At 75.1% G+C, this 55,668-nt stretch carries 50 protein-coding genes and 3 pseudogenes; 25 read left to right on the forward strand and 28 right to left on the reverse strand.

The features are described 5' to 3' along the window. Positions 1-142: 142 nt before the first annotated feature. Positions 143-406: a DUF5133 domain-containing protein gene (locus ACFWEG_RS02950; protein WP_387208494.1), complete on the reverse strand. Its 264-nt coding sequence runs from the start codon at positions 404-406 to the stop codon at positions 143-145. A gap of 133 nt (positions 407-539) precedes the next feature. Between ACFWEG_RS02950 and ACFWEG_RS02955 the strand changes: the two genes are divergently transcribed. Continuing rightward, positions 540-1,484, forward strand: a complete 945-nt coding sequence (locus ACFWEG_RS02955; RefSeq protein ID WP_387208496.1) for an ADP-ribosylglycohydrolase family protein — start codon at positions 540-542, stop codon at positions 1,482-1,484. A gap of 42 nt (positions 1,485-1,526) precedes the next feature. Here the strand turns inward: ACFWEG_RS02955 and ACFWEG_RS02960 are convergent, their stop codons facing one another. The 4 genes from ACFWEG_RS02960 to ACFWEG_RS02975 all read right to left on the reverse strand — a co-directional run bounded on the left by ACFWEG_RS02960 (position 1,527) and on the right by ACFWEG_RS02975 (position 4,520). Beyond that, on the reverse strand, positions 1,527-2,201 hold the full coding sequence (locus ACFWEG_RS02960; protein WP_387208498.1) for a DUF4232 domain-containing protein: 675 nt from the start codon (positions 2,199-2,201) through the stop codon (positions 1,527-1,529). A gap of 61 nt (positions 2,202-2,262) precedes the next feature. Further along, positions 2,263-3,192: a methyltransferase gene (locus tag ACFWEG_RS02965; protein ID WP_387208500.1), complete on the reverse strand. Its 930-nt coding sequence runs from the start codon at positions 3,190-3,192 to the stop codon at positions 2,263-2,265. Between the two features lie 107 nt (positions 3,193-3,299). Then, positions 3,300-3,872: a helix-turn-helix domain-containing protein gene (locus ACFWEG_RS02970; RefSeq protein WP_387208502.1), complete on the reverse strand. Its 573-nt coding sequence runs from the start codon at positions 3,870-3,872 to the stop codon at positions 3,300-3,302. A 69-nt stretch (positions 3,873-3,941) separates the two neighbouring features. Further along, positions 3,942-4,520, reverse strand: a complete 579-nt coding sequence (locus ACFWEG_RS02975) for a TetR/AcrR family transcriptional regulator (protein WP_387208504.1) — start codon at positions 4,518-4,520, stop codon at positions 3,942-3,944. A 116-nt stretch (positions 4,521-4,636) separates the two neighbouring features. Here ACFWEG_RS02975 and ACFWEG_RS02980 point away from each other — a divergent pair, with 116 nt between their 5' ends. Beyond that, positions 4,637-5,590 (forward strand): alpha/beta hydrolase family protein, encoded by a 954-nt coding sequence (locus ACFWEG_RS02980; protein WP_387208505.1) that lies wholly within the window; start codon positions 4,637-4,639, stop codon positions 5,588-5,590. Positions 5,591-5,598: 8 nt separating this feature from the next. Here ACFWEG_RS02980 and ACFWEG_RS02985 read toward each other — a convergent pair whose 3' ends face one another. The 3 genes from ACFWEG_RS02985 to ACFWEG_RS02995 are packed head-to-tail and all read right to left on the reverse strand — an operon-like array spanning position 5,599 to position 10,174. Beyond that, positions 5,599-6,945, reverse strand: a complete 1,347-nt coding sequence (locus tag ACFWEG_RS02985; RefSeq protein WP_387208507.1) for an extracellular solute-binding protein — start codon at positions 6,943-6,945, stop codon at positions 5,599-5,601. Continuing rightward, positions 6,945-9,701, reverse strand: coding sequence for a substrate-binding domain-containing protein (locus tag ACFWEG_RS02990; protein WP_387208509.1), 2,757 nt, complete (start codon positions 9,699-9,701; stop codon positions 6,945-6,947). The genes ACFWEG_RS02985 and ACFWEG_RS02990 overlap by 1 nt, the downstream gene beginning before the upstream one ends. An 8-nt stretch (positions 9,702-9,709) precedes the next feature. Then, positions 9,710-10,174: a hypothetical protein gene (locus tag ACFWEG_RS02995; RefSeq protein WP_387208511.1), complete on the reverse strand. Its 465-nt coding sequence runs from the start codon at positions 10,172-10,174 to the stop codon at positions 9,710-9,712. 151 nt (positions 10,175-10,325) lie between these two features. Here ACFWEG_RS02995 and ACFWEG_RS03000 point away from each other — a divergent pair, with 151 nt between their 5' ends. From ACFWEG_RS03000 to ACFWEG_RS03010, 3 genes are all read left to right on the forward strand, one after another. Next, entirely contained in the window at positions 10,326-11,363 is a 1,038-nt protein-coding gene (locus ACFWEG_RS03000) for an SPFH domain-containing protein (protein ID WP_387208513.1), read from the forward strand. After that, the gene (locus ACFWEG_RS03005; protein ID WP_387208515.1) at positions 11,360-12,250 is read left to right on the forward strand and encodes a hypothetical protein; all 891 of its coding nucleotides are present in this window, start codon (positions 11,360-11,362) and stop codon (positions 12,248-12,250) included. Before ACFWEG_RS03000 ends, ACFWEG_RS03005 begins: the two co-directional genes overlap by 4 nt. Before the next feature lie 494 nt (positions 12,251-12,744). After that, the gene (locus tag ACFWEG_RS03010) at positions 12,745-13,686 is read left to right on the forward strand and encodes an SDR family oxidoreductase (protein ID WP_387208517.1); all 942 of its coding nucleotides are present in this window, start codon (positions 12,745-12,747) and stop codon (positions 13,684-13,686) included. A gap of 14 nt (positions 13,687-13,700) precedes the next feature. Here ACFWEG_RS03010 and ACFWEG_RS03015 read toward each other — a convergent pair whose 3' ends face one another. The 5 genes from ACFWEG_RS03015 to ACFWEG_RS03035 form a co-directional block, all read right to left on the reverse strand. After that, the gene (locus tag ACFWEG_RS03015) at positions 13,701-14,291 is read right to left on the reverse strand and encodes a hypothetical protein (RefSeq protein ID WP_387208519.1); all 591 of its coding nucleotides are present in this window, start codon (positions 14,289-14,291) and stop codon (positions 13,701-13,703) included. Positions 14,292-14,350: 59 nt separating this feature from the next. Further along, positions 14,351-14,719 carry a (2Fe-2S) ferredoxin domain-containing protein gene (locus tag ACFWEG_RS03020; protein WP_387208521.1) on the reverse strand — a complete coding sequence of 123 codons (369 nt, stop codon included), beginning with the start codon at positions 14,717-14,719 and terminating at the stop codon, positions 14,351-14,353. Between the two features lie 92 nt (positions 14,720-14,811). Next, on the reverse strand, positions 14,812-16,074 hold the full coding sequence (locus tag ACFWEG_RS03025) for a TolB family protein (protein ID WP_387208523.1): 1,263 nt from the start codon (positions 16,072-16,074) through the stop codon (positions 14,812-14,814). A 136-nt stretch (positions 16,075-16,210) separates the two neighbouring features. Further along, on the reverse strand, positions 16,211-18,814 hold the full coding sequence (gene rph, locus ACFWEG_RS03030) for a rifamycin-inactivating phosphotransferase (protein ID WP_387208525.1): 2,604 nt from the start codon (positions 18,812-18,814) through the stop codon (positions 16,211-16,213). A gap of 214 nt (positions 18,815-19,028) precedes the next feature. Then, entirely contained in the window at positions 19,029-19,733 is a 705-nt protein-coding gene (locus ACFWEG_RS03035) for an acetate uptake transporter family protein (protein ID WP_387208527.1), read from the reverse strand. Between the two features lie 429 nt (positions 19,734-20,162). Here ACFWEG_RS03035 and ACFWEG_RS03040 point away from each other — a divergent pair, with 429 nt between their 5' ends. The 5 genes from ACFWEG_RS03040 (at position 20,163) to ACFWEG_RS03060 (ending at position 26,226) form a co-directional block, all read left to right on the forward strand. Then, positions 20,163-20,702: a TetR/AcrR family transcriptional regulator gene (locus ACFWEG_RS03040; RefSeq protein ID WP_387208529.1), complete on the forward strand. Its 540-nt coding sequence runs from the start codon at positions 20,163-20,165 to the stop codon at positions 20,700-20,702. 123 nt (positions 20,703-20,825) lie between these two features. After that, complete coding sequence (locus tag ACFWEG_RS03045; RefSeq protein WP_387208531.1) at positions 20,826-21,653, forward strand: oxidoreductase; 828 nt, start codon at positions 20,826-20,828, stop codon at positions 21,651-21,653. A 147-nt stretch (positions 21,654-21,800) separates the two neighbouring features. Beyond that, positions 21,801-22,736 carry a TauD/TfdA dioxygenase family protein gene (locus tag ACFWEG_RS03050; protein WP_387208533.1) on the forward strand — a complete coding sequence of 312 codons (936 nt, stop codon included), beginning with the start codon at positions 21,801-21,803 and terminating at the stop codon, positions 22,734-22,736. Beyond that, entirely contained in the window at positions 22,733-24,013 is a 1,281-nt protein-coding gene (locus tag ACFWEG_RS03055; RefSeq protein ID WP_387208535.1) for an MFS transporter, read from the forward strand. Before ACFWEG_RS03050 ends, ACFWEG_RS03055 begins: the two co-directional genes overlap by 4 nt. Before the next feature lie 503 nt (positions 24,014-24,516). Then, positions 24,517-26,226 carry an aldehyde dehydrogenase family protein gene (locus tag ACFWEG_RS03060; protein ID WP_387208537.1) on the forward strand — a complete coding sequence of 570 codons (1,710 nt, stop codon included), beginning with the start codon at positions 24,517-24,519 and terminating at the stop codon, positions 26,224-26,226. Positions 26,227-26,252: 26 nt separating this feature from the next. On the opposite strand, the pseudogene ACFWEG_RS03065 reads toward ACFWEG_RS03060, so the two are convergent. Beyond that, positions 26,253-26,703, reverse strand: a pseudogene (locus ACFWEG_RS03065) (ATP-binding protein). A 143-nt stretch (positions 26,704-26,846) separates the two neighbouring features. On the opposite strand from ACFWEG_RS03065, the gene ACFWEG_RS03070 reads away from it, so the two are divergent. Next, the gene (locus ACFWEG_RS03070) at positions 26,847-27,692 is read left to right on the forward strand and encodes a helix-turn-helix domain-containing protein (RefSeq protein ID WP_387208539.1); all 846 of its coding nucleotides are present in this window, start codon (positions 26,847-26,849) and stop codon (positions 27,690-27,692) included. Beyond that, complete coding sequence (locus tag ACFWEG_RS03075; protein ID WP_387208541.1) at positions 27,689-27,928, forward strand: DUF397 domain-containing protein; 240 nt, start codon at positions 27,689-27,691, stop codon at positions 27,926-27,928. Before ACFWEG_RS03070 ends, ACFWEG_RS03075 begins: the two co-directional genes overlap by 4 nt. A 76-nt stretch (positions 27,929-28,004) precedes the next feature. Here ACFWEG_RS03075 and ACFWEG_RS03080 read toward each other — a convergent pair whose 3' ends face one another. Beyond that, entirely contained in the window at positions 28,005-28,646 is a 642-nt protein-coding gene (locus tag ACFWEG_RS03080; protein WP_387208543.1) for a class I SAM-dependent methyltransferase, read from the reverse strand. A gap of 272 nt (positions 28,647-28,918) precedes the next feature. Between ACFWEG_RS03080 and ACFWEG_RS03085 the strand changes: the two genes are divergently transcribed. From ACFWEG_RS03085 to ACFWEG_RS03095, 3 genes are all read left to right on the forward strand, one after another. Next, positions 28,919-29,785, forward strand: coding sequence for an alpha/beta fold hydrolase (locus tag ACFWEG_RS03085; RefSeq protein ID WP_387208545.1), 867 nt, complete (start codon positions 28,919-28,921; stop codon positions 29,783-29,785). Between the two features lie 92 nt (positions 29,786-29,877). Beyond that, positions 29,878-30,480 (forward strand): GPP34 family phosphoprotein, encoded by a 603-nt coding sequence (locus ACFWEG_RS03090; RefSeq protein ID WP_387208547.1) that lies wholly within the window; start codon positions 29,878-29,880, stop codon positions 30,478-30,480. A gap of 7 nt (positions 30,481-30,487) precedes the next feature. Then, positions 30,488-31,348: an alpha/beta fold hydrolase gene (locus ACFWEG_RS03095; protein WP_387208643.1), complete on the forward strand. Its 861-nt coding sequence runs from the start codon at positions 30,488-30,490 to the stop codon at positions 31,346-31,348. Positions 31,349-31,397: 49 nt separating this feature from the next. Here ACFWEG_RS03095 and ACFWEG_RS03100 read toward each other — a convergent pair whose 3' ends face one another. Beyond that, entirely contained in the window at positions 31,398-32,264 is an 867-nt protein-coding gene (locus tag ACFWEG_RS03100) for a GNAT family N-acetyltransferase (protein WP_387208549.1), read from the reverse strand. A gap of 70 nt (positions 32,265-32,334) precedes the next feature. On the opposite strand from ACFWEG_RS03100, the gene ACFWEG_RS03105 reads away from it, so the two are divergent. Continuing rightward, on the forward strand, positions 32,335-32,463 hold the full coding sequence (locus tag ACFWEG_RS03105) for a hypothetical protein (RefSeq protein ID WP_387208551.1): 129 nt from the start codon (positions 32,335-32,337) through the stop codon (positions 32,461-32,463). A 289-nt stretch (positions 32,464-32,752) separates the two neighbouring features. Here ACFWEG_RS03105 and ACFWEG_RS03110 read toward each other — a convergent pair whose 3' ends face one another. The 4 genes and pseudogenes from ACFWEG_RS03110 to ACFWEG_RS03125 form a co-directional block, all read right to left on the reverse strand. Further along, positions 32,753-33,196, reverse strand: a complete 444-nt coding sequence (locus tag ACFWEG_RS03110) for a hypothetical protein (protein WP_387208553.1) — start codon at positions 33,194-33,196, stop codon at positions 32,753-32,755. Positions 33,197-33,421: 225 nt separating this feature from the next. After that, positions 33,422-34,051 carry a lipocalin family protein gene (locus ACFWEG_RS03115; RefSeq protein WP_387208555.1) on the reverse strand — a complete coding sequence of 210 codons (630 nt, stop codon included), beginning with the start codon at positions 34,049-34,051 and terminating at the stop codon, positions 33,422-33,424. Positions 34,052-34,227: 176 nt separating this feature from the next. Further along, positions 34,228-35,073 (reverse strand): annotated as a pseudogene (locus ACFWEG_RS03120) (phospholipase domain-containing protein); the annotation flags it as partial. Between the two features lie 29 nt (positions 35,074-35,102). Further along, positions 35,103-36,311 carry an RNA-guided endonuclease InsQ/TnpB family protein gene (locus ACFWEG_RS03125; RefSeq protein ID WP_387208557.1) on the reverse strand — a complete coding sequence of 403 codons (1,209 nt, stop codon included), beginning with the start codon at positions 36,309-36,311 and terminating at the stop codon, positions 35,103-35,105. Between the two features lie 55 nt (positions 36,312-36,366). Here ACFWEG_RS03125 and ACFWEG_RS03130 point away from each other — a divergent pair, with 55 nt between their 5' ends. Beyond that, on the forward strand, positions 36,367-36,666 hold the full coding sequence (locus tag ACFWEG_RS03130; RefSeq protein ID WP_387208559.1) for a helix-turn-helix domain-containing protein: 300 nt from the start codon (positions 36,367-36,369) through the stop codon (positions 36,664-36,666). Here ACFWEG_RS03130 and ACFWEG_RS03135 read toward each other — a convergent pair. Then, positions 36,648-37,298: pseudogene (locus tag ACFWEG_RS03135) on the reverse strand (alkaline phosphatase family protein); the annotation flags it as partial. The gene ACFWEG_RS03130 and the pseudogene ACFWEG_RS03135 sit on opposite strands and share 19 nt — an antisense overlap. A 344-nt stretch (positions 37,299-37,642) precedes the next feature. Between ACFWEG_RS03135 and ACFWEG_RS03140 the strand changes: the two are divergent. After that, positions 37,643-38,689, forward strand: coding sequence for an NAD-dependent epimerase/dehydratase family protein (locus ACFWEG_RS03140; protein WP_387208561.1), 1,047 nt, complete (start codon positions 37,643-37,645; stop codon positions 38,687-38,689). A gap of 478 nt (positions 38,690-39,167) precedes the next feature. Here ACFWEG_RS03140 and ACFWEG_RS03145 read toward each other — a convergent pair whose 3' ends face one another. Then, positions 39,168-40,280 carry a sensor histidine kinase gene (locus tag ACFWEG_RS03145; protein ID WP_387208563.1) on the reverse strand — a complete coding sequence of 371 codons (1,113 nt, stop codon included), beginning with the start codon at positions 40,278-40,280 and terminating at the stop codon, positions 39,168-39,170. 125 nt (positions 40,281-40,405) lie between these two features. Next, entirely contained in the window at positions 40,406-41,179 is a 774-nt protein-coding gene (locus tag ACFWEG_RS03150; RefSeq protein ID WP_387208565.1) for a response regulator transcription factor, read from the reverse strand. Between the two features lie 123 nt (positions 41,180-41,302). Between ACFWEG_RS03150 and ACFWEG_RS03155 the strand changes: the two genes are divergently transcribed. The 3 genes from ACFWEG_RS03155 to ACFWEG_RS03165 are packed head-to-tail and all read left to right on the forward strand — an operon-like array spanning position 41,303 to position 43,595. Continuing rightward, positions 41,303-42,130 carry a glycosyltransferase family 2 protein gene (locus ACFWEG_RS03155; protein ID WP_387208567.1) on the forward strand — a complete coding sequence of 276 codons (828 nt, stop codon included), beginning with the start codon at positions 41,303-41,305 and terminating at the stop codon, positions 42,128-42,130. Next, entirely contained in the window at positions 42,127-42,816 is a 690-nt protein-coding gene (locus ACFWEG_RS03160) for a DUF2064 domain-containing protein (protein WP_387208569.1), read from the forward strand. Before ACFWEG_RS03155 ends, ACFWEG_RS03160 begins: the two co-directional genes overlap by 4 nt. After that, on the forward strand, positions 42,813-43,595 hold the full coding sequence (locus tag ACFWEG_RS03165) for a class I SAM-dependent methyltransferase (protein WP_387208571.1): 783 nt from the start codon (positions 42,813-42,815) through the stop codon (positions 43,593-43,595). Before ACFWEG_RS03160 ends, ACFWEG_RS03165 begins: the two co-directional genes overlap by 4 nt. A 319-nt stretch (positions 43,596-43,914) precedes the next feature. Here ACFWEG_RS03165 and ACFWEG_RS03170 read toward each other — a convergent pair whose 3' ends face one another. After that, entirely contained in the window at positions 43,915-45,228 is a 1,314-nt protein-coding gene (locus ACFWEG_RS03170; RefSeq protein ID WP_387208573.1) for a molybdopterin-dependent oxidoreductase, read from the reverse strand. Positions 45,229-45,553: 325 nt separating this feature from the next. On the opposite strand from ACFWEG_RS03170, the gene ACFWEG_RS03175 reads away from it, so the two are divergent. After that, a complete protein-coding gene (locus tag ACFWEG_RS03175) occupies positions 45,554-46,969 on the forward strand; it encodes a hypothetical protein (protein ID WP_387208575.1) in 1,416 nt (471 codons plus the stop codon). Between the two features lie 17 nt (positions 46,970-46,986). Here the strand turns inward: ACFWEG_RS03175 and ACFWEG_RS03180 are convergent, their stop codons facing one another. The 3 genes from ACFWEG_RS03180 to ACFWEG_RS03190 all read right to left on the reverse strand — a co-directional run bounded on the left by ACFWEG_RS03180 (position 46,987) and on the right by ACFWEG_RS03190 (position 51,330). Further along, complete coding sequence (locus ACFWEG_RS03180; protein WP_387208577.1) at positions 46,987-47,616, reverse strand: lipoprotein; 630 nt, start codon at positions 47,614-47,616, stop codon at positions 46,987-46,989. A 117-nt stretch (positions 47,617-47,733) separates the two neighbouring features. Continuing rightward, positions 47,734-49,815 (reverse strand): bifunctional lysylphosphatidylglycerol flippase/synthetase MprF, encoded by a 2,082-nt coding sequence (locus ACFWEG_RS03185; RefSeq protein ID WP_387208579.1) that lies wholly within the window; start codon positions 49,813-49,815, stop codon positions 47,734-47,736. 171 nt (positions 49,816-49,986) lie between these two features. Then, complete coding sequence (locus ACFWEG_RS03190; protein WP_387208581.1) at positions 49,987-51,330, reverse strand: DUF2254 domain-containing protein; 1,344 nt, start codon at positions 51,328-51,330, stop codon at positions 49,987-49,989. A gap of 58 nt (positions 51,331-51,388) precedes the next feature. On the opposite strand from ACFWEG_RS03190, the gene thpR reads away from it, so the two are divergent. The 3 genes from thpR (at position 51,389) to ACFWEG_RS03205 (ending at position 53,816) form a co-directional block, all read left to right on the forward strand. After that, positions 51,389-51,979, forward strand: coding sequence for an RNA 2',3'-cyclic phosphodiesterase (thpR, locus tag ACFWEG_RS03195; protein WP_387208583.1), 591 nt, complete (start codon positions 51,389-51,391; stop codon positions 51,977-51,979). A gap of 162 nt (positions 51,980-52,141) precedes the next feature. After that, on the forward strand, positions 52,142-52,729 hold the full coding sequence (locus ACFWEG_RS03200) for a DM13 domain-containing protein (RefSeq protein WP_387208585.1): 588 nt from the start codon (positions 52,142-52,144) through the stop codon (positions 52,727-52,729). 229 nt (positions 52,730-52,958) lie between these two features. After that, a complete protein-coding gene (locus ACFWEG_RS03205) occupies positions 52,959-53,816 on the forward strand; it encodes an NmrA family NAD(P)-binding protein (protein ID WP_387208587.1) in 858 nt (285 codons plus the stop codon). Between the two features lie 10 nt (positions 53,817-53,826). Here the strand turns inward: ACFWEG_RS03205 and ACFWEG_RS03210 are convergent, their stop codons facing one another. Beyond that, positions 53,827-55,359, reverse strand: a complete 1,533-nt coding sequence (locus tag ACFWEG_RS03210) for an alkaline phosphatase family protein (RefSeq protein WP_387208589.1) — start codon at positions 55,357-55,359, stop codon at positions 53,827-53,829. Positions 55,360-55,668: the final 309 nt, after the last annotated feature.

Raw genomic sequence — 55,668 nt, forward strand, 5'->3', positions numbered from 1 at the left:
TAACCACCCACCCCCCCCATACCCCCCTCGCTGGTGGTCGGGGGGCCTCGTTTTTTTTAATACCCCCCCCCCGCCCCGGCTCCTCGGGAGCCGTGACGGGGGCGGGTCGGGCGGCCCTGCCGGTCCTACGGGTCCTACGGGTTCAGGCCGCGGCGAGGGGGGTCTCGGCCGGGGAGGCCTGCGTCGGCCGTACGGCCTCCGCCGCGCCGGCCGCCTGCCGCAGGACCGTGTCCGCCACGACGAGCGCGTCGGCGATCGTGAGCGTCGCCGTGCTCACGCACAGCGTGTACGACACGTCCTCGATCTCCCGCTCCAGCTCGTACGTCGCCCTCTGCGCGTACTGCAGCTGCGCCTCGTGGTACCGGGCGAGCAGCGAGCGGACGGTGTCCGGGTGCGGTATCAGCATGATCCACCTAGCGGGAGCGCGGGGACGAAGACGCGGTCCGAGTGCCCCCTTCGCGCGCCTCCATGCCGCGAGAACGGCACGGAGTGCCGAATTCGCGACGCGGTCGGCTTCGCGGCCCGGATACCCTGCGCGGATGCGGGGCAACCAGGAGGCACGGCGGACCCGGGCCGTCGGAGCGGTCGTCGGTTCGGCGGTGGGCGACGCGCTCGGCGGCCCGTTCGAGTTCGGCCCCGAGAACGCCTTCTCCGCCCGGTTCCCCGCGCCGGGCGCCGGCGGCGAGATGTGCGGAGGCGGCGGCTGGGATCCGGGCGAGGCCACCGACGACACCCAGATGGCGGTCCTGCTCGCCGAGTCACTCCTCGAGCGGGGCGGCCTGGACCTGGCGGACGTCTTCGCCCGCTTCCGGCGCTGGGCGGCGGCGGACCCCAAGGACATCGGTCTGCAGACGGAGGCCGTCCTCACCGGCGGCATGCCATGGGACGTCGCCGCCGCGGTGCACTTCCGAACCAGCCAGCGGGCGGCCGGCAACGGCTCGCTGATGCGGGCGTCGACCTCCGCCGTCCACTTCGCCTCCGCCGGCCGAGCGGCCACCATGGACGCGGCGCGCCGGATCGCCGCTCTGACCCACGGCGACCGCGCGGCGTGGGAGGGCACCGCGATCCTCCACGAGCTGATCCGCGTCGCCCTGGAGGGAGGCGACCCCGTCGCCGCGCTCCCGGGCGTCCTCCCGCTCGTCCACGCCGACCAACGTGAGCGCTACGCCACCGTCCTCGCGCCCGACTGGCACCCCGACCTAGCGACCGAGTTCAACGGCGCCGTGTGGCCGTGCCTGGGCTCTGCCGTCTGGGCGTTGCGCACGACCAGCGGGTTCGAGGAGGCGATCCGCGCGGCAATCGACCTCGGCGGCGACACGGACACCGTCGCCGCGGTGACCGGTGCTCTCGCGGGGGCCTGCCATGGGGCGGAGTCGATCCCCGTGCGGTGGACGGAGCCGCTGCACGTTCCTCTGCCGGGGTTCGGGGGGCGGGTGTTGCGTGGGGCGGAGCTGGCGCACCTGGCGCGGCGCCTCGCCGGCTGAATGGGCGGGAGCCACGGCGATCGACCTCGGTGGGGCGGTCGCTCACGGCGCGTGGGAGGTGACCGGGCCGACGGTGAAGGTGTCGCCGCAGATCTCCAGCGTGTCCGGGACGGGTGCGGTGAGGGCGGCGGTGTTGTTCGGGGGGTAGACCGTGAAGTCGGCGGGCTTCGTCCAGCAGTTGCCGTCGGTGACGTCGCGGCCGGGGGTCTGGACGACGGCGTGGGCGGCCTGGCCCGCCGCCAAGGTCACGTTGGCGACGGAGCCGTTGGCGGAACGGGTGGCGGGTTCGCCGATGCGCTTGCCGGTGGCGTCGGTGACGGACAGGCCCGGGTAGCCGCTGAGGGAGCAGGTTCCGGTGCCGGTGTTGGTGAGGGTCAGGTCGAAGTACCGGCTGTTCATCTCCTGCCCGGAGAAGGCGAGTCGGGCCTTGAGGTCGCCGGTGGTGCAGTCGCTCCCGCGCGCCGGCGGCGCACTGGTGGCGGAGTCGCCGGCGGTGCCGGAAGGTGCGCTCGGGACGGAACTCCCCTGCGGGGCAGGGGAGTTCGAGGAACCCTGCTCCGGCGAGGACGCGGCGGCCGAGGGAGGGGTGTCGGCGGCGTCCGAGCCGTCACCGCCCCCCGCCGCCCCGGCACCGCAGGCGGAGAGGGCCACCACGCCGCCGGCGGCGAGGGCGACGAGGAGGGGGACACGGCGGGGGTGCGCGGTGGCGGGCTTCATACGGTGCGCCTTCCCCTTCCTCCGAAAGGATGCACCTGCCATGTATATCGGCGGCGGGCCCTCAGACCCGGCGGGCGGCCCAGACCGTGCGCTCCGTGCGGACGGTGAGGTCGTCGCGGTGCAGGATGCCGTCGGGAGCGGACGGGTCGAGCAGGCGGTCGAGGGCGGCGAGGTCGGCCGGGGCGAGCTCGGGAGCGAGGGTGCCGCGCATGCGCGCCAGTCCGGCGAGGGCGTAGCAGCCGACGGTCGGGCTGTGCCCGATGCGCACGGAGAGGGTGCGCTCGCCCTCGACGGTGAAGCCGGCGGCGGCCAGCATCGTGCCCCAGTCGGCGCCGCGGTGGGGGACGTGCTCGGCGTGGAAGCCCTCGGTGGCGGCGTGCAGGCGCTCCTCCAGGCCCGGCGCCTGCGCGGGCGCGTCCGGCGGCAGGAAGCGCGGGAAGCCGGCCAGCTCGACGACGGCGAACAGGCCGCCGGGGGCGAGGCTGTCGTGGACGGCGCGCAGGGCGCGCGCGGGGTCGGCCATGTGGTGCATCGAGGCCGACGCCCACACGAGGTCGGGCGCGCCGAGGTCCGGCCAGGCGGCGGCGTCGAGGTCGGCCTGGAGGGTGCGGACCCGGTGGTCGATGCCGCGTACGCAGGCCGTGGAGCGGAGCTGCGCGAGGTGGGCGGCGGAGGAGTCGACGGCGGTGACGCGGGCCTCGGGGAAGCGGTCGAGCAGGGCGAAGGCGCCGGCGCCCGTGCCGCAGCCGAGGTCGACGATCTCGCGCGGGGCGGCGGTCAGCGGAAGCCAGTCGATGAGGGCGGCGGTGTGCTCGGCGAGGAGCTCGGCGTCCAGGTCGAGGATCTCGCCGATGTCGTCGGCGCGGTGGTCGTGCCCCGAGTGGCCGGATTCGTCGGCGTGGCCGTGGGGGGCGTGCCCGTCGTGCGCGGGGGTGCCGTGCGCGTGTGCGGCGGCGGAGTGGTGACCGGAGTGCGAGTGTGCGTGGCTCATGCCCCCACCGTAGGAGCCCCATGCGCTGGAGGCACACCTCCTCCCGATCTACGCAAGAAGGTCGCCGCAAGCGCTGCCGAACGCGCAACGACCCGCCCGACGGCCGCTCACTCCCCCTCCGCGGGCTCCCGCTGGTGCCCCCGCCGCGCGTCGCGGTCGAAGATCCCCAGGATCTCGCACGGCCCGCCCTCCGCACCGATCGCGTGCGGCATCATCGTCGGGAACTCCGCCGCCTGGTTCGTCTCCACCCGGAACCGGCGGTTCCCGAGCATCAGGACCGCCGTACCGGACAGGACGACGAACCACTCGCGCCCCGGATGGGCCCGCATCCGCGCCGGGTTGTCCGGCGGCGGCCCCGTCACCCGCTGCCGCATGACCGTCATCCCGGGGTCGCCCCTGACGCTCCACCGCAGGGACCCGTGCGCCTGGTCGACGACCGGGCTGGTGATCACGTCGTCCGTCGCCGTCTCCACGAGCTGGTCCAGCGTCGTGTCCAACGCCCGCGCCAGCGTGACTAGTTGGTCGAGGGCGAGGCGGCGCTGACCGTTCTCGATCCGGCTCAGCGAGGACTGGCTGAGGTGCGCGCGCGAGGCCAGTTCCTCCAGCGACCACCCCTGCGCGACCCGCAGGGCGCGGATGCGCTTGCGGACGAGGCCGTCGAGTTCGTCGTCTTGCGTCATGGGCAGCACTGTATGCGTCGTGCGCAGTGCGAGGCGCGCGCCGGACGCCACGCATCACCCACCGCGCGCCTACGGCCGTCGCAGCCCGTCCAGGAGGAGGGCGATCAGCCGGCGGGGGTCGTAGCGGGGGTCGTCGTCGCGGCCGATGCAGAGGTTGCCGATGCCGCGCATCAGCTCGTACGGCCGGACCTCGCGGGTGACGGCCCCGGCGGCCGTCGCGGCGGCCAGGAGGTCGGCGCAGACGGGGAGCAGCCGGTCGAGGAACCGCGCGTGCAGGTCGGCGAACCGGTCCTGGTCGGAGCGCAGGGCGTCGGCCAGGCCGTGCTTGGTGACGAGGAAGTCGGCGAAGAGGTCGATCCAGCGCCGCAGGGCGTCGAAGGGGTCGGCGGACTCGGCGAGGAAGCGCGGGCCGGCCTGCGCGCACTCCTCGATCTGGTGCTCGTAGACGGCGGCGACGAGGTCCGCGCGGGTCGGGAAGTGGCGGTAGACCGTGCCCATGCCGACCCCCGCCTCGGCGGCGATCCGGCGGATCGGGGCGTCGACGCCGTCGGTGACGAAGACGGCGGCCGCGGCGGCGAGCACCGCCCCGCGGTTGCGCTGGGCGTCCGACCTGCGGCCCCGTGACGGCGTGTCCTCGGCGGCGCTCATCCCGCACTCCTCAGGTATCGGTTGACAAAGCGGAGCGCTGTTCCGGATACTAAATGGAGCAGCGTTCCGGTTCAGCTTAGCCGAGAGCGGCGGATCTGCACGAAAGGACTCCCCCCATGAGCACGCTCACCGACGCCGTGGCCTCGACGACCCCCGTCGTCTCCTTCAGCCCCGTGACCCTCGACGTCCCGGGCCGCCCCGTAACCCTCCAGTTGAGGGTCACGGTTCCGGCGGTCGGCACCGAGCTGCCGGTCGTCCTGCTGTCGCACGGGCACGGCCCCTCGCACCACCTGTCCTCGCTCAACGGCTACGCCCCGCTCGCGCACGCCTGGGCCGCGCGCGGGTTCGTCGTCCTGCAGCCCACCCACCTCTCGTCCCGCTCGCTGGCGCACCTGGTCGCCGACGCGCCGGGCGCGCCGTTCTTCTGGCGCTCGCGGGCGGAGGACATGAGCCATGTGATCGACCGGCTCGGCGAGGTCGAGGCCGCCGTCCCCGGCCTCGCCGGCCGGGTCGACCGCACCCGGATCGGACTGGCGGGGCACTCCCTCGGCGGCTTCACGGCCTCGCAGCTGCTCGGCGCGGGCATCACCGACCCCGAGTCGGGCGGGGTCGTGCGCCTCGCCGAGCCGCGGATCGGCGCGGGCGTGCTCCTCGCCTCGCCGGGCCGGGGCGGCGACGCCCTCAACGGCCCGATGGGCCGCGAGTACCCGATCATCGGCGCGCTCGACTTCTCGACCATGACGACGCCCGCGCTCGTCGTCGCCGGCGACCGGGACGACTCCCGGCACTTCACCGACCTGGGCCCGGAGTGGCACGCCGACCCCTACCGCCTCTCCCCCGGCCCCAAGACCCTGCTCACCCTCTTCGGCGCGGAGCACGGCCTCGGCGGGATCGCCGGCTACGACGCCGCCGAGACCACCGACGAGAGCCCCAGCCGGGTGACCGCGCTCGCCGACCTCACGGCGGCATACCTCCGCGACCGGCTGTACGGCGACTCCTCGGCCTGGGACGCCGCGTGCGCGGCGCTGCTGTCCGGCCCGGACGCGGTCGGCCGGGCGGAGTCGAAATAGCGGCGCCCTCAGTCCGGCAGGGCGCGGCGCAGGGCCGCGTCGAGCCGTTCGGCCAGGACGGACTCGGCCGGGGGGTCGTCGGTGAGGAGGGGGGCCAGTTCGCTGGTGAGGGTCTGGGTGAACGCGCCGTACAGGGGGGTGCGGGGGCGTTGGACGGCCTCGCGGAGGGCGGGCAGGAGGGTCGCGGCGGCGTGCTCGGGGCGGCCTGCGGGGTCGCGCGGGAGTCCGCCGGGGTTCTCGCCGGCGGGGGCGTCCGGGGCGCCGACGGGACAGGTCACGGCGGCGTCGGTGTAGGCGGAGGTGCGGGTCGCGGCGAAGCCGGCGTCCAGCAGGCAGCGTTCGCTCCCCCGGCCGGTCAGGTACGTGATCAGCTCGGTCGCCTTCTCCGTGCGCCGTGAGGTGCGGGTGACCGCGAGGTTCTGGCCGCCGAGGACCGCGCGGCCCGGGAGGGCGGTGACGCCGAGCTCGTCGCCGTCGAAGGTCTGGCGCAGGGCGGGGTAGCCGGAGGGCCAGTGGCGGAGGAACGTGGTGCGGCCGGCGCCGAAGTCGGCGAGCGAGGCGGCCTCGTCGGACCGGGTGGCGTTTGCCAGGACGGTGGCCGGGCCGGTGCGGCGGCGCAGTTCGGCGAGCCCCTCGCCGAGTTCGGTCGCGGTGGCGGTGTAGCGGCCGGCGTCGTCGGTCAGCGTGACGTCGACGGAGGCGAACGCCTCGATCGCGTTGACGGTGCGCCCCTCGTAGGCGGCGAGCTGGGTGGTCCAGCCGCGCTCGTAGCCGGGCGGCCTGCGGTCGCCGAGGAAGGTGATCAGCCGCAGCAGGTCGCCCCAGTCGGTCCGGGTGTCGAGGTCGGGGTTCTGCACCCCGGCGGCGCGCAGGTGGTCGCGGCGGTAGTACAGCAGGCCGACGTCGCTGTTGAAGGGGGCCGCGTAGACCCGGTCGTCCCAGCGGGCGGTGGCGGCGACGGAGGGGATGACGTCGGAGTCGAGCAGGCCGTCCCCCAGCGGTTCGATCAGGTCGGCGGCGGCGAACTCGGGGACCCAGGTGACGTCGAGGTTGACGACGTCGTAGGCCGCGCTGCCGGACTGGAGCGCGCCGAGGAGCTGGCTGCGCTGCTCGTCGGCGCTGCCGGGCAGTTCGACGAGCCGGGCGCTGTAGCCGGTGCGGGCCTTCGCCTGCGCGGTGTTCCAGGCGTCGATCAGCCGCTGCCGGACGCCGTCCTTGCCGGTCACGTCGCGGCCGCTGGCGATCACGATGACGCCGGGGGTGTCGGTGGGCGCGGCGCCGGGCCGGGGCGCGCCCGGTGCGGTGCAGGCGGTGAGCGCGAGCAGGAGCAGCAGGGCGAGGGGGCGGCGGCGCATCAGTCGCGGCCCGTCCCGGTCCGGGCCACCTCGTCGTGGAGGGCGGGGCCGAGGTCGTCGTCGGCGTCCAGGCAGCGGCCGCCGGCGGCGGCGAGCCGGGCCTCGGGCCGGCGGGCGTCGCAGCCGCCGCCCTGCAGGGAGACGGTGGTGACCGGGACGTCGCTCGCCCGGGCCAGGGCCAGGACGTCGGCGAGCCGGTCGCCGGAGAGCCGGCCGGAGTCCTCGCCGTCGGTGACGAGGACGACGAGGTCGGGGCGGTCGTCGGCCTCCCCGCGCCGCTCCATGGCGGCGAGGGCGGCGAGCAGGGCGCCGGGCGGGTCGGCCTCGGCGTCGCGTACCCGGGCCCCGTCCAGGGCGCGTTCGGCCTCCGCGCGGGGGTGCCGGCCGAACGGCAGCAGTGTCCGGTGGGTGTCCGCGCCGGAGCCCAGGCCGGCGACCGACCACACCGCGTACTCGTCCCGCGCGCCGAGCCCGCCGAGCGACTGCTTCAGCAGGCCGGGGCCGCCGCTGGGGCCCTCCCAGCGGCCGGCCATCGAGCCGGAGGCGTCGAGGAGGAAGAGGACCCGGCCGGGGCCGCCGGCGACGCGGTAGTCGGCGAGGGCGGTGTCCACCGCGTCGCGGCCGGCCGCCTCCGTCAGCGGCTCGGGGTCGCGCACCAGGGAGCGGGGGACGTCGTCGGCCAGCAGCGCGCGGTCGTCGTCCGCCGCGCGGAAGCCGTCGGCGGCGAGCACCGCACGGCCCCGTCCGCCGGTGAGCCAGGCGCGGAAGCGGTCGGCGGCGCCGTCGCGTGCGGCGAGGTCCCGGTCGGCGCCGCGCCAGCGCACCCGGACGAAGACGGGCTGCAGGCCGGGGACGTCGCCCGGGTACTGCGCCGTGCGCGGCGTGCGGAGGACCTGGTCGCAGCCGAGGCCGCTCTTCATGAGGAACTCCGGCACCAGTGCGGCCGTCCGCTCGTCGGCGGCGGCGTCGTCGGGCAGCGTGCACAGCAGCTCGGCCGCGGTGGGCGACGGCGGGGTCGGCTGGGCGACGCGGGCCTCGGCGCGGGCGGGGTCGCGAGGCTCCGCCCCGGACGGCGAACCGTCGTCCGGCGTGCCGTAGAGGCCGACGGTGGCGAGCAGTCCGGTGGCGGTGAACTCCGGGTCGCTGCGCCGGACCTCGGCGTCCGGCCGGCGCTCCTGGAGCGCGTCGAGCATCGTCTCGAGCGAGGGGCCGGCCCGGTCGGCGGGCGCGTCGGCGGCGAGGTCCTCGGGGACGGCCAGCACGATCGGGGAGTACGCGAAGGGTTCGTCCGCCGGGTCGAGGGTGGCGGCGGTGTCGGTGTCCTGGTCCCGCACGACCCGTTCGGCGTCGGCCGGGGTGGCCGGGATCCACACGTCGGGCTGCGGGCCGACGTCCCGCTGCGGGTTGACGGTGTCCCCGCGCGGCTCCTGCCACGCGCCGGCCCGCCGGCCGAGCGCGGTCACCGCGTCCGCCGCGCCCGCGCTGTAGACGGTGACGCCGCCGCGCCGGCAGCCGGCGCCGTCGGTGTTGGCGGGGGACGTGAGGTAGGCGTCCGCGATCCGCCGCACGGTGGGCTCCAGGTCGGGGTCGGTGAGCACGCGTAACTCCAGGGGCGGGGTGCAGGAGGCGGCGGACGGGTCGGACGGGCCGAGCAGGACGCCCGCGGCAACGGCGAGGGCGGCGGCGAGCAGCAGTCCGGCCGCCGCGAACAGGACGCGGCGGCGTGGGACGGCGCGGAGGACGGCGACGGGCTTCCGCCGGGGCCTCGCGTCCGGGACGTGCGCGGGTGGGGCGGCTGCCGGGGCGGGCGGGGTGGTCGGATCGGGTGCGGGTGGGCCGGGGGCCTCGGCTGGTGGGGTGATCCGGTCGGGCGCCGTGGCCGCGCCCGGGTCGGGGGCGGGATCGGGCGCCGGGGCGGGCACCGCCACGGGCTTCGCACCGGAGGCGGCGATGGGTGCCGGAACGGGCGCCGGTACGGGGTCGGGGGCGGAAGCGAGGGCGTCGGGGGGCGGCGTCGGGGCCGTGAGCAGGACGTCCAGGTCCGAGTCGTGGGAGCTGCCCGGCTTCCACACGTCGTCGCGCATCGTCCGGTGCCCGGCCGCCGCCATCCGCTCCCGCAGCAGGCCCTTCAGCTCGCTGAAGCGCAGTCCGCCGCGCTCCGCCATGAGGGCGACGAGTTCGGCCGTGAACGGCGTAGGCGTGTCCGGACGGCCCGCGTCCGTACGGTGGTTGGGCTGCACGCTCGTCAGGAGCAGGATGCGCTGCCGCCGCTTGTCGTCGAAGGACTCCCAGACCCGTAACGCGTTCCCCGCGAAACAGCAGTCGAGGACGACGACGATGTGCGCGGCGCGGCTCGGCGCGAGCAGCCCCAGGAGTTCGCCGAACTGCTGCCCGCCGGGGAACACGGCGTGCGCGCCGGCCACCACCCTGGCGTTGCGCATCTGCAGGAAGAGCTCGTTGGCCGCGTTGGGGATGGCGGCGTGGCCGGCGAAGTACAGCAGCAGGACGTCCGCGGCCTCCTGGGAGAGTTCATGCAGCGCGTTCTGGAACTGCCCCTGGTCCGGGGACGCGCAGAGCCGCACGTCCTGCTCCGCGAAGACCCCGCCGCGGACCAGGGCGTCGCGCATCAGCTCCAGGTTGAGCGCGACGGCGGGGAGTTGGCCCGGAACGCCGTCGGGATGCCCGACGTGGTCGTACGCGGACACCCCGACCAGCAGGGCGCGGGCACGCCCGGTCCGCGGGTCCTGGTCGGCCACGGCGTCGCCTATCGGCCCTCGGGATCGTTCCGTTCCGCACCGGTGCGGACCTCGCCGTCGCGCCCGGCGGGGGCGTCCGCGCCGTCCTGCCCGGCGGGAGCGTCCGCGTCGCCCCGCCCGCCGGTCCCGTCGGTCCCGTCCGGCTCGTCGCGCTCGACGCGGCCCTCGGGCGGCTCGCCGTTCTCCACCTGCCTGCGGTTGGCGCGCCAGGCCTCCACGGACTGTCTGACCTGCTGGAGCAGCGCCTCGGCGGTGACGGTGCTGACCGAGGCCGCCACGACCAGGACGATCTCCTGGCTCAGCCCCATCGGCGCGCCCGGCTGGTCCCGCCGCTGGCGTTCGTGGATGTGCAGTTCGCCCGCGCGGACGAGCTCGTCCAGCGGGCTCTCCTGCTCCAGCCAGGCGTGCAGGGCGCCGATGTCGCTCTCGCCGGCCGTCCCGTCCAGGCGGATGCGGATGTCCTGCACCGTCATGGCGTTCCCCCTCCAAGGCGGATCTCATCATCGCACCGCCACCGGAGGGCGGGGAGGGGCGTGCGGGAACGGAACACATCCTTTCTCGTCCCCTTGACGATAAGAGGGTCGGCTCGTTATCGTCCTAGTGACGAAATCAAGGGGGTCCACCATGGCCGACATCACCCGGCGCCTCGGCTGGCGCCATCTGCGTTCCGCGCCCAACGCACACGTCCGCCACCACCGGCGGGGCGAACTCGCGCACGACGGGCGGGGGTTGAGCTTCTGGTTCCGCTCGCTGTCGGCCGCGCTGTCGGAGGTGCCGGTGGACGACCGGGAGCTCGCGATGGTCTTCCACGCCCGCACCGCCGACTTCCAGGACGTCTCCGTGCAGGCCACCGTCACCTACCGCGTCAGCGATCCGGGGCAGGCGGCGGAGCGGCTGGACTTCTCGATCGACCCCGACACCGGGAAGTGGCGCGGCGCCCCGCTGGAGCAGATCGGGACCCTGCTCACCGAGACGGCCCAGCAGCACACCCTCGACGTGCTCTCCCGCACCCTCCTCGCCGCCGCGCTGGTCGACGGGGTCGCCGCCGTACGGGAGCGGGTCGCCCGCGCGCTGGCCGCCGAGCCGCGGCTGCCGGCCACCGGGATCGAGGTCGTCGACGTCCGCGTGGTCGCGATCCGGCCCGAGGCCGAGGTGGAGCGGGCGCTGCGCACCCCCGCCCGCGAGCAGATCCAGCAGGAGGCCGACCGGGCGACGTACGAGCGGCGGGCCGTCGCCGTCGAGCGCGAGCGGGCCATCGCCGAGAACGAGCTCGCCAGCCAGATCGAACTCGCCCGGCGCGAAGAGCAGTTGGTCGAGCAGCGCGGCACCAACAGCCGCCGCGAGGCGGAGGAGAAGGCGGCGGCCGACGGCGTGCGCGCCGAGGCGGAGGCCGCGCGCAAGGTCCGCCTCGCGCAGGCGGAGGCCGAGGCGGTGCGGGCCGCGGGCGCGGCGCGGGCGGAGGCGCAGGCGGCGTGGCTGCGGGTGCACGGGGAGGCGTCGGCGGAGACGCTCGGGGCGCTCGCCGCCACCCGGTTGGCCGAGAACCTGCCGCGGATCGAGAGCGTCACCCTTTCGCCCGACGTCCTCACCGGCCTCCTCGACCGGCTCGGCCGTCCCGGCGCGGGTTCGGGCGGTTCGGGCGGTTCGGGCGGTTCGGCGTGAGCCTCGCCCCGCGGGCCGTCCTCGTCCACCGCCGCACCGAGTACCAGGAGCTCCTGGCCCGCCACGGCACCCACGGCCAGGCCTCGTTCTTCCTCGGCGGGCGGGGGAGGTCGATCGACGACGTCCTCGCCCGCCACGACCGTGCCGAGCAGGCCGTGCGGGCCGTCGCCGCGGCAGTCCCGCTGACCTGGCGGCAGGCGCGGGTGGAGCGGGCCGACCTGGAACGGTTCCTCTTCGGACCCGAGGACGTCGTCGTCGTGGTCGGGCAGGACGGGCTCGTCGCCAACGTCGCGAAGTACCTCGACGGGCAGCCCGTCGTCGGCGTCGACGCCGATCCGGGGCGCAATCCCGGGGTCCTCGTCCGGCACCGGTGCGCGGACGCGGCCGCGCTGCTCCGTGCGGCGGTCTCCCCGGCCGCCTCCGTCGATGCCCTCACCATGGTCGAGGCCGTCGCCGACGACACGCAGCGACTGCGCGCCCTCAACGAGGTCTTCGTCGGCCCGCCCGGCCACCAGACGGCCCGCTACCGGCTCTCCGGCGGCGGGCCCGACGAGGCGCAGGCCTCCTCCGGTGTGCTCATCGGCACGGGGACGGGTGCGACGGGGTGGCTGCGCTCCCTCTGGCTCCAGCGCGGCGGGGTCGGGCCGCTGCCCGCGCCCTGCGATCCGCGGTTGTCGTGGTTCGTCCGGGAGGCCTGGCCCTCCCCCGCGACGGGCACGTCCCGCGTGGCGGGCGTCTTGGACCGCGGGCAGTCCCTCCGCCTCGTCGTCGAGTCGGACCGCCTGGTCGCCTTCGGGGACGGGGTGGAGTCCGACGCGATCGAGCTGACGTGGGGGCAGAGCATCCGCGTGGGCGTGGCCTCGGCCTCCCTCCGCCTGGTGGTGTGACCCACCGGGCCGCCGGGACCGGTCACGGCTCCGCCGCGGGAGGCCGACCGGGGCGGACGCGCACGACGCTGCGCTGGGTACAGCGGGGTGGGGGTGGCGGTCTCCCCCTCCGGCCTACGGCCGGGGCGAGTGCGGCTTCGCCGCGGGAGGCCTACCGGGGCGGGCGCACACGACGCTGCGCTGGGCACTGTGGGCTGTGCCCACCCTTCCCCGAGCTCTCGGCTTCGCTCGAGCAGGGGAGACCCCACACGCCCTGCGGCACGATTGCCCACAGCGGGGGTGGCGGCCCACAACACCGCCGAGCCGCACAAAAAAAACTCAGCCCGGCCGGCGTTTGAGGCCGCGCGGGCGCAGCCCGTGCACGCGCCGCAGGCGCAACGCCGCCCGGCGAGGGACTGGGGGAAGGGGCGGGTGGGGGAGAAAGCCCCGAACGGCGGGGAGGCCGGGGTGGTGGTACGACGGAGGGACCGGCACGCGGGCAGAGGGAGCGGAACGTGGGCGACGACGAACGCGGCACCACCGTACCCGCCGTACCCCCCGGCCTGCGGGGACGCGTCGCCGTCGTGACGGGCGCGGCCCGCGGCGTGGGCGCCGCGCTCGCCCTGACCCTCTCCCGCGCCGGGATGCGCGTCGCCCTCCTCGGACGGGAGGAGCAGACGCTGGCCAGGACCGCCGCCGCCCTCCCCGGCGAGAGCCTCTGCCTGGAGGCGGACGTCACCGACCGCCCCGCCCTCGACCGCGCCGCCGAACGCGTCGCGCACGCCCTCGGCCCGGCGAGCGTCGTCGTCGCCAACGCCGGCATCGCGGCCGGCGGCCCCTTCGCCCGCACCGAGCCCGACCTGTGGCAGCGGGTGATCGACGTCAACCTGACCGGCGCGGCGAACACCGCCCGCGCCTTCCTGCCTCACCTGGCCCGTACCCGCGGCCACCTCCTCCAGGTCGCCTCGACCGCCGCCTTCGGCTCCGCGCCGATGATGAGCGCGTACTGCGCGTCCAAGGCGGGCGCGGAGTCGTTCGCGCAGGCCCTGCGCGGCGAGCTGGCGCCCGACGGGATCACCGTCGGCATCGCGTACCTGCACTGGACCGGCACCGACATGGTCACCGACATGGACGAGCACCCCGTCCTGAGCGCCCTGCGCCGCAACCAGCCCCGGTTCGCCCGCAAGGTCCACTCCCCCGAGCAGGTCGCCCGCTGGCTGACGGCCGGCATCGCCGACCGCCGCCCGTACGTCTACGCGCCCCCCTGGCTGCGCTGGTGCCAGCCCCTGCGCCCGCTCTTCCCCGGCCTGGTGACCCGCGTCGCCCGCCGCGAGTTCGAGCGGACCCCCGTGGCCGAACTCGGCGAGGACGTCGGCCTGTTGGGTGCGGGCGGCCGGGCCGACTGGCAGGCCTACCTCAGCCGCGGTGCCGACGGGTCTGCCGCCGCCCCCTCGTAGGGGACGGCGGCCCGTCAGCCCACGGAGAGGGTGCGGGCCGGTCTCCCCGTGGCCGGGTCGAGGTCGATGGAGTGGGATTCCCCGCCTCCGACGACGTCCAGGCGGTGGGGGCCGGACCAGGAGACGGAGACGCCGTAGGCGAAGGTGCCGAGGGACCAGCGGCGGGTGGTGGGGAAGGTGCCCTCGTCGACGTAGACGGTCCAGGTCGTGTCGATGGCGTGGACGCCTTCGACGACGGTGACGCGGCGGTCCGCGCCGCCGGGGGCGGGGTGGGTGGTGGTGTCGGGGAAGAGGGGGCCGAAGAGCATGCCGAGGCCGAGGGCGAAGAGGAGGAGGGGGACGCCGGCGAGCGCGGCGACGATGCCCGTGCGGCGCAGGCCGGTGGCGAGGAAGAAGGCGGTGCCGAGGAGGACGACGGCCGCGAGGGCGAAGAGGTACGGGTGGTGCAACAGCCGTGCGCCCCACAGGAGTCCGCCGTCGCGGGCGCACCAGGCGCCGAGCGCAGCGGCGGGTGCGAGGGCGGCGGCGGAGGCGGCGAGGCGGAGGGCCGCCCGGCGGCGCCGGGTGCGTTCGGCGGCGAACGCCTTGTCGATGGTCACGCTCATGGTCGGCCCCCCGGCTGCTCGTGGTGAGCGCACATCTCACCCCGGACGGGGTGGTGTTGTCACATCCGGCGGGGCGGCGTTGCAGCGTACAGCTCCAGGATGTCCGGCATCGGGGCGACACCGGGGCCGCCGGCCCGGACCCAGGCGACGATGTCGTCGGTGGCCCCGGCGTCGTTGACGAGCGCGAGCCAGACCGGGCGGGCGCCGGCGGCGCGGGCCGCGCCGGAGGGCTGCACGACCACGACGTTGGCCTGCTCGCAGATGTCGAGGCACTCGCTGATCCGCAGCGGGACCTCGGCGCGCAGGCGCGCGGTCTGCGCGGCGTGATCGCCGTCGACCTTCACCGTGCCGCAGCAGCAGTCCCGGCACAGCACGACCCGGCAGGGCGCGCCGGGCGCGGGTATCGGCTCGTCCGGGCTCGCGGCCATGCGGGGGCGCCTCCCTGGTGGGCCGGGACCACGCGGATGCGCGACCCCGGCACCGAGCCTAGGCGGCCGCCCCGCGGCGGGACGGGCCGGGGTCAGCGCAGGCGGCGGACGAACCCGTCGCCGACTGCATTGGTGTCACCGGTGACGAGGTCGGGCGCGCTGGAGGAGAACCCGAGCACCCGCGCGTTGTCGGCGAACGCGGCGGGCGCCGCGTAGCCCTCGGTCTGCGGACCGCCGCCGAGCGTGCGGCTGACGAGCTGGGTGCGGCCGGTCCTCAGGTTCCGCACGTAGACATTGCTGACGTTCGGGTCCTCCTCGTCGTCCGCGCTGTAGGCGAACAGCCGCCCGTCGCGGCTGAGGAGGCCGGCTCCGACCCCGCCCCGGCCCTCGTGGGTGATCCACTGCGTCTCACCCGTACGGCTGTCGTAGAGGTACTGCTCCCAGGTGTAGTCGGGGGCTTCGGGCACCGTCTCCTCGTCGAAGGAGATGTAGGCGACGAGACTGCCGTCGCCCGAGAGCCGTACGCCGCCGGGCCCGCCGTTGGTGGGCTCCCCCTCGGGCGTGGCGTTCACCAGGCGACGCTCGCCGGTGGCCAGGTCGGCGAGCCACAGTTCGTGCCGTCCGCCCCGGGGGTGCCGGGCGGTGTAGGCGAGATGGCTTCCGTCGGCGCTCAGGGTGACGCTGTCGACGTGCCACTCCGGCGGGAGGGCGTCGTTGATCCGCTTCACCGCTCCGGTGCGGCGGTCGACGACGTAGGCGAAGTCCTCGTTCTTCGCCGTCCCCTCCATCCGCTTCGAGGAGCCGACGAACGCGACGTGGCGGCCGTCCGCGGAGATGTCGAAGGGCGTGCTCGCCCAGACGGTCCCCCCGTCGGGCGCGACGCTCACCCGCTCGGTGCGGCCGGTGGTGCGGTCGTGCACGAATACGTCCCCCGCCACCACCGGCGGCTGCGGGTACGGCGCCAGGTTCCGCGCCCAGGACATGAACGCGACGAACCGGCCGTTCGCACTGATCCGCACGCCCCAGGCGGTGGCGTCGTCCGCCTGCGTCCCGTCCGACGCCACGTTGACCTGCTCGACGGTGCCGGTCTGCGTGTCGCGGACGAACACGTCGTTCTGGCCGTCGGTGTCGCCCGGCACGATGCCGTTCTCGGACGAGGTGAAGGCGACGTACCGGCCGTCGGCGCTCAGCGCGCCGATGCCGGCCCCGTCGTCGAGCTGCTCCCCCGTCGACGAGAACGTGATCCGCTCCGTCACCGGTGCCGGCGCGGGCGCCGCCGTGGCCGGGGCCACCGTCGCCGCGACCGCCGTCCCGGCGAGGACGGCGGCGGATATGCCGCGCATGAGTCCGGACATTGCTGTTCCCCCTTGTCACTGCTTCCCCGGCCGGTTCGCCGGGGCCCCGAGGAGATCCAACGCAGGGCCGACAACGGTGTCAATCGTCGTCAGGGACCACAACCATGGCGGGTGTTCGCGCGTCCGTGAGGGGGCGTCAGGTGAGCAACTCGACGTATCCGTCGGTGCCGTGGACGCGGATGCGCTGCCCGTCGCGGATCAGCCGGGTCGCGTCGGGGAGGCCGACGACCGCGGGGAGGCCGTACTCGCGGGCGATGACCGCGCCGTGGGTCATCAGGCCGCCGACCTCGGTGACAAGGCCGGCGATGCCGAGGAAGAGGGGGGACCAGCTGGGGTCGGTGAAGGTGGTGACGAGGATGTCGCCGGGGGCGAGCTCGGCGTCGGCGAGGTCGAGGACGACGCGGGCGCGGCCCTCGACCGTGCCCGCGGAGACCGGCAGCCCCGGCAGCGCGCCGGCGGGCACGTCGTCGCGGCGGTAGGCCCCGCTGAGGGCCTCGCCGTCGGAGGTGAGGACGCGCGGCGGGGTCAGGCCCTCGTAGGCGCGGAACTCGTCCTTGCGGCGGCGGACGAGGCGGGGGTCGAGGGAGCGGGTGGCGACGGCGGTGCGGAGCTCGTCGAAGGTGAGGTGGAACGCGTCCTCGACGTCGGCCAACACCCCTTCCTGCACCAGGCGTTCGGCCTCGGCGAGCAGGGCGCGCTTGTAGACGGCGAGACGGCCGACGATCCCGTACTTGGGGTACTCGCGGTAGCCGATGAACGTGACGACGCGGTCGATCATCCGCTTCGTCTCGTCGGCCTTGGCGTCGCCGTCGGGCAACTCCCGCAGGCCGGACAGGACTTCGCGCTCCTTCGCGGTCGCCCTGCGCCGTCCCTCCTCGAACCGCCGCGCCGCCGCGCCCGGTTCGAAGTTGCGGACGTTGTCCAGGAGCGCCGGGACCAGGGCGGTGGGGCGCTCGCTCCAGCGCGGTCGGGTGAGGTCGATCTCGGCGACGCAGCGCCTGCCGTAGCGGTCGAGGTACGCGGCGAGCGCGTCGCGGGCCTCGGGGCCGCCGTCGAGATCGGCCAGGCCGTCGAGGAGGGTCCGGTCGTCCCGCGCGTCCCGCAGGTAGGCGATCACCTGGGGGTGCGGGCGGACGACGTCGGCGAGGTCGAGCAGGTCCAGGCCCATCTGCGAGGTGATGTTGCCCGGGGCGGAGAGGGTGAGCGTGTCGGCGGCGTTGCGCTCGCCGAGCCACTCCTCCAGGTGCTCGTTGAGCCACTGGGTGGCGTCCATTCCCGCCATGATCGCCTGGTGGTTGCGGGGGTCCGTGAGCAGGCGCTTCTGCTCGGCGAGGGCGTCGAGGAGGAAGTCGAAGAGGGCCGGGCCGGACCGGGTGGCGATGTCGCGTTCCAGGGCGGCGAGGGAGGCCTCGTCGCGGGCGATGAGCTCGGCGACGACGGCGGGGTCGGTGGGGAGCGGGGGCGGGGGCGGGGCGGAGGCGGGTCCGGGCGGCGGGCCGGCGGGGGCGGCCGGCTCCGGAAGGGGGAAGTCCGCGCGGGCCAGCACCGTCTCCAGGGCGTCCCGCAGCAGCGGGTCGCCCTGGCCGAGGACCGCGAGCAGGCCGTCGCGGGTCGCCGGATTCGCGAGGCGCGGGGTGACGTCGACGAACAGCCGGCCGCCCGCCGCGTGCATCTCCACCATGGCGAGGAGCTGCCACACGGAGCGGCCGAGCGGCTTCATCGGGTCGGTCATCATCTGGCCGTGGCCGACCGAGACGTAGACGCGGTTGCCGTCGTCGGGGGCGTCGGGGATCGGGAACAGGGTCGTGATCGGGCGGCTCTGGACGAGGTGGAAGCCGTCGTCCGTCAGGCACCACTCGATGTCCTGCGGACGGCCGAAGTGGGCCTCGACTCGGCGGCCGATGTGTGCGAGCTCGACGGCCTGGGCGTCCGTCAGGGCGGGGCGTCGCTGTGTGTCGGCGTCGAGGGCGACCTGCCGGGTGCCGCCGCCGGGGCGCGCGTGCAGGGCGCGGTCCTTCGCCGCGATCGTCCGGGTGACGACCGTGTCGTCCCGGACGGTGAACACGTCCGGGTTGATCTGACCGGAGACGAGCGCCTCGCCGAGGCCGAAGGCGGCGTCGACGGTCGAGACGGTGCGGTTGCCGGTGACGGGGTCGGCGGTGAAGAGGATGCCGGAGGCGTGGGGGGTGAGCATGCGCTGGACGACCACGGCCATGTGGACCGTGCGGTGGTCGATCCCGTTGTGCCGGCGGTAGGCGACCGCGCGGTCGGTGAACAGGGAGGCCCAGCAGCGGGAGATGTGCTTCAGAACCGCCTCGGCGCCGATGACGTTGAGGTACGTGTCCTGCTGGCCGGCGAAGGAGGCGGTGGGGAGGTCCTCGGCGGTGGCGCTGGAGCGGACGGCGTACGCGGTGCCGGTCGGGTCCGCCGCGAGGGCGGTGGTGACGGCCGTCGCCACGTCCGCGGGAAGGGGGATGTGTGCGACGAGGTCCCGGATGCGGGCGGCGGTGGCGCAAAGCTCGTCCGGGTCGCTCGCGTGCGCGAGGGTGTCCAGCCCGGTGGTCACGTCGGGCGCGGTGGCGAGCGTGCGCCGGAACGCGGCCGTCGTGACGGCGAAGCCGTCGGGTACGCGGACGCGGTCGAGGTGCGCGAGCTCGCCGAGGTTCGCGGCCTTGCCGCCGACCTCTGCGACGTCCGTCGCGTCGGTGTCGTGGAGGGCACGGATGTAGGGGGTGGTCATGCGGCCTCGTTCTCGCAGGTGGGGCGGGGTGCGCGGATGATTGTCCGCGCTGAGGGGGGCCTTGCGGCAAGGCCCCCCGTGCGCTATAGCTTGAGCACGGCGGGAAGTCGCGGGCCTCAGGGCCGCGAGGCCCGGGTTCCACCCGTGCGGCCCCGCGATCCCCGGGGTTCGCCGCACCGTGCGCTCCCCCTCGCCGCGCGGCGGGGTCCCCCTCTCACAACTGGTGCCGCACCCCCGCCTCCTGCTGCGCGGACGTCAGCTGCTCCCGCAGGTCCCCCTCGATCGACTTCCGCGCCGCCCCGCGGCGGAACAGGGGCAGGACGGTGCGTTGCTTGCCGTCCTCGACGAGGAGGGCGAGCCCCGCGTACAGCGCGTACGCGCCGATGACCAGCCCCGTCCACCCCGCGGCCGCCTGGAACGCGGTGCCGAGGCCGGCCTCGTAGAGGCCGGTGAGGCCGAAGCGGACCGCGGCGAGGGTGAGGAGGACGGCGAAGAGGGGTTTGGTCTGGGCGGACGCCGCGGCGAGGGCGAGGACGAAGGGGACGAGGACGAGGAGGAACACGGCCTGCGCGGTGACGGGTTCGCCGGGCGCGGAGTCGAGGGAGGTGACGCTCGTGCCGGCCCAGGTCGCGCTCAGCAGGAGCAGCGCGGTGCCGGCGCCCGCGTCGCGCGCGGCGAACGCGAAGAGCCCGGCGATGAGTTGGAGCGGGACGACGAAGATCAGCACGAGGATGAGCAGCACCTCGCTCTGATCGAGCGGCACCCATTCCAGCTGCAGCGTCGACAGCACCGCGCTGCCGATCCCGAGCGCGAAGAACCCGAGCGGGAGCGGGCTGGCGATGGGCCGCAGGACGATACGGGTGACCGCCTCGGTCGTCAGCGGGTCGGTGGGACGGGTGGCGGAGGGTTCGTGGGACACGAGGGGCAGCGTACGTGCGCCGGACGCGGTCGCGGCGGGCGGCTTACCGGTCGGTGTCCAGGCCGAGAAGGGCGTTCTCCACCCCCTCGGTGAGGGCGGGGTGGATCCACAGGGGGCGTTCGGCGAGCTCGCGGGCGGTCAGGCCGGTGGCGAGGGACGAGGGGCTGGATCAGGGTGGCGGCCTGGGGGGCCGAGGATGATGCGTAACGCCGGGCCCGCTGCCGGCGCGGCTCGGCGAGGCACTGCACGGCCTCGTCGTACGACATGGTGTCGGCGCATGCGGGGGACATCAGCCCGGTGTGCGAGGTATGCGGGGGAGGGTGTCGGTACGGCCCCGACGCGGGCGGGGCGCGTGAGACGTGCGGGTCGACGTATGGTCGGCGTATGACCGAAGGGCGCAGGGGGCCGGGACGGCCGCGGCAGGAGCACATGACGCAGGCGGTGCTGGACGCGGTGGTGGAGCTGGTGGCCGAGCGCGGGATGGCCGCGCTGACGATGGACGCGGTGGCGGTCCGCGCCGGAGTCAGCAAGCCGGCGATGTACCGCCGTTGGCCGACGAAGCAGCGGCTCATCATCGCTGCGGCGGAGTCGCGGATCGGCCCGCTGCGCATCCCGGACCTGGGGGACTTCCGCGCGGAGCTGCGGATGGTGCTGACCGCGCGGATGGAGGCCTACCGGCAGCCCGGCATCGACCGCCTCCTCGCCGGCGTGCTGGGCGCGACGACCGAACAGGGCTCCGTACGCGCGGAGTTCGGGGACTACGCGGCCCGCGTCACCAGCGAGACGCGCCGCGTCCTGGAGCGCGGTGTGACCCGCGGCGACGTCCGCCCGGACGCGGACCTCGCCGCCGCGACCACCCTCGTCGCCTCGTCGCTCGTCTTCCGCATGGTCGCCGAGCAGCAGCAGCCCGACGAGGCCCTGGTGGAGGCCGTGGTGGATCTCGTCGGCCGCGGCGTGGCGGCGGACTGACGCCCTGGGCCGCACGTCGTGGGCCGGCCCATGTGCCCCTCGCGGAAACGCACTTGACCTGGAGAGCGCTCCAAGACCTACCGTCGGGCCGTTGACCGCAGGGCGATCGAACGGTGGAAGAGCATGAGTGTCTGGTTTGTCACGGGTGCCTCGCGCGGGCTCGGCGCGGAGATCACGCGGGCGGCGCTGGAGCGGGGCCACCGGGTGGTCGCGACGGCGAGGGACGCGGACGCGGTGCTCCGCGCGTACCCGGAGCGGCCCGACGGGCTGCTCGCGGTCGGCGCGGACGTGACGGAGCCGGGGCAGCTCGCGGCCGCGGTGGAGGCGGGCCTGGCGGAGTTCGGCCGGATCGACGTCGTCGTGAACAACGCCGGGTACGGCCTGGTGGGCGCGGTCGAGGAGGTCTCGGACGAGGCCGCCCGCGCGCTGTTCGACGTCAACGTGTTCGGCGTGCTCAACGTGCTGCGGGCGACCCTGCCGACGCTGCGCGCGCAGCGCTCCGGGCACGTGGTGAACATCGGCTCGGTGGGCGGCTTCGCCACCGCCCCGGGCGTCGGCCTGTACGGCGCGTCGAAGTTCGCCCTGGAGGGCGTCTCCGAGGCGCTGCACGCGGAACTCGCCCCGCTGGGTGTGCGCGTGACGATCGTGGAGCCGGGCGGCTTCCGTACCGACTTCCTCAGCGGCAGCAGCATCAAGGTGGAGCCGGCCGCGATCGCGGACTACGCCGCCGGCGCGGGCCCGGTCCGCGCGGCCCTGGCCGGGAACGACGGCCGCCAGCCCGGCGATCCGGCGAAGGCGGCGGCCGCCGTCGTGGACCTCGCCGAGAGCGCCGACCCGCCGCTGCGGCTGCAGCTGGGCGCGGACGCCGTCGAGCGGGTGGAGGCCAAGCTGGACCTGGTGCGGCGCGAACTCGACACGTGGCGGGACGTGGCGCTCTCGACCGCACTCTGACCGCGGGTCCACCGCCACCGAAGCGCGTTCCCGCGGGAGGTCCCCCGCCCCTCGCGGGAAATCGACACCGCCAGACCCCTTGCCCTCGGCGTGCCGCAATATCAATACTGCCGGTTACGTAATCCGCGCACCGCCGGGAGGACCCGTATGAACGACGTCGCAACGGCCCCGATCGCCGATCCGAAGCCCGTCCTGGACAAGCCCCTGATGCACTACGGCCGGCGCACGCTGGACCGGCTGGCGCCGGGGGCGCGGGAGACCGCGTACCGGCGGTTCGGCGTCGACCCGCTGACACCGCACTTCGGCGCGGTGCTCACCGGGATCGACCTGACCGCGGGGATCGACGACGAGCTCGCCGAGGAGCTGCGGGCGGCCCTCCTGGAGTGGAAGGTGGTCTTCTTCCGCGGCCAGACGGGCTTCACCGCCGACCACCAGCTGGCGCTCTCGGGGGTGTGGGGACCCCCCGAGCCCAACCCGTTCTTCGCGCAGACCGGCACGCCGGGCATCTCCCGGCTGGCGAAGGACGCGAAGGCGGCGGGGAACAAGAACATCTGGCACAGCGACCACTCGTTCATGGCGAACCCCTCGCTCGGCGCGGTGCTCCGCGCGGTCGAGGTGCCCGCCGCGGGCGGGGACACCCTGTGGGCCGACATGGGCGCGGCCTACGACAACCTGCCCGAGGAGCTGAAGCAGCGCATCGAGGGGCTGAGCGCCGTCCACGACTGGGAGGCCAGCTGGGGCGCGCTGATGAACGACGAGCAGAAGGCGGCGTTCCGCCAGACGTGGCCGCAGGTCGAGCACCCGGTGGTGGTGCGCCATCCCCGCAGCGGACGGCGCACGCTGTACGTGAACGAGCCGTTCACCCGGTACATCAAGGGGCTCTCGGAGGCGGAGAACCGCGAGCTGCTCGACATCCTGGTGCTCCAGGCCCGCATCCCCGAGTTCCAGATCCGCTTCCGCTGGGAGCCGGACTCGGTGGCGATCTGGGACAACATCGCGGTCCAGCACTACGCGGTGAACGACTACTTCCCGCAGCGCAGGGTGATGGAGCGGGTCGCCATCGCCGGGGTCCCGCTGTCGTGACCGCCGCGCAGGCCCCGGCCGTCGGGGCGGACAGCGAGGAGCGCGGCACGAGCCGGCGCGCCTGGACGGTGACGGCGCTGCTCGTCGTCTTCATGATGGTCAACTTCGCGGACAAGTCGGTGCTCGGTCTCGCGGCCGACGAGATCCGCGCCGACCTCGGCCTGAGCGCCACCCAGTTCGGCCTCGCGAACAGCGCGTTCTTCCTGCTGTTCTCGGTCGCCGGGATCGCCGTCGGCCTCGCCGCGGACCGGGTCTCGCCGAAGGTGCTCATCCTGGTGATGGCCCTGATGTGGTCGGTGGCGCAGGTCCCCGCCGCGATCGGGGGCGGACTCGCGGTGCTCGTCGCCTCGCGGGTGCTCCTCGGCGCGGCGGAGGGCCCGGCGTTCCCCGTCGCGCAGGCCGCGACGCTGTCGTGGTTCCCGGACCACAGGCGCAACCTGCCGGGCGCCCTGGTCACCGTCGGGATCACGCTCGGGGTGATCGTCTCCGCGCCCACCCTGACCTGGGTGATCCAGGAGCACGGCTGGCGCACGGCGCTGTGGGTGCTGGTCGTGGTCGGCGTGGTGTGGGCGGCCGCGTGGGCGGTGCTCGGCGCGGACAGTCCGCGGTCGGTCGCGGCGCGCGCGGGCGGGGAGGCGGCGTCGGACGTCCCCTACCGGCGGATCTTCGCGAGCCGCACCTGGATCGGCACCACGCTGGCGTACTTCACCAGCTACTGGACGGTCGCGCTGATGCTCGTCTGGCTGCCGTCGTACCTGCGCAACGCGCTCGACTACCCGGCGCACACGGCCGGTGTGCTGCTCGTGCTGCCGTGGGCGGTCGGGGCGGTGGTCCTCTTCGGCCAGGCGTGGCTGACCGGGCGGCTGCTGCGGCGCGGCAAGGGCGGCCGGATCGCCCGGGGCCGGGTCGGGGCGGGGATGCTCGCGATCGGCGCGCTCTGCCTGCTGCTCACCCCGCTGGTCGACGCCCGCGGCCCGCACACCGCGCTCATCGCACTGGGCTTCGGCTTCGGCGGCGCGTACGCGACCGTCGCGGCGACGACCGTCAACGAGCTTGCCCCGCCCGGGCGTTCGGGCGGTGCGCTCGGCCTGATGAACGCACTGGTGACGGTGGCCGGCCTGCTCGCCCCGGCGATCGTCGGCGCGATGGTCGACGCGCAGGGCGACGGCGGGTACCGAACGGCAGTCGTGCTGTCGGGCGTGCTGATCGCGGTCGGGGCGGTCATCGCGTACACGATGATCGACCCGGAACGGGACCGGCTGCGGCTCGCCGGCTGACGCGGCGCCGCGGGTCGGGGCGCGGGAACTCCGACCGCCCGACTGCGGCGCGCTCCGGCCGCACGACTGCGGGTGCGCTCGGGCCGCCCCGCGGGGGTGCGCTCCGACCGCCCGACTGCGGGCGGGTTCAGGCCGTGCGGCGGGGGCGCGCTCCGGACCACCGACTGCGGGCACGCTCCGACCGCCCGACTGCGGGGACGCTCCGACCGCCCGGCTGTGGACGGGCTCCGGACGACCGGCTGCGGGCGCGCTCCGGCCGCCCGGCTGCGGGCGCGCTCCGGCCGCCCGGCTGCGGGCGCGCTCCGGCCGCCCGGCTGCGGGCGCGCTCCGGGTGGTCGGGGGTCGCCCCGCCGGGCATCCCCGGCCGCCGGCCGGCGGAGGCGGCCGAACGGGCCCGGAGCAGTCCGCGGCGAGCGGCCTAAAGCGGCCTCCGGCCGACCGGCCCCCTCCGCGCGCCGGCCGCTCTACTCTTCAACACCCCTCGAACGAACAGGAGTCACCCCGTGAGCGCTCCCCTCGCCACCGACACCACCTCCCTCGACCTGGCCGTCAGCGAGCTGCGGGAGCACGCCGCGGTCTGGACGGCGACGCCGTTGCCGGAGCGGATCGCGCTCCTGGAGCGGATGCTGCCGCGGATCGCTTCGGGGGCCGCGGCGACGGTCGCCGACGCGGCGCGGGCGAAGGGGTACGCGGCGGACTCCGCCTGGGCCGCCGAGGACTGGATCGCGGCCCCGTGGGCGCTCGCCCAGACGACCAACGCCTACCTGCACACCCTGCGCCGGATCGCGGCGGGGCGAACTCCCGTTCCGGAAACGGCCGTGCACGACCGCGGCGGCCGCACGGTCGTCGACGTCTTCCCCGCGGCCCCCGCCGACCGGCTGCTGCTCAACGGCTTCACCGCCGAGGTGTGGACCCGGCCGGGCACCGGTCGGGAGGAGGTCCTCGCCCGCGCGGCCGGCGAGTACCGGGGCCGGCCGGGGGCCAGCGCGGTCGGTCTGGTGCTCGGCGCGGGCAACGTCGCCGCCATCACCCCACTGGACATCCTGCACAAGCTGTACGCGGACGGGGAGGTGGTGCTCGCGAAGATGAACCCCGTCAACGCCTACCTGCGGCCCCACTTCGAGGCCGTCTTCGCCGAGTTCGTCGAGCGCGGGTTCGTCCGGTTCGTCGACGGGGGCGCGGCGGAGGGGGCGTACCTCACCCGGCACGAGGGGATCGACACCATCCACGTCACCGGCAGCGACCGCACGCACGACGCGATCGTGTGGGGCGCGGACGAGCGGGCGGAGGAGCGCAGGGCCGCCGACACCCCGGTCAACGACAAGCCGTTCACCAGCGAGTTGGGCGGGGTCAGCCCCTGCATCGTCACCCCGGGCCCCTGGAGCGCGGCGGACTTCCGGTTCCAGGCCGAGCACATCGTGACGAGCAAGCTCAACAACGCGGGGCACAACTGCGTCGCCACCCAGGTGCTGCTGGTGCCCCGGCACTGGGCGGGGACGGAGCGGCTGCTCGCCGAGATCCGGCGCGTGCTCGCCGAACTCCCCGCGCGCGAGGCGTACTACCCGGGCGCGGCCGACCGGATCGCCGCGGCGACGCGTCCCGAGACCTCGGAGACGTTCGGCGACGACAGCTGCCGGGTGCTCGTCCCCGAGATCAGCGACCCGGACGATCCCATGCTCCGCACGGAGGTCTTCGCCGGCGCGCTCGGGGTGCTGCGGCTGCCGGGCGAGGACCCGGCGCAGTTCCTGCGCGCGGCGGTCGAGTTCGCGAACGACAGGCTCCCCGGCACGCTCGGCGCGACCCTCCTCGTCGACCCGCGCACCGCCCGTACCCACCGGGCCGCGGTCGACGAGGCGATCGCCTCGCTGCGCTACGGCACCCTCGGCGTCAACTGCTGGTCCGCGTTCGGCTTCCTGCTGGGCACCACCCCCTGGGGTGCGTTCCCCGGCCACACCCGCCAGGACATCGGCAGCGGCACCGGCTTCGTGCACAACGCGTTCCTCCTGGAGGACGTCGAGAAGACCGTGCTCCGCGCGCCCTTCGCCCCCGCCCCCCGCGGCCTCCTCACCGGCGCCCCCTCCCTGTCCCCCCGCCCCCCGTACTTCGTCACCAACCGCACCGGCCTCACCACGATGCGGCGGCTGACGGCGTTCGCGGCGGACGGCAAGGCCTGGCGCCTGCCGGGGATCTTCGCGTCGGCGCTGCGGGGGTGAGGTGGTGCCGGCCCCCTTCGCGCGTCTCAGCGCAGTTCCAGTTCCGCGACGACCGTCTTGCCGACGGGGCCGCGGTCCTCGACGTGCCAGCGGTCGGCGAGCGCGTCGACGAGGAGGAGGCCGCGGCCGGTCTCCGCGAGGGCGGGGCGCGGGGTGGTGCGGGTGGCGTTCGCCGCGGGGGTCGGAGACGGCGATGCGCAGGGTGCGGTCGCGGAGGGTGAGTCCGAGCTCGAAGTCCCGGCCGGAGACCCGGCCGTGCGTCACCGCGTTCGCCGCGAGCTCGGCGACCAGCAGCGTGGCCGTGTCCGACGGCTCGCCGCCGTACGGCACGCCCCAGGCGTCGAGTTGGTGCGTGGCGAGGCGGCGGGCCAGGCGGGCTCCCCGCGGAGTCGCGCTGAAGCGCTGGGTGAACACACGTACGGTGACGGGGCGCGGCGCGGGGGGGGGTGCGGCGGAAGGGGTCCTGGGGTTGCTCATGCGCCCAACCTGCCGTCGTCGCGGCCCTGTTCACCAGGCTGACACCGCGTACGCTCCGTGAGCGTACGCGCACGCGTGGTGGACAGTACGCGTCACCGTGCGTGACCCTTGTCCCGTCGTGCTACGGGTCCGGGGAGGCAGCGGTGGGCTACGAGGATGTGGAGACCGGCGCGGGGGCGGGCGAACCGGGGGCCTCCGACAGTCTGCGGACGTTCGGGGCGGTCGTCCAGGCGTTGCGCGAGCACGCGGGGCTGAGCCGCGAGGAGTTCGGCGATCTCGTGCGGTTCTCGAAGCACACGGTCGCGTCCGTCGAGCAGGGGCGGCGGATGCCGGACGCGGAGTTCGTCGCGCGGGCGGAGGCGGCGCTCGGCGAGACGGGAGCGCTGAGGCGGGCCGCGCCGCATCTCACTCGCCAGGCGGGCCTGGCGAGTTGGTTCCGCCAGTGGGCGCGGCTGGAGACCACGGCGGACACGTTGTGGACGTACGAGTGTCGCGTGATTCCCGGCCTGCTCCAGACAGAGCGGTACGCGCGGGCCGTGACCATGAGCGTGCCGCCCGTGAAGGATGAGCAGCAGGTGTCCGAGCAGGTCGCAGCTCGCCTGGAACGTCAGCAACTGTTCGAGCGCAGGCCCCCGATCGCGTTCAGCTTCATCATCGAGCAGGCACTCGTCGAGCGGGGAACGGGTGGACCCGAGGTCACTGGTGAGTTGATCGACAACCTCCTCGAGCGGTCGACGCAGTTCAACGTCGAGTTGCAGATCATGCCGAGACATCAGCCCGAACACTCCGGTTTCGACGGTCCCTTGATGCTCCTGGAGTCGCCCGACAACAGGTGGTTCGGTTACGCGGAGGGACAGCGCGGTGGGATTCTGATCTCGGAGCCGAAGGAGGTCAGCATCACGCTGCAGCGATATGCCAAACTGCGCTCGCAGGCTCTCACTCCCGAGGACTCCCGGGGCCTGCTGAAGCAACTGCGAGGAGCGCGATGAGCAGCATCGACAAACGGTTCTGGTTCAAGAGCAGCTACAGCGGTTCCGATGGAGACGCCTGCCTGGAGGTCTGGTTCCAGAGCAGCTACAGCGGCTCTGAGGGAGACTCCTGCGTGGAGGTCGCGAAAGGTCCTCGCGCCGTCCACGTCCGTGACTCCAAGGACGCCCGTAGCCCCGAACTCGCCCTCTCCCCCACCGCCTGGGCGGAGTTCGTCACGTACGCCGCCCGGAACTGACCACCCGTCACCGCCCGCGCGCCGTCGCGCGACGACCCGTCGCCGCCTGAGGTGATCCCCGCCCGTCCGACCCGCCTCACACCTTCCGCACGAGGAGGTGGACCGCGGGGAACGGGCGCTGGTCCGTCGGCTGCGGGGCGCGGATCGTGCGGGCGACCTCGGCGAGGCCGTGGTCGCCGAGCAGCCCGGCGAGGTGGTCGGGCGACCAGCGGTAGGCCGGGGCGACGGCGTGGTCGAAGACCTGCGGCGGGTCGCAACCGTCGTCGGTCGCGGAGAAGCCGAGCAGGAGATGCCCGCCGGAGGCGAGGATGCGGGCGAACTCGGCCAGAACGGGCGGGAGTTCGGCGGGCGGCGTGTGGATGACGGACCAGCGCGAGAGGATGCCGGCGAGGGTCGCGTCCGGGATCTCCAGCCGGGCCATGTCGCCGATCTCGAAGCGAAGTCGCGGATAGGCCTCGCGGGCCAGGGCGATCATCGCGGGTGACGCGTCGATCCCGAACACGTCCAGCCCCGACTCCGCGAGGTACGCGGTGACGTGTCCGGGGCCGCACCCCAGGTCCGCGACCACTCCCCCGCCGCCGACGTACTCGGCGAACACCTGCAGCACCGCCCGGTCCAACGGCTTCTCGCGGTGCGCCTCCCGGAACATCTCCGCGTACACGGACGCGGCGGCGTCGTAACCGTCCCGAGTGACTCCCAGCGCATCCCGTCCCACCATGCCCGGCATCGTACGCGCCCCCGCCCACACAACTCCGCCGGGGACCCACGCCCGGCCGGGCCCGCGCCCCGGCGCGCGTGAGGCCGCTCGCGTCGCCGCCATCGCCCGCCCGGACGGCTGCGGTGACCTGGGCAGGGGCGGCGGCCGCAAAGGCGGTACCGACGGGGCGAATCGGTTGGCGTGCCATGACTAACCCTCTATTAGCACCTTGACAGGTTAGATATCTCCGCCATGATGGAGGCAACCACCAAAACTCTGGTTAGGGGTTAGAGATGACCGTTCACCACCGCTACGCCACCGTGCAGGGGCACGAGCTCTTCTACCGGGAGGCCGGGCCGGCCGACGGGCCCGTGATCGTGTTGCTGCACGGCTTCCCGACCAGCTCGTTCATGTTCCGGGAGCTGATCCCGCGGCTCGCGGACCGGTACCGGGTGATCGCACCGGACCACCTCGGGTTCGGGCTGTCCGCCACCCCGGACGCGCGGGCGTTCACGTACACCTTCGACGCGCTCGCGGAGCTGACCCGCGGCCTGCTCGCGCAGCTCGGCGTCGAGCGGTACGCGATCTACGTGCAGGACTACGGCGCACCCGTCGGCTGGCGGCTCGCACTCGCGGACCCGGGCGCGCTGACGGCGATCATCACGCAGAGCGGGAACGGGTACGACGCCGGCTTCGTCCGGGACTTCTGGGCGCCGATCGAGGCGTACCAGGCCGACCCGACGCCCGAACGAGAGGCGGCGATACGGGAGTTCCTCACCCTGGAGGGCTTCCGCTGGCAGTACGTCACCGGCGTCCCCGACCCGAGCGCGGTCAGCCCCGACACCTGGCACCACGACCTCGCGCGCGTCTCCCGGCCGGGGAACGACGAGATCCAGCTCGCGCTGGTCCGCGACTACGCGAACAACTCGCCGCTCTACCCGGCCCTGCACGCCTATCTGCGCGAACACCGCCCTCCGGTGCTCGCCGCCTGGGGCGCGAACGACCCCATCTTCGGCCCGGACGGGGCGCGCGCGTTCGCCAAGGACGTCCCCGACGCCGAGATCCACCTCCTCGACGGCGGCCACTTCCTGCTGGAGAGCCACGGCGAGGAGGTCGCGCGGCTGATCCACGACTTCCTGGACCGGCGGGTCGCGCCGTAGACCCGCGCATCCCGTCCGCCTCTGCCGTACACACCCGCCGCACGCGATACTGGCCGTGACGGCCGTTTCGAGGGGATCGACGGGAGCTGGTCATGAGCACGGCAAAAGAGTTGTTCATCGTCGCGGTGGAGCGCGGGCCGGAGGACGGGGTCGGGCAGGGGGACCTGTCGCTGGCGCTCGCCGGGGCGGAGGTGATCGACCTGCTCGGAGCGGAGGCCGTCGCGCTCGACGGCGACCGGATCGCGCCGCGGGACGCGGGGGCGCCCGGTGAGCGGCTGCTCGGCGAGGCGGCGGGGCAGCTGCGGCGGCAGCCGCCGTACGAGGCGGTGGCGGACTGGCTGTGGCGGCGGGGGCGCGACCTCGCCGGCACGTACCAGTCCGCGCTGGAGGCGGAGGGCGAGCTGGCCCGGGAGCGCGGCGGGCGGCTCTCGTTCGGGCCCGAGCGGGTCGTCGCCGCCGACACGGAGCTGCGGCGGCGGGCCGTGGGGCGGTTCGAGGCGGGCGACGCGGTCCTGACGGCGCTCGCCGCGGCGGTGGGGGTCGGCGAGGAGGAGGACGAGGCGCCGGCGGTCGGGGACGAGTCCGTCACGGCCGTCGTCGCCGCGGTCCACGACGCGGTGATGGAGCTGGAGGCGGTCCGGCAGCGGCGGACCATCGAGAACACCGCGTACGCGAACCTGTGGCGCGGGGTGTGAAGTGGAGCTGTCCCGGGTCGAGTTGAGCGCGGGACCGGTGGACTACCAGGACACCGGCGGGGACGGCCCCGTCGTGGTGTTCTGCCACGGCGTCCCGATGAACGAGCAGGTGTGGCGCAAGGTCGTGCCGCTGATGGCCGGCTACCGGTGTGTGCTGCCGACGCTGCCGCTCGGTGGGCACCGCACCCCGATGCGGCCCGACGCGGACCTCTCGCACCGCGGAGTCGCCGCGCTGGTCGGGGAGTTCGTCGACGAGCTCGGGCTGGAGGACGTCACGCTCGTCCTCAACGACTGGGGCGGCGGGCAGTTCCTGCTGCTCGACCGGTCCGCGGGGGCGAACCGGATCGGCCGGCTGGTCCTCGTCGCATGCGAGGCGTTCGACAACTTCCCGCCGGGGCCGGCGAAGGCGATGGCCGTCGTCGCGCGGATCCCGGGCGGCATGCTCGCCCTGGTCCGCCTCATGCGGCTGCGGGCCGTCCGGCACGCGCGGCGGGGGTACGGGGGCATGAGCCTGCGCGGGATTCCCGACGCGGTCCTCCGCGACTGGTTCGCCCCCGCGGACCGGGATCCCGCGATCCGCCGCGACTTCGCCAAGTTCGCCGTCTCCGCCCCCGGGCGGCGCACCCTGCTGTCCTGGTTCGAACGCCTCCGCACCTTCGACCGCCCGGTCCTGGTCCTCTGGGCAACCGAGGACCCCCTCATGCCCCGCGAACACGGCCCCCGCCTCGCCGCCCTCTACCCCCACGCCCGCCTCGTCGAGATCCCGGACTCCGCCACCCTCGTTCCCGAGGACCAACCGGAGTGCCTGGCGGCGGAGTTGCGCGCATTCCTCACGGAATCGGGTGCGGCCGCAAGGGGCGCGGTGTAGCGGGCGGGCGGCCCGAAGGCGTGCCACCCGCTCGCGGCTTCGGCGCGCATCAACCCTCGCGTCGCAGGTCCGTGTGCTCGGGCAGCGGCCCGAATCCCGCGGAGCGGTAGGTCGCGATGGCGGCGGTGTTCGACATCGGCGTGCGCACGACGGCGCTGGACGCGCCCAGTTCCCGGAGGGCGCGTGCCGCGGCGCGTGCGATTGCCCGGCCGTGGCCGAGCCCGCGCCTGTCCGCGCGGACGCCCAGCGGCTCGATCAGGCCGGGCCGTCCCTCCCCCGCGGACCAGACCGTCGCCGCGGCCACGGGTTCTCCCGCCTCGTCGCGGGCGAGGAGGCAGCGCGCGGTGGCGTATGGGGCGGAATCGGCCATCGCATGCCAGCGGTCGACGGTGAAGGTGGAGCCGGGAAACGCCGAGCGCTGGACGGCGGTGCGCTCGGGGGCCTGCTCAGGACCGACCACGTCGATGCGCACACCCGCATCCGGTACGGATCCGGTGAGTTCGCGGTGCAGCGGCGCCCAGGATTCACCGTCCGACCAGCCGTCGTGCGCGAGCAGGTCGCGGACCAGCGCCCCTGGTGGGGCGGCGACGCACGCCGTCCCCGCCGGCAGCACGCCGCGGCGGGGCGCCGCAGCGTCCCGAGCGATCCGCCGCGCCAGTGCTTCGTCGCGCAGGGCGTGCGGCGCGAACCCCAGGCGCAGCTCGTCCGGCCCGTCCAGCAGGCCGATGGCCATTACTTCTCCCGCACGGCTCCACGTCCGGAGGGCCGCCGCGGTGTGCGGCACACCGAACCGGCAGTACCAGCCGACGTCGCCAGGATGCAGCCGGACGGATGGGGCGTCCGCCAGCCAGTCGGTCAACACCTGCACCATCTCGGGTACTTCTTTGACACCCGGCGTACTCGTCGTGATCGCCATCTCCGGATTGCACACCCGCCGGGAGGGGCACCGCACCCGAATATCCGACCCGCCGAGAGGAACCCGCGCGATGCTGGTCAGTGTGAGGCTCGAACGCCGGATCCGGCACGACTTCCCCGACCCCGGTTCGGCGGACGAGGTCATGCGGATCCTCGACGCCCCCCGCGGTGGGCTACGACGCGCGCGCCTTCGCGAGTGAGCGGGTGCAGGCGGCGGTCGTGCTGTCGGGCAGGGGGAGCGTTCGGGGAGTGCACGAGGCCGTTCGGCTCGCCTCGGCGGACTGGCGCGACCTGCTGGTCGCGGCCGGGCTGGCCGACGCGGACTGGCCAGCCCGGTTGGACGCCGAGCTGGGTGCGGAGGCCCGCTGAGCGGGACGGGAGGTCCCGGGCCCGGCGTGAGAACGGCTGCCCCGGGACGTCGGCCGCTCGTCGACGCGCGTCAGCGGAAGGACGGCGGCATCCGGCTCTGGGCGCGAGGCGCGGCGTCACTCACTGCAGGGCTCCGGCGCGGCGGCCCTCGGCGAGCAGGGCCTCCACCAGTCGTGACTTCACGCCCGGTGCCAGGAGTACGAGGGGTCTGCCGGGCGGGCTCCGGTGGATCTCCATGCGGTGCCCCGCCATGTAGAGATCCACGATGGTGGTCTGCTGGACACCGGTCACGTCGCGCCAGGCCACGGAGTCGGCGACCCTTCCGAAGCGGTTGGTGACGGCCACCCCCTCCGCCAGGAGGTAGCAGCGGTTCGTACCGAGCCGGGCCGTCAGCAGACGCCATCCGTACGTCACGGCGTACACCGCGACCACCACTGCCGTCGTCCAGGCGAGATTCCCGTCGACCTGATCCGGAGTGAAGACGGTCAAGCCGAGCATGACGACCCAGAAGATCAGCATGAAGCCCCGCAGGATCTGCAGCAGGGTCCCCACGATCGGGGTCATGACGGCGTGGTCCCCTCGGATCGGACCGAGGCCCATTCCGGACACACGACTGCGCACCATTGCCCCCCGGTCGGCCGGTTGCGGCCGCGTCCTGGCACGCGGTCGGCACGGCAAGGCATACCCGCGCCCGGAGGGATTCGAACAGGCTTGACCGGCTGGTGCGGTCGGTGCGGGGCGAGCGGCTGCCCCCTCGGTGGCAAGAAGGCAGCCGCTCGCCGACGGGTGTCAGCAGAACGCGCCGCGGGAGGTGTTGGCGCCGGTCTGGACGGTCTTCTTGAGGGTGCAGGGATCGATGCCGGCCGCCGTGAGGGCGGCCTGGGCCTCGGTGGTGGCGGCCGCGGGGAGCGCGGGGGTGCGGGAGAGGACGAAGCCGCTGCGGCGGTCGGAGTCGGTGACGACGGCCCAGCTGTAGTCGGGGGCGAGGCCGACGACGATGTAGTTGGCGTCGGAGGTGTGCCGGTAGGTGCCGTTGAGGCCGAGGAACGAGACGTTCAGCCGGGCGTTGGAGGCGTCGAGGGGCTTGGCCGCGCCCTTGATGCTGCTCTTGAGACCGAAGAGCGAGGTGCAGGCGTTGCGCACCGAGACCATGCCCGCGGAGTTCAGGCCGTAGTCGGCGGTGACGTCCTTGAGGCACTGGACCTCGAAGAACGCGGGGACGGAGGCGATCTGGTACCAGCGGCCCAGGTAGCGCGGCACGTCGACGCTCGCGACCGGCGCGGGCTCGGCGGCCACGGGGGCGGAGGCCGGCGCGGCGGCGGCCGGCCCGGTCGTGGCGACGAGCGTGCCGCCCGCGACGGCCAGCGCGGCGAGCGCGGCGGCGGTGGTGCGGCGGCGGGTGTGCTGTCGAACCGTCATGAGGTGTGCCTTCCGGTCGGTCGAACGTCCCGGCTCGCGCACCCCGGTGCGGGGTGCGCGGGCGAGACGGAACGGATCTCGTGTGTCACACGAGCAGTTCGACCGGACGCGGCGAAACGGATTCGCGGGGGCGTGGGGAAGTCGTGGAGAGCTGGAGACCGGCGTGAAACCGACCCCTACCGCGTGCGGATGGCCGGGTCCGACACGCCCACCGCGCCCGTCTCCACGTGGCCCGCGAACCGCCGCAGGAACCCGGTGTCGAGGTTCGAGCGGACGCTGACGTCGTACCAGTGACCCGTCGCGGAGAGGTCGACGGTGTGGGTGACGGTCGCGCCGGGGGCCACGCGCAGGGTGCGCGAGGCGCCGCCGTAGGCGTTGGAGACGGTGAGGTCGACGGCGCCGGTGCCGGTGTTGGTGAGCGTCAGGTCGAGGTTGCCGTTCGCCGCGTGCCGCGCGGTGGCCTCCGGGCCGCCGGACCGGGCGACGCCGCGGAAGGTGCGCAGGAACCCGTTCGGGCCGTGGACGGTGAGGTCGACGCGGTTCGAGGGGGTGTTGTCCGTGCTCCAGCTGTCGGCCAGGGTGCGGCCGGCGCCGACGGTGTACGGCCAGGGGCCGTCGCCGCGGTTCGCGGAGGTGACGTGGAAGTGCGCGCCCAGGGAGGGGCCGGGGGCGAAGGTCAGGGTGAACCGGCCGGTGGCGGTGTTGCGCGACCCGTCGACGTACGGCGCGTACCGCAGCGGGCGGGCGCGCTTGCCGCCCGGTTCCTGCGCGGGCAGGGTGCCGGTGGCCGGCGGGGTGGGGCGCAGCCCCGCGTGGCGGTCGCGGTCCGGGGGTACGTACCCGGCCGTGGACGGCAGCGGCGGGCGCGAGGCGTCGGCGCCGGTGAAGTCGAACGCGGAGGTCAGGTCGCCGCAGACGGCCCTGCGCCAGGGCGAGATGTGGGGTTCGGCTACCCCGAAGCGCTTCTCCAGGAAGCGGATCACGGAGGTGTGGTCGAAGGTCTCGGAGCAGACTTGACATCCTCGTCGCCCTGAAGGACGGCGATTCCCGCCTACCGCGCCGTTGAAGGCTGCGGTGTCGGGTGGGTTCCTGCTTCGCCGCGCGGTGCCGGAACACGTTCCGGTCTTACCTGCGCTCCACAGGCTGACACCGCCAGTCCGGCGGCCTTGGCGACGTTGACCGCCGCGTTGATGTCCCGGTCCAGGACGGCCCCGCACGCCGAGCACGTCCACACACGGACGTTCAACGGCTTGGGGCCGTCCTTGACGCCGCACCGCGAGCACACCTGGCTGGTCGGCTCGAACCGGCCGATCCGGATGAAGGTGCGCCCGTACCGGGCGGCCTTGTACTCCAGCATGGTCACGAACGCCGACCATCCGGCGTCGTGGACGGACTTGGCCAGGCGCGTGCGGGCGAGTCCCTTCACCGCCAGGTCCTCCACGGCGACCGCTTGGTTCTCGCGGATCAGCTTCGTGGAGAGCCGGTGGTGGAACTCGCGGCGCGCGTCGGCCACCCGCGCGTGAGCGCGGGCGACCTTGATCCGGGCCTTGTTCCGGTTGCTGGAGCCCTTCTCCTTGCGGGACAGGGCACACTGGGCCTTCTTCAGGGATTTCTCGGCGCGGCGCAGGAAGCGCGGGCTGTCGACCTTCGTCCCGTCGGAGAGGACGGCGAAGTGCCCGAGCCCGAGGTCGATACCGACCTCGGGTGTCGTCCGGGGCAGCACCTCGGAGGCATCGGTCTCGACGACGAAGCTCGCGAAGTACCGGCTGGCCGCGTCCTTGACCACGGTCACGGTGGTCGGGGCGGACGGGAGCGTCCGCGACCACTTCACCGGCAGGTCGCCGATCTTCGGCAGGCGCAGCTTCCCGCCGGAAGTGATCGACCATCGGGCGTTCGCGGTGAACCGGACCGACTGCCGGGTGTCCCGTCTCGACTTGTACCGGGGTGCGCCCATGCGGGGGCGGTTGCCTTTGAGCCCGTCGAAGAAGTTCCGGTACGCGGTGTCAAGGTCGCGCAGCGACTGCTGGAGGACGACCGCCGACACCTCACCGAGCCACGCCCGCTCCGGGGTGTTCTTCGCCTCGGTGATGAGCTGCCTCGACAGCACCCCGGTCTTCGGGAACGGCAGCCTCTCGCTGCGGGCGGTCTCCCGAGCGCGAAGCGCGTCGTTGTAGACCACCCGCGCGCACCCGAAAGCCCTCGCCAGCGCCGTGCGTTGACCGGAGGTGGGATACAGCCGGAACGAGTACCTGAGCTGCACAACCCACCTCCTTGATCTCACTGAGTGCGAACAATCCGACCGTACCATACTGAGTGTGAATACTGATGACTTCGCGACCGCCGATGAGGCCGCTGAGCTGCTCGGCGTCGAACGCCGTTCCGTGTACACCTACGTCCGGCGCCTCAAGGGGTTCCCGCAGCCGAAGAAGGTCGGCCGGACCCTGCTCTTCGACCGTCGTGCGCTGCACGACTGGCGTGCGGCTCATCCGAAGCGCCGCCGATCCGCACCCGACGCCCCGGCCTCCGGCGGCGGGGTGGTGGACGCCGGTCCGCCCGGAGGCGAACCGACTTCTCCTGCCCCACTACGCAGGAACCCGGATTCACCCCCGGCCTGAAGGCCGGAGCACTCTCCGGTCCCCAGGTAGCCCAGCTCCTGGTTGCCGAGGACGGGGCCGCCGCCGGTGCCGTCGTTGCCGGTGTGGCCCGACCACAGGTAGTAGCGGTTGGGGTCGGTCGCCCCGATGAACGAGCAGTGGTAGGCGTCGCAGACGGTGAACGCGTCGGCGAGCGCGTGGTGGAACGGGATGTCCTCGCGGGTCAGGTACGCCATCGACGCGGCGGTCTTGGCGGGGATCCAGCGGTCGTACTTGCCCTTGTTGTAGGCCTGGTGGCCGCCCGCCCAGTCGTGGTCGAGGCCCTCGATGTGCTTCATCCCGAGGTCGGCGACCTGCGGGCGGAACGGCAGCACCTCCTTCGACCCGTCCGGCTGGCGGAAGACCGACTTGCCGTTGTCCTGGGGCACCGGGCGCGGGTCGCCGAAGCCCCGCACGCCCTTCAGGGTGCCGAAGTAGTGGTCGAAGGACCGGTTCTCCTGCATCAGGACGACGACGTGCTGCACGTCCTGGAGGGTGCCGGTGGCGACCTGGGCGGGGATCGCGGCGGCGCGGGCGATGCTCTGGTCGAGCGCGGCCGTCGCGGCGGCGCCGCCGGCCATCTGGAGGAACCGGCGGCGGTGGACGTCGGGCATGGGGTGACCTCGGAGTCTCGTGGGGGGCGCGCGGTCGCGGCGACTCCAGGACAGTCGCCCCGGGCGGCGAACCCCCTGCGCACGGGTGACGGGTGGCCGTACGGGAGGGGAACGGGCGCTTCCGAGGGCGGGCACGCACGCATCGCGCCCCGCGCGCACCCGCCTCGCACCCGCCTCGCACCCGCCGACCTCCGTGCGCGGGCCGGCCCGCGCACGCGCCGGACCTCGTGCCCGCCGGCCTCGGTGCGCCTCCGCCCTCGCACCCGCCCCCGCGCTCCTTACGGATCCGTGACACGTCCTCGCGGACCGCGGACACGACGGGCCGCGCGCCTACCGTGGGACCCATGCGCGTACTGGTCACCGGCGGAGCCGGGTTCATCGGATCGCAGGTCGTCGGGCTCCTGACCCGGCACGGGCACGAGGCGGTGGTCCTGGACGCTTTGCTGCCCGCGGCGCACGCGGTGGCGCCCGTCCCGCCGGCGGGCGCGGAGTGGATCACGCGGGACGTCCGCGACCCCGAGGCGGTCCGCGCCGCGCTGCGCGGTGTCGACGCGGTGTGCCACCAGGCGGCGATGGTGGGCCTCGGCTCGGACTTCTCCGACGCGCCGGACTACGTCGGCTGCAACGACCTGGGCACCGCGGTGCTGCTCGCGGCGATGGCCGAGGCGGGGGTGCGGGACCTGGTGCTCGCCGGGTCGATGGTGGTGTACGGCGAGGGTGCGTACGCCTGCGCCCGGCACGGGGCGGTGCGGCCGGGTCCGCGGTCGCCCGCCGAGCTGGACGCCGGCGGCTTCGAGCCGCCCTGCCCCGCGTGCGGCTCCCCGCTGGAGCCCGGCCTCGTGGGCGAGGACGCGCCCGTCGATCCGCGCAACGTCTACGCGGCGACGAAGCTCATGCAGGAGCACCTGGCGTCGGCGTGGGCGCGGAGCACCGGCGGCCGGGCGGTCTCGCTGCGCTACCACAACGTGTACGGGCCGGGGATGCCGCGCGACACCCCGTACGCGGGGGTGGCCTCGTTCTTCCGCTCCGCCCTCGAACGCGGCGAGGCGCCGCGGGTGTTCGAGGACGGACGTCAGCGCCGCGACTTCGTGCACGTGCGCGACGTGGCGGCGGCGAACGTGACGGCGCTGGGAGCGGTGCGGGAGCACGCCCCGGGGTCGTTCACCGCGTACAACACCGGCAGCGGTGAACCGCACACCATCGGGGAGATGGCGGGCGAGCTGGCGACGGCGTTCGGCGGGCCGGCGCCGCGGGTCACCGGCGAGTACCGGCTTGGGGACGTACGGCACATCACCGCGGACTCCTCGCGGCTGCGGACGGAGCTCGGGTGGCGCGCGGAGGTCGGGTTCACGGCGGGGATGGCGGAGTTCGCCGCGGCGCCGCTGCGCTGAGCGGGGCCGGAGGGGCCACCGGCCTGCGAGGTCGGCACTGCGACCGGTGCGGCATGGCGGCCGGCGGCCGCGGAAGGCCGGACGCCCGGTGGGCCGACGGCGGCCGGCTCGCGGGCCGAGCACGGCCGGGCGGGCACGGTCGGGCGGGCACGGTCGGGCGCCGACGCGGCCGGGCGGGTGCGGTCGGGCAGGCACGGTCGGGCGCCGACGCGGCCGGGCGGGTGCGATCCGGCGGGGGCGGCCACACGGGCGCGACCGAGCGGAAGCGGTCAGACGGGCGCGGTCCGGCGGGCGCGGTCAGGCGGGCGCGGTCAGGCGGGCGCGGTCAGACAGGCGCGGTCAGACAGGCGCGGTCCGGCGGGCGCGGTCAGGCGGGCGCGGTCAGGCGGGCGCGGTCCGGCGGGCGCGGTCAGGCGGGCGCGGTCCGGCGGGCGCGGTCAGGCGGGGCGGCCACATGGGCGCGACCGAGCGGAAGCGGTCAGGCGGGCGCCGTCGGCAGGGTGACCTCGAAGCAGCAGCCGCCTGCCACGTTCCGTACGGCCGCGCGGCCCTGGTGCGCCTCGACGATGCCGCGAACGATGGCCAGGCCGAGCCCCGCACCGGCGGGCGGCGTGCGCGCGTGGGTGCCGCGCCAGCCGGTGTCGAAGACGCGGTCGAGGTCCTCCTCGGGGATCCCCCCGCAGCCGTCCGTCACCGACAGGACGACCTGGCCGGAGGCGCTGCGCGCGGCGACGGCGACGGTGCCGTCGGCGGGCGTGCGGCGGATCGCGTTGACGAGCAGGTTGCCGAGGACGCGGCTCATCTCCTTGCTGTCGACGTCCACCGGCACCGCGTCGACGCTGTCGCCGACGAGCCGGACGCCGTGCTCGCGGGCGAGCGGGTCGGCGCCGGCGAGCGCGTCGCCGACGAGGTCGTACACGGAGACCGGTGACGGGGTGAGGACGAGGGAGCCGGCGTGGATGCGGGAGATCTCGAACAGGTCGCCGACCATCCCGTCGAGCCGCTCGACCTCGGTGCGCATCTGGCGCAGGTAGCGGGCGGGGTCCGCCGCGACGCCGTCCTCGAGCGCCTCGGCCATCGCCCGCAGTCCCGCCAGCGGGGTGCGCAGGTCGTGGGAGATCCAGGCGACCAGTTCGCGCCGGGAGGCCTCCAAGGTGCGCTCGCGCTCCCGGGAGACGGCCAGTTTGCGGCTCGTCTCCTCCAACTCGCGTGTCAGGGAGACGAGTTCCGCGCTCCCCGGTTCTCGTGGCGCGGCGAAGCTGCCGCCGTCGCCGAAGGAGCGGGCGGCCTCGGTGAGCGCCTTGCTGCGCGCGGCCACCCAGCGCCCGAGCAGCACCGCCGTGGCGAGCGAGACGGCCGCGGCCATCGCGACCACGATGGTGACCACCTTCAGGTCGTGCGGGGAGAGGAACATCTCCCACGCCACCGAGAGGGTCCCGGCCAGCATCGCCGTGACGGCCACCGCGGCGACGACCGTCAGCGTGACCACGAGCGAACGGTGCCGCAGCAACCGCAGGACGAGCGCCCCGACGAGCCCCGCGGCCCCCGCTCCGAGCAGGGCGAACAGCGCGATGAGGAGGGTGTCTTGCACGGATCAGCCTTCGACGGGGAGGGGACGGGGGCAGTGGGGCGGGCCGGCGAAGCCGTCGCCCCCCGAGCGTTGCCGGCGGTTGCGGCGCGCGGGCGGGGCGGCGGAGGACCAGGACGCGGACGGGTTCACGGGCGGGCCCGGCGGTCGGACGCGGGCCCCGCGACGGGCGCGTCCGGCCGGTCGGGGGTGTCGAGGCGGTAGCCGATGCCCCAGACGGTCTGGATCAGCAGGGGGCGCGCGGGGTCGTCCTCGACCTTGCCGCGGAGCCGGCGGATGTGGACGGTGACGGTCGACAGGTCGCCGAACTCCCAGCCCCACACCTCCCGCATCAGCTCCTCGCGGCCGAACGCCCGCCCGGGGTGGCGCAGGAGGAAGGCGAGGAGGTCGAACTCGCGTACGGTGAGCGGGAGTTCACGGCCGCCCTTGACCACCTTGCGGGCCACCGGGTCGAGTTCCAGGCCCGCCGCGCGCAACGGTCCGGCCGGCACCGGAGCCACCGGGTGCGCGCGGCTGCGGCGCAGGACGGACTCGACGCGCAGGACGAGTTCGCGCGGGCTGAAGGGTTTCGTCACGTAGTCGTCGGCTCCCCGCTCCAGCCCGAGCACGCGGTCGTCCTCGTCGCCGCGCGCGGTGAGCATCACCACGGGGACCGGGGCGGCGGCGTGCAGCCGGCGGCAGACCTCCAGGCCGTCCATGCCGGGCAGCATCAGGTCGAGGACGACGAGCGCGGGCGGGTGCGCGGCGGCCCGCTCCAGCGCGGCGGGGCCGTCCCCGGCCCGGTCGACGTCGTACCCGGCGCGGGCGAGGTAGCCGGCGACGACCTCGGCGACCACCGGGTCGTCGTCGACGACGAGGACGCGCGGGGCCGCCGGGCCGGGTTCCGGTGCGGTGGGTTGCATGGCCCCAGCCTCGCATCGCGCGCCCGCGGCGGGGGTGCCGCGGCAGGTCCGACCCGGGGACGTCCGCATTTCGTAAGGTGCGGAAGCCCGGAATGGGCGTTTTGCCTTCGTAGGCTGCACGGCATGAACCGTTCACCTGCCTCTCCCCCGGACGACACCGGCACCGCGGGCGGCCCCCGCGTCGACGTGGTGCTGCCCTGCCTCGACGAGGCCGCGGCGCTCCCGTGGGTCCTGGACCGGATCCCCGACGGCTGGCGGGCGGTCGTCGTCGACAACGGGTCGACCGACGGCTCGGCCGAGCTGGCGCGCTCGCTGGGCGCGACCGTCGTGCGCGAGGAGCGGCGCGGGTTCGGCGCGGCCTGCCACGCCGGGCTCACCGCCTCGGACGCCGACGTCGTCTGCTTCTGCGACTGCGACGCCTCGATGGACCCGGGACTTCTCGTCCCGTTCGTGGCGCGGGTCCTGGCCGGCGAGGCGGACCTCGTGCTCGGGCGGCGGCGGCCCCAGGGCCGCGGGGTGTGGCCGGCGCACGCGCGGGCGGGCAACCTCGCCCTGTCCCGCATGCTCACCCGGCGCACCGGGCTGCGGCTGCGCGACCTCGGCCCGATGCGCGCCGCCCGCCGCGAGGCGCTGCTCGCCCTCGACCTGACGGACCGCCGCAGCGGCTACCCCCTGCAGATGGTGGTGCGCGCCTCCGACGCCGGCTGGCGCGTCGAGGAGCGCGATGTCCCCTACCTCCCGCGCGAGGGCCGCTCGAAGGTGACGGGCACCTGGCGCGGCACCTGGCACGCGGTCCGCGACATGCGCGCGGTCCTCGCCGCGCCGCGGGTCGCCGGTACGGGCGATCCGGGCGGCCTCCGGCCGACGGGGGCGAGGCACCGCTGCGCCGGCCCCGCGGCCGCCGCCGACGCGGCCCCCGCGACCGCCGGCCGGGACGGGGGCGCCGCGTGAGCCCGTACGGGACGCTGCTGGTCATCGCCAAGGCGCCGGTGGCCGGCCGGGTCAAGACCCGGCTGACGCCGTACTTCTCGCCCGGGCAGGCCGCCGCCCTCGCCGCCGCCGCGCTGGCCGACACGCTGGACGCGGTGCTCGCGACGCCGGCCCGCCGCCGGGTGCTCGTGCTCGACGGGGAGCCGGGCGGGTGGGTGCCGCCCGGTGTGGAGGTGGTGCCGCAGAGTGCGGGCGGTCTCGACGAGCGGCTGGCCGCCGCGTTCGGCGGCTGCGCGGGTCCCGCGCTGCTGGTCGGCATGGACACCCCGCAGCTCACCCCCGCGCTCCTCGCCCCCGCCGCCGGCGCGGACGCCTGGCGGGACTGCGACGCCTGGTTCGGGCCCGCCCTGGACGGCGGGTTCTGGGCGCTGGGCCTCTCGGCGCCCGACCCCGAGCTGCTGCGCGGCGTGCCCATGTCCACGCCGGAGACCGGCCGCCTGCAGCGCGCCCGCCTCACCGACGCGGGCCTGCGCGTGCGCGACCTGCCCCCGCTGCGGGACGTCGACACCCCGGCCGACGCCATCGAGGTCGCCGCGCTCGCACCCGGGGGCCGCTTCGCGGCGGAGCACGCCCGGCTCACCGCCGCCCGGCCCGTCCCCGCTCCCGAGCCGTCGCCGTACCCGTCCTGTACGGCAGGGGGCCGGTGAGCGGCACGCGGGCGACCGGGCCCGCGGCGCCGGCGTCGGCCCCCTGGCTCGCGGACCCCTACACCGAGGCGCTGCGGCGCGGCCGGGGCCCGCTGTTCCTGCGGTGCGGCGACGGGCAGGTGCTGCCGCTGGACGTCGAGCGCTGGTGCGCCGCCCCGGACACGGCCGACCTGAGCGTGCTGCGCCGCTGCCGCGGCAGCGTGCTCGACATCGGGTGCGGTCCCGGCCGCCTGGTGGCCTCGCTCGCGGCCCGCGGCCACCGGGTGCTCGGCATCGACGTCAGCGACGCCGCGGTCGCGCGCACCCTCGGGCTCGGCGGGACGGCCCTGCTCCGGTCGGTCTTCGAGCCGCTGCCGGGCGAGGGCCGGTGGGAGACCGCCCTGCTCGTCGACGGCAACCTGGGCATCGGCGGCGACCCCGGCGCGCTCCTGGCGCGGATCGCGGAGGTCCTCGCCCCCGGCGGGCTGCTGATCGCCGAGACCTCGTCGCTGGATGTCGACGAGCGGATGGAGGTGCGCATCGAGGACGGGGAGGGCGCGCCGGGCGCCGTGTTCCCCTGGGCCCGCCTCGGCGCCCCCGCCCTGCACCGGTACGCCGGGGGCCGCGACTGGCGGCCGGTGGCTCAGTGGACGGCCGGCGGCCGCCCGTTCGTCGCGCTGCGCCGCACCCGCACTTCCCGGACGGCGTACCAGAGGGCCGAACCCGCGAACAGCGCGGCGGACAGGAGCAGCCAGCGGGTCAGGAACACGTCCGCGGGAAGTCCGGTCGCCGACGTGTAGCGCGGCACCTGACGGGCGATCAGCGGAAAGTGGACCAGCAGGAGCAGCCCCGAGAGCGCGACCGGCACCCGGACGTGGTTCACCCACCGACCGCGGTGGCCGGTCCGCTCCGCGACGCCCACCAGCGCCCGGTCGGCGAGCGCGTAGAGCGGGAGGAAGAGCAGGTCGTGGACGAGGGCCGCGCCGACGAACCAGGCGGCGACGGCCCACGGTTCGCCACCGTCCAGGAGTCGCACCCCGGCGTAGAGGGTGAGGGCGAACGACGCGGCGAGCAGCGGCAGGGTGAGCGGGCCCGCCCCGGACCGCCTGCGGAGGCGGCTCATCGCAGACTTCCGAACGTCAGCGCCGACACCCACTTGGTGTTGAGGACGCCGGGCGCCGCCGGGACGATGATCCGGGCCGGGTAGCCGTGGTCGGGCGTCAGGTCCGCACCGTTGACCTGCAGGGCGAGCAGCGAGCGCGGGTCACGCACCTGGTTGTCGCGCAGCGCCGCCCGGCGGAAGGAGCCCCGGCGCTGGAGCGACTCCACCAGGACGTCGGGCGGGTCGTCCGCGTACCCCGCCAGCGCGGCCAGGTCCCGCAGGCGGACGCCGCGCCAGCGCTGGTCGGAGGTCGACCAGCCCTCGACGCACGCGATGGGCAGGGCGGCCTCGTGCAGGTCGAGCTCCAGGAGCGCGTCGCGGGAGAGCCGGACCTCGCCGCGCGGCCCGGTGACGCGCAGCCGCCAGCCCGGTCCGGTGTCGGACCGCCGGATGCGCACGGCCGCGGCGGTCTTGTTGATCTGGAAGTCGCCGGGCCCGGGTTCCGCGCCGCCGTGCGGGGCGAGGAGCGCGGTGCGGCGCAGGGGGCCGTCGAAGCTCTGGCCGGCGGTGGTCGCGAACAGCAGCAGCGATCCGGCCCCGACGACGCCGAGCGCGCCGCGGCGGGAGAGGGTCGGCTCGGCGGGATCGGGCGACACGAGGTCCGCACCACCGTACGGACCCGGGCGCCGCGCCCCCGCGTCGTACGCCGGGCGCGGTGCGGGTGGGGCGGCGGGGTCCGCGGCCGGGTCGCGCAGGCCGCGTTCGCGCACCACCCGCACCGCCTGGGGCAGCCGCAGGGCCACGTGCACGGCGAACGCGCCGATGAACACCCAGGCGCCGTAGAAGTGCAGCCGGTAGAAGGAGCCGGGGAAGAGGTACTCCAACTGCACGTTGAGGACCCCGGTCGCGACCTCGAACAGCGCCCCGCCCACCAGGAGCAGCACCGAGACCCGCTCCAGCGCGTGGGCCGCCGAGCGCACGGGCGGCAGGGCGAACAGCTTCGGCACCACCGACCACAGTTTGGCGAGCAGCACGGGGATCAGCGTGATGCCGACGGTGACGTGCAGGCCCTGGGTGAGGCGGTAGAGCCAGTGCGGGTCCGTCGGCCAGTCGAAGAGGTAGAAGCCGAGCAGCCCCTTGTCGGGGGTCTTGTCGTTGACCGGCGACAGGTCGGGGTTGTACGCGGCGTAGGACAGCAGGCCGGTCGCGAACACCAGCGTGATCCCGGCCAGCAGCACCAGACCGAGCACCGAGGTGAACCACGGTCCGCGCAGCGGGCTGCGCCAGAAGCGGGGGTCGGAGGGCAGGGTGCTGCGCGGGGTGCGGACCATGGCCCGACGCTATGCCGCGCGTGCGCGCCGAGCGCCGTACGACTCATGACGAAACGCTGACGTCCCGGGCGGGCGCGGGACGGCCGCCACTCGGCGCGCGACGACCGACGCCGGCTCAGGGCGACCCGGGCCGGGCGCGCGACGGCCGGGCGCGCGACGGCCGGACCCGCACCGGCGCGGTGGTGACCGGGCCCGACGTCCGGCCCGTGCGGACATGCGGTCAGTCGACCATCCGGACATGCGGACGTGCGGCCGGATCTGACGGTTCGGTGACACCGGCCGCGCCCGCCGCCGCGGGCCCGGCCGCTGCCTCTAGCGTGGCGTGGTGAGCACCGACGACCGCCCCCGCACGCGCCCCGACCTCTCCGCCGCCCGGGGCGCGCCGCGTGCCGACGACCGCTCCGGCACCCGCCGCGACCTGGTCGCCGCCGCCCTCGCCGTGCTGCTCGTCGCCGCGGCCGTCGGCGTCGGCCTCGCCCTCAACGGCGACGACAACCGGCTGTTCCTGCGCTGGCCGCCCCTCAGCGCCCGCTGGTCCCCGCACCTGGGGCCCGGCACCCCGGCCGCGCTCGCCGTCGCCGCGGCGGTGGTCGCCTGCGGTCCGGGGCTCGCGCGGCGGCTGCCGTGGCGGACGCTGCTGGTGTCCGCGTGGGGGGCGGCGATGGCGTGGACGTGGTCCCTGGCGCTCGTCGACGGCTGGGGGCGCGGCGTCGCCGGCCAGCTCACCGCGAAGAACGAGTACCTGCGGGTGATCGACCGGTTCGCCGACGTCCCGGCCGCGCTGCGGGGCTTCACCGGGCACATCCTGATGGACAGCCCCGACAACTGGCCCGCCCACGTCGCCGGCCATCCGCCGGGCGCGACCGTGACGTTCGTGCTGCTCGACCGGGTCGGCCTGGGCGGCGGCGGGTGGGCGGGGGCGTTCTGCATCACGGTCGGTGCGAGCGCGGTGGCGGCGGTGCTGGTCACCGTGCGCACGCTGGCCGACGAGTCCCTGGCCCGCCGGGCCGCGCCGTTCCTCGTCCTCGCGCCGGGCGCGGTGTGGGTCGGGGCCTCCGCCGACGGCTACTTCGCGGCCGTCACCGCCTGGACGACCGCCCTGCTCGCCCTGGCCGCCACCCGGTCGGTCCGCCGCCCGGCCGCCGCCGCGCTCGGGGCGGGCCTGCTGTCCGGGCTGACCGTGTACCTGTCGTACGGGCTGGGCCTGTTCGCCCTCGTCGCCGCCGCGGTCCTCCTCCTCGCCCGGTCCGCGCGGCCGCTCCCGCCGTTCCTCGCCGGGGCGGTGGTCGTGCCGCTCGTCTTCGCGCTCCTCGGCTTCGACTGGTGGGAGGCGTACCACCTGCTCGTCGAGCGCTACTACCAGGGGGCGGCGAGCGACCGGCCGTACGGGTACTTCGTCTGGGCCAACCTCGCGGCGACGGTCTTCGCCGTCGGTCTCGCGACCGTCGCCGGCCTGCGCCGGACCCTCGCCCGCGCCCCTTCGGCGGTGCGAGGGCTGCGGTCCGGGGGCGGGCTGCCGGCCGACCGGCTCGTCGGGCTGGTCCTGGCGGTGCTGCTCGCGCTGGTCGCGGCCGACCTCTCGGGCATGAGCAAGGCCGAGACCGAGCGGATCTGGCTGCCGTTCACCGTCTTCCTGCTCGCCGCGAACGCCCTGTTGCCGGCGGACCGGCGGCGGTGGTGGCTGGGCGCGCAGGCGGGGGGCGCCCTGCTCGTCAACCACCTGCTGCTGACGAGCTGGTGAGCCGCGGGCCGTCCCGGTCAGGCGGTGGGGCGGAGGGTGCGCTCTGCCAGGTCGAGGGCGGGGAGCATCGCCTGGTGCTCGGCGGTGTCCATGCCGCCGAGGTGCAGCATGACGAGGCCGTCGGGGGTCGTGAAGGCCAGCGCGCGTTCGCGCTTGGGCTCGTCGTCGAGCTCGCTGGTGACGGTGTACGAGACCTCGGTCGCGTCCCAGGTGCCGACGGGGACGTTGCCCGTCTCGACGTCCTCGCGCTCGGGGGCGTCCTCGGCGAGGTAGGCCTCCAGCGCCTCGCGCGGGTTCTCGCCGTCGCCGGTCCACACCCGCAGGAAGCCGACGTGGCCGGCCGGCTTGGCGTCGATCTCGCAGACGAGGGTGAACGGGCCGAAGGTGAGGTCGGGGGTCTCCACGGCCTCCGCGGTCCAGCCCGGGGCGGTGGCGAAGGTGACGGGCAGCGGGCACGGGGAGTCCTCGGCCCCGACGGTCCCGTTCTTCGCGGCGGCCGGGGACGGGCTCGACGCGGCGGACGTGCCGGACGTGGCCTTCGGCCCCTCCGGCTTTCCCGCCGGCGTCCCGGCCGGGCCGCCGCAGGCGGTCAGCCCGAGGAGAAGGGCCGCCGTCGCCGCCGTGCCCAGCAGGTGTCGTGAAGTCATGTCCGCCCCCGGATGTGCCGTCCCCCGGCCCGGCGGCCGCCGGGCGTCAGATGATCATAGGAGTGCGCCGTGCGGGGCGACGCTCAGGGGCCCGACGCGCACGGGATCGGGCCCGGCTCACGGCGTCGCGGGCCGGCGCAGCGCCCGGACCAGCTCGCGGGTGTCGGCGTCCGGCATGTAGGCGCGGGTGAGGGCGGCCCCGATGCGGGGCAGGTCGGCCTCGTCGCGGTAGACCAGGTACATCGGCTCGTGGACGGGGTTGAACTTCTGTTTGAAGGCGTGCAGCGAGCGGAAGCCGTAGTACGGCTCCAGGAAGGCGCCGAGCTGGTCCAGGATCCGGTCGAAGGGGCGCAGTTCCGGCGCGTCCCCGCCCTCGGTACGGGCCAGGGGGGCGCCGGAGAGCGAGACGAACTCGGCGCCCTCCTCCTGGAACGCGAGCAGCGCGGAGCCGATCATGAACTCGACGACGGGCGGGAAGCCGCCGTCGGAGCGCCGCCGCATGACGTCGAGGGTCCAGCCGCGGACCCGGTCGCCGCCCGCGTAGACCGGGATCCACGACGTGACGCCGAGGACCTGGTCGTCCTCGTCCATCGCGAGCCCGACCCGGACGTGCGGGTCGAGCGCCTCCTCGACCCCGCCGAGGGTGAAGCCCATCTCGGGCAGGCCCTGGTCGCCCACCCACTCCTCGGAGATCGCCCGCACCTGGGCGAGGACCGGGCGCGGCTGCTCGGCGAGGCGGACCAGGTCGAGCCGGACCTCCAGCTTCCTCCCGCGGTTGAGGGCGGTGCGGACCTTCTGCCAGCGCTTGCCCTTCAGGTCGAGCCCGCCGAGCGGCACGACGGTGTCCTCGGCGACCTGGACGCTCCGCCAGCCGAGCCGGTCCGCCTCCAGCGCGACGGACCGCGAGGTGGAGAACAGGCACGGGACCGATCCGGAGCGTTCGACGAACGCGGCGAACGCTGCCACCGCCGCGGCCCGCTCCTGCGGCGCGCCGACCGGGTCGCCGAGCGCGATGCCGACGCCCGCGTGCTCGCGGTAGGCCACGTAGGCCTGCCCGGAGGGGGCGAAGAAGTAGTGGTTGTCCGGCCAGGTGGTCATCCAGGACAGGGTGCCGCCGCCGTGGCGGGTGAGCAGGGCGACGGCCCGCTCGCGCTCGCGGTCGGGGGACGAGGCCCGGGAGCGTCCGAACGGCAGCCGGGTCGGTGCGCGGAACGCGGTGCGGCCGCGCAGCAGCACGCCGAGCAGGACGGCCCAGACGATCCCGGAGGGCACCATGACGCCGAGCCCCTCGGCGACGTCGCGCCGGTCGGCCGGGTCGGCCAGCGCGTAGGCGGCGACGACGAGCGCGGCGACCAGGACGGCGAGCACCGCCAGGCAGACGGTCGCCCACCACGCGAGCCGCTTGCCCCGGCGCAGTCCCTCCACGAGCAGCAGGACGATCACCGCCTGCACCGCGACGTGCCCCCACGAGCCCTCGATGCCGTAGGTGTCGCCCATCGGCCCCTGGCCGGGGACCAGCCACACCACGACGCTGATCACGAGCAGCAGCACGAGACCGGCCACGGCGAGCAGCCGCCACTCGCGGCGGCTGACCCGTCCCGAGGACGGCGTCCGCCCGGGGACCGGCAGCAGCCGCCCGGCCGCGAGCCCGAGGGCGACGCCGAGGAGGTGTTCGAGGTCGGCGAGCCCGCCGACGTACAGGAAGAACACCAGGACGTACACGCACAGGCCGAGGCGCAGCCGCAGGCGCCACGGGGAGGGAAGGGTGGCCGTGGCGAGGGCGAGGGCCGCGAGGGCGCCGGCGGAGGGGCCGGTGTCCAGGTCGCCGGCCACCGCCCCGGCCCACGCCCAGTGGCTGCGGGCCGCCCACAGCACACCCGCGGCGGCGAGCACGGCCAGCACGTGTCCGGCGGCGACGGCGGCGGCCGCCCGTCGCGTGCCGAGGCGCCACTCGGCCACGCCGACGAGGAGCACGACCGCGAAGAGGATCGGCACGTACGTGGCGGGCCGCTCGCCGAGGAAGAAGCCGGTGGCGATCGTCCACCAGCGGTTCGCCTCGAACGACGGCAGCCCGTAGGCGACGTCCGGGTACCAGGTGCGGTCCTCCGCCGGCCGCCACAGGGACTGGGAGGCGAGGGCCACGACGACGACCACGGCCGTCAGCGCGGTCGTGAACGGCAGACGCCGGACGGCTCTCATCTCTCGCACCCCTCGGACGGCAACGGGGGGACCGCGGCGGGTGGCACCCCTAAGTCCGATTAAAGGTGAACCGGAGGGTTATGGCCTGCCATCGTCCTGCGCCCGTCCTACGGCCGTCCCGCTGCCGTCCTGCGCGGCGACGGGGGCCGGACCCGCCGCGTGACCTGGCCGTCAGCCGATGCCCTGGCGGTCCGGCCGCACCGCGAAGGCCCGGTCGGCGGCGGTCGGCGCGGCGCTCTCGACGGCCTGCCGGAGCAGGTCGCGGTGGCGCAGCAGCGGCTCGCGCCGGTCGGGCGGGGCGATCCGCAGCAGGTCGTCGAGCCCGGCCAGCATGCGCCGGGAGACCTGCGGGTGCTCCGCGGCGAGCAGCCGGACCTCGGTGAGCCCGAGGTCCACCAGCGCGGTCCAGCCCGGGACGGGCTGCACGAGCCGCACGGCCCCGCGCCGGTCGCGGTGCACCGCCGCGTCCAGCGGGCGGCGGCTCAGCTCGGCGAGGAGCTGCACGACCCGGTCCAGGGCCTGGACGGCGGTGGTCGGGTCGTTCACCGCGGGCGACAGGGCGCGCAGCGCGATGTCGGACAGCTGGCGCAGCCCGAGGCCGAGGTCCTGGTGCGAGGTGCGCTCCACCCCCACCCACACGGTCTGCCGCAGCGCGACGCGGGGCGGCGGCGGACCGCCGTGGACGGCGAGGACGGGCGTACCGGGCACCACGTAGTCGCCGATCCGCGGGACCAGCCGCAGCACGACCCCGTTGCGGCGGGCCACCCGGACCAGCCGGGCGACGCTCACGTCCCGCAGGACGCCGGCGCGGCCCTCGTACGGCAGCAGCGCGGTGGCGGTCGCGGGGTCAGGGCGGTCGGCGTCGCCCTCCGACACCGGCGTCGAGGCGGCGACCCGCAGGGACTCCGCGGTGATCCGCGCGATCACGTGGCCGACCCGCATCAGCCGCAGCATCGTGTTCACGTAGAACACGAACAGCAGCAGGCTCAGCGCGACCATGACGAGGGTGAGGACGGACTGCACCAGCGGCACGATCGTCACCGTGCGCGGGTTGGCGGCGCTGTCGAACGAGGTGAGCACGAGCAGCGTGAGGACGAACGTGGCCAGGAACACCGCGAACGTCGCCTTGGTGATCCGGCTGCGGACGAAGAGCCGCACCACGCGCGGGGTGAACTGGCCGCTCGCCATCTGCACGGCGACCAGGGAGATGCTGAAGACCACGCCGATGAACGTCATCATCGCCGAACCGACCGCGCTCACCACGGTCTTGGCGTCCTCCGCGAACCCGGTCAGCTCAGCGAGGGTCTCGCGGTCGCCGTCCTGCCGCAGCGCCGTCACGATGAGGGTGTCGAGCTGCTGCGCCGCCAGCCAGAGGAGGAAGACACCCGCCATCGCCACGGTCGGCGCGAACCAGAACGTGTCCCGCAGGTGCTCCCTGAGCGGCGAGAGGGGGCGAGGCCTGCGGCGGGGCGGTCGTCGGGTCGGGACGCTGTCTCGCACGGTGCCGTCGCTCATGGTGCGACCCTAGACGCGCCGCCGCGCGGACCGGCGCGGCACGAGCGAGGGGATCGACGTGGGTGAGCCGACGCGGGAGCCGACCGTACGGGTGTTCGTCGCGGTCGCACCGCCGGACGAGGCGAAGACGGAGCTGGAGCGCGCGCTCGGGCCGGCCTACGTGGCGTATCCGGGACTGCGGTGGAACCGGATCGAGGACTGGCACATCACGCTCGCCTTCCTGGGCGAACTCCCCCTCCCCGCACTGGAGTCGATGCGGCCGGTCCTGGCGGACGCCGCGGCCGCCCGACCCTCGCTGGAGCTCGCGCTGCGGGGTGGCGGGCACTTCGACGAGCGGGTGGTGTGGGCGGGCGTCGACGGCGAACTGGACGGGCTGCACCGGCTCGCGGACGACGTCCGGGGTGCGATCCGGGCCTGCGGGATCGACTTCGAGACCCGCCCGCTGCGCCCGCACCTGACGCTCGCCCGGGCGCGGCGGGGCGACACGTCGGCGGTGGTGGACGTCGCGGGGCGGCTCGCCGGGTTCGACGGGCTCGCGTGGCGGACGCGGCGGCTGCATTTGGTGGCCAGCAACTTCGGGCGCGGGCCCGGGGTGATCCGCTACCGGGACGTCGACGCGTGGGAGTTCGGCGGCGCGCCGGCGGTGTGAACCCGCGCCCGGCCGCGTCACGCCCCGCCGGGCCTTGGAACCCCTCCCCTTCCTCGCGGGGACGTCACTCTTTCGTAAGCCTTCGTGGGGTCGCGTGCGTCGTGTCGTGCTGTTGACTGGCCCCGGCATCGACAGCGGGTGACGGACGACGGGAGTGGGCGGATGCGCGGGCCTGGGAGGCGGGTGGCGTGGATCGGGGCGGTCGTCGCCGTGGTCGTGGCGGGAGTCGGGCTGTACCTGTTCCAGCCGTGGAAGCTCTGGCAGGACGAGACGGTGCGGGAGGCGCTGCCCGCGGCGGCGACGCCGACCCCGCGGCCCGCGCAGCCGACCGGCTCCGCCTCCGCCGCGGCCTCCCCCGCGGCCTCCGCGGACGCGCCCTCGCAGGAGCCCGCCGGACCGGAGACCCTGGCCGCCGGCGAGCTGATCAGCCACGAGCACCGCACCACCGGAGCGGCCGCGGTGCTGCGCCTCCCCGACGGCTCGCGCACCCTGCGCCTGGAGGGCCTGGACACCAGCAACGGGCCCGACCTGCACGTCTGGATCACGGACGCGCCCGTCAAGGAGGGCAGGGCGGGCTGGAGCGTGTTCGACGACGGCAGGTACCGCAGCCTCGGCAAGCTGAAGGGCAACAAGGGCGACCAGAACTACGCGCTCCCGGCGGATCTCGACCTCTCCGCGTACACCAGCGTCACGATCTGGTGCGACCGCTTCAACGTCTCGTTCGGGGCGGCGGAACTCGTCCGCACCTGAGGTCGCCTCGCCCGGCCTCGCCGCCGGGCCGCCGCGACCTCTGCGGCCGCCTGCCGCCGGCCCCGCCCCGCCGTTCGGTGGATTTCCCGTCCGGCACCGTGCCGTGCCACGGTCTCCGGGGAAGGAACGTGCGTCGACGCGCGCCCGGTGCCGCGGGGCCGCCGCCCGAGGGGCCGGTGGTCCCCCGTCCGTTGGGAGGGCGCGCCTGAGCCGCACCCTGGAGGCGGGGATGACCGTTCTGGTGACCGGAGCGAGCGGTCGGGTGGGCCGCCACGTCGTCGAGGAGCTGGCCGGTCTCGGCGTCCCGGTGCGCGCCGCGCGCCACGGTGCGGCGGGGGACGGCGGACCGGCCGCGGTGGTGCCGTTCTCGTTCACCGACCCGGGGACGTGGCAGGCGGCGTTCGAGGGCGTCGAATCCGCGTTCGTGATGCGGCCGCCGCAGATCGGGAACGTCAAGCGGGACATGGTGCCCGCCCTGGAGGCGGCGCGGCGGGCCGGTGTGCGGCGGATGGTCCTGCTGTCCCTGCAGGGCGCCGAGCGCAACCCGGTCGTCCCGCACCACGCCCTGGAGAAGTGGCTGCGGGCGTCCGACGTGGAGTGGACGTTCGTCCGGGCGGGCTTCTTCATGCAGAACCTCTCCACCACGCACGCGGCGGACATCCGCGACCGCGGCGAGATCGTCCTGCCGGCCGGGCACGGCCGGACCTCCTTCGTCGACGCCCGCGACGTCGCCGCGGTGGCCGCCCGCGCGCTGAGCGGGGACGCGCTCGTGCGGCGCGCCGTCACCCCCACCGGCGACCGCGCGCTCACCTACACCGAGGTCGCCGCCGCGCTCTCCCGCGAACTGGCCCGCCCCGTCCGCTACACCCGCCCCGGCCCGCTCCGCTTCTGGCGCCACGTCCGCGCCCAGGACACCCCACGCGCCGAGTCCGCGGTGATGCTCGCCCTCTACACCTCCTGCCGCTTCGGCCTCGCCGCGCGCGTCACCGACGACGTCTCCCTCGTCCTCGGCCGCCCACCCCGCACCTTCGCCGAGTTCGCCCACGCGGAGCGCGCCGCGTGGGCCTCTCGGACGGCGGCGCCGTAGGGGTACGGCGTCAGGTCGCGGTGACGGTCACCCCGTCGACCACCCAGTACCAGTTGTTCGCACCGGTGTACCGGAACCGGAACCCCACGCTGGTGGCGTTCGCGGGGACGGTCAGTGTCACGGACTGCGGCTGGGAGAGGACGTCCGTCGTGTACGCCTTCACGCGGGTGGGTGTGCCGCCGTTGAACGAGGCGAGGATCTCGGCGGTCTGGCCGCCCTCCTGGCGGTAGAGCGTGGTGAAGGCGAGCGTCACCCGGCTCGCGCCCCGCACGTCGTACGCCGGGGTCACCAGCGTCGAGTCGTACGGTCCGGAGAACGCCTTGTCCGCCCACTCGTCGGAGTCCGCGACGGCGAAGATCCCGCGCGAGCGGACGTTCAGCTCCCGCGACTGGTCGCGCTGCGTCCGCGACCAGAACTCGTCGGTCGTGAACGACCAGCCGCGCCACTCCGTCACCCCGCCCGTGCCCATCGCGTTGTTCGCCACCGACCAGCCGCTCGGCGGGGTGCGGGTGAAGCCGGTGACGGCGGCAGGGATGCCGGTCTCGTCGACGCGCGGGGCCAGCGCGGGGCGCAGGGCCTCGAACGGGTCCGTCGAACGCTCCTGGACCGGCCGGCCGTCCAGGCCCCACGCCGGATCCGGCGCGATGCCGAGCTGGCGGAACACCGTCGCGGCGACGTCCACAAGCCGGGTGTCCTGCGGGCGCGCGCCCGCCGCGATCCCCGGGCCCTGGGCCAGCACGAACGTCCTGCGCTCCTCGATCGCGCTGCCGCCGTGGCCGCCGGCGTCCAGGTGGCCGTGGTCCGTCGCGACGATCACGGTCCAGCGCTCCTGCGCGTAGCTCGGACGGGCCTTGATCGCCGCGTGCAGCCGGCCCAGGTAGCCGTCCTGCACCGCGATCGCGTCCAGGTACGCCTGGCTGCCCGCGCCGCTGTTGTGCCCCACGATGTCCGTCTGGCCGAAGTACGCGAACACCACGTCCGGGTTCTGGTCCCGCAGCACCGACTCCGTCTCCGCGGCGATCGTCGCGTCGTGCCCCACGTATCCGTCGCGGTCCCCGTCCAGCACCAGCTTCGCGTCCGCGCCGGCCGTCACCGTGCCCTGCGCGTCCAGCGGCTTCCAGTCGACCGCGGCGTACGTCGACAGCGCGGGCCGCACCTGTGCCAGGCGGGCCAGGAAGCCGGGGTAGCGGGCGTAGTCCTTGCCCGCGAACGCGTTGTCCTTCACCCCGTGCTTGTCCGGCCACACCCCGGTCGAGATCGTCGACCAGCCGGGGCCGGAGGAGGTGGCGGCCATCGGGTTCGCGTACAGCAGCGACGTCCCGAACGTGCCGTTCGCCATCATCCCCTTCAGCGCAGGGGCGTTGGCGGCGTCGATCCGGTCGTACCGCAGGCCGTCCATCCCGACGACCAGCACCTTGTCGGCACTCGTCCCGTTCGGAAGGGTGGGCGCGGCGGTGGCGGCGGTGGCCGGGAGGGCGGTCGCCGCGGCGGTCGCGGCACCGGCGGCGAGGAGGGTGCGGCGGGGTATGCGAGGGGTACGCACGAGGAGTCCTCCGATTCTCGCGGGGCGGATCTGCCCCTGCGGGACGATGGCGGGTGGGGGTGAACGCGTGGGGGCGGGGGTGGGAACGGTGGTTCGCGTGCGGCAGACCATTCCGCACGGTCGCCGTGCGGCACGCCCGGGAGCACCCGGCGGCCGCCGGGCGGCGGCCCGGATACGTCCGCCCGGCCGGCGAGCAGCGGCCCGAATACCTCCGCCCAGCAGGCGAGCAGCGGCCCAGATACCTCCGCCCGGCCGGCGAGCAGCGGCCCGAATACCTCCGCCCAGCAGGCGAGCAGCGGCCCAGATACC

Source organism: Streptomyces sp. NPDC060194 (genome assembly GCF_042728285.1).
GTDB lineage: Bacteria > Actinomycetota > Actinomycetes > Streptomycetales > Streptomycetaceae > Streptomyces.

Coding starts and splice junctions, on each gene's coding strand:
- ACFWEG_RS02995 (WP_387208511.1), bottom strand. CDS start 10,174: ATGACGGTGCAGGACATCCGCATCCGCCTGGACGGGACGGCCGGCGAG.
- ACFWEG_RS02955 (WP_387208496.1), top strand. CDS start 540: ATGCGGGGCAACCAGGAGGCACGGCGGACCCGGGCCGTCGGAGCGGTC.
- ACFWEG_RS03040 (WP_387208529.1), top strand. CDS start 20,163: ATGACGCAGGCGGTGCTGGACGCGGTGGTGGAGCTGGTGGCCGAGCGC.
- ACFWEG_RS03085 (WP_387208545.1), top strand. CDS start 28,919: ATGACCGTTCACCACCGCTACGCCACCGTGCAGGGGCACGAGCTCTTC.
- ACFWEG_RS02970 (WP_387208502.1), bottom strand. CDS start 3,872: ATGACGCAAGACGACGAACTCGACGGCCTCGTCCGCAAGCGCATCCGC.
- ACFWEG_RS02980 (WP_387208505.1), top strand. CDS start 4,637: ATGAGCACGCTCACCGACGCCGTGGCCTCGACGACCCCCGTCGTCTCC.
- ACFWEG_RS03090 (WP_387208547.1), top strand. CDS start 29,878: ATGAGCACGGCAAAAGAGTTGTTCATCGTCGCGGTGGAGCGCGGGCCG.
- ACFWEG_RS03110 (WP_387208553.1), bottom strand. CDS start 33,196: ATGACCCCGATCGTGGGGACCCTGCTGCAGATCCTGCGGGGCTTCATG.
- ACFWEG_RS03075 (WP_387208541.1), top strand. CDS start 27,689: ATGAGCAGCATCGACAAACGGTTCTGGTTCAAGAGCAGCTACAGCGGT.
- ACFWEG_RS03080 (WP_387208543.1), bottom strand. CDS start 28,646: ATGGTGGGACGGGATGCGCTGGGAGTCACTCGGGACGGTTACGACGCC.
- ACFWEG_RS03155 (WP_387208567.1), top strand. CDS start 41,303: ATGAACCGTTCACCTGCCTCTCCCCCGGACGACACCGGCACCGCGGGC.
- ACFWEG_RS03205 (WP_387208587.1), top strand. CDS start 52,959: ATGACCGTTCTGGTGACCGGAGCGAGCGGTCGGGTGGGCCGCCACGTC.
- ACFWEG_RS03045 (WP_387208531.1), top strand. CDS start 20,826: ATGAGTGTCTGGTTTGTCACGGGTGCCTCGCGCGGGCTCGGCGCGGAG.
- ACFWEG_RS03180 (WP_387208577.1), bottom strand. CDS start 47,616: ATGACTTCACGACACCTGCTGGGCACGGCGGCGACGGCGGCCCTTCTC.
- ACFWEG_RS03020 (WP_387208521.1), bottom strand. CDS start 14,719: ATGGCCGCGAGCCCGGACGAGCCGATACCCGCGCCCGGCGCGCCCTGC.
- ACFWEG_RS03140 (WP_387208561.1), top strand. CDS start 37,643: ATGCGCGTACTGGTCACCGGCGGAGCCGGGTTCATCGGATCGCAGGTC.
- ACFWEG_RS03150 (WP_387208565.1), bottom strand. CDS start 41,179: ATGCAACCCACCGCACCGGAACCCGGCCCGGCGGCCCCGCGCGTCCTC.
- ACFWEG_RS02985 (WP_387208507.1), bottom strand. CDS start 6,945: ATGCGCCGCCGCCCCCTCGCCCTGCTGCTCCTGCTCGCGCTCACCGCC.
- ACFWEG_RS02960 (WP_387208498.1), bottom strand. CDS start 2,201: ATGAAGCCCGCCACCGCGCACCCCCGCCGTGTCCCCCTCCTCGTCGCC.
- ACFWEG_RS03170 (WP_387208573.1), bottom strand. CDS start 45,228: ATGGTCCGCACCCCGCGCAGCACCCTGCCCTCCGACCCCCGCTTCTGG.
- ACFWEG_RS03190 (WP_387208581.1), bottom strand. CDS start 51,330: ATGAGCGACGGCACCGTGCGAGACAGCGTCCCGACCCGACGACCGCCC.
- ACFWEG_RS02965 (WP_387208500.1), bottom strand. CDS start 3,192: ATGAGCCACGCACACTCGCACTCCGGTCACCACTCCGCCGCCGCACAC.
- ACFWEG_RS03200 (WP_387208585.1), top strand. CDS start 52,142: ATGCGCGGGCCTGGGAGGCGGGTGGCGTGGATCGGGGCGGTCGTCGCC.
- ACFWEG_RS03115 (WP_387208555.1), bottom strand. CDS start 34,051: ATGACGGTTCGACAGCACACCCGCCGCCGCACCACCGCCGCCGCGCTC.
- ACFWEG_RS03000 (WP_387208513.1), top strand. CDS start 10,326: ATGGCCGACATCACCCGGCGCCTCGGCTGGCGCCATCTGCGTTCCGCG.
- ACFWEG_RS03015 (WP_387208519.1), bottom strand. CDS start 14,291: ATGAGCGTGACCATCGACAAGGCGTTCGCCGCCGAACGCACCCGGCGC.
- rph (WP_387208525.1), bottom strand. CDS start 18,814: ATGACCACCCCCTACATCCGTGCCCTCCACGACACCGACGCGACGGAC.
- ACFWEG_RS03105 (WP_387208551.1), top strand. CDS start 32,335: ATGCTGGTCAGTGTGAGGCTCGAACGCCGGATCCGGCACGACTTCCCC.
- ACFWEG_RS03025 (WP_387208523.1), bottom strand. CDS start 16,074: ATGTCCGGACTCATGCGCGGCATATCCGCCGCCGTCCTCGCCGGGACG.
- ACFWEG_RS03185 (WP_387208579.1), bottom strand. CDS start 49,815: ATGAGAGCCGTCCGGCGTCTGCCGTTCACGACCGCGCTGACGGCCGTG.
- ACFWEG_RS02975 (WP_387208504.1), bottom strand. CDS start 4,520: ATGAGCGCCGCCGAGGACACGCCGTCACGGGGCCGCAGGTCGGACGCC.
- ACFWEG_RS02950 (WP_387208494.1), bottom strand. CDS start 406: ATGCTGATACCGCACCCGGACACCGTCCGCTCGCTGCTCGCCCGGTAC.
- ACFWEG_RS03100 (WP_387208549.1), bottom strand. CDS start 32,264: ATGGCGATCACGACGAGTACGCCGGGTGTCAAAGAAGTACCCGAGATG.
- ACFWEG_RS03050 (WP_387208533.1), top strand. CDS start 21,801: ATGAACGACGTCGCAACGGCCCCGATCGCCGATCCGAAGCCCGTCCTG.